At 48.5% G+C, this 57,671-nt stretch carries 30 protein-coding genes and 2 pseudogenes (1 of these 32 running past the window's edge); 27 read left to right on the top strand and 5 right to left on the bottom strand.

Going from position 1 to position 57,671, the window contains the following annotated elements; translation table 11 throughout:
* The 3 genes and pseudogenes from QWY82_RS13985 to QWY82_RS13995 all read left to right on the top strand — a co-directional run.
* Positions 1-170, top strand: a pseudogene (locus tag QWY82_RS13985) (chemotaxis protein CheW); the annotation flags it as partial.
* Between the two features lie 15 nt (positions 171-185).
* On the top strand, positions 186-635 hold the full coding sequence (locus tag QWY82_RS13990) for a DUF2802 domain-containing protein (protein WP_290263583.1): 450 nt from the start codon (positions 186-188) through the stop codon (positions 633-635).
* Positions 636-700: 65 nt separating this feature from the next.
* On the top strand, positions 701-1,123 hold the full coding sequence (locus QWY82_RS13995) for a hypothetical protein (protein ID WP_290263587.1): 423 nt from the start codon (positions 701-703) through the stop codon (positions 1,121-1,123).
* Between the two features lie 23 nt (positions 1,124-1,146).
* Here the strand turns inward: QWY82_RS13995 and QWY82_RS14000 are convergent.
* The 4 genes and pseudogenes from QWY82_RS14000 to QWY82_RS14015 all read right to left on the bottom strand — a co-directional run bounded on the left by QWY82_RS14000 (position 1,147) and on the right by QWY82_RS14015 (position 4,654).
* A pseudogene (locus QWY82_RS14000) lies at positions 1,147-1,910 on the bottom strand (YciK family oxidoreductase).
* Positions 1,911-1,921: 11 nt separating this feature from the next.
* The gene (locus QWY82_RS14005; RefSeq protein WP_290263379.1) at positions 1,922-2,596 is read right to left on the bottom strand and encodes an HAD family hydrolase; all 675 of its coding nucleotides are present in this window, start codon (positions 2,594-2,596) and stop codon (positions 1,922-1,924) included.
* Positions 2,589-3,296: a bifunctional 2-polyprenyl-6-hydroxyphenol methylase/3-demethylubiquinol 3-O-methyltransferase UbiG gene (gene ubiG, locus QWY82_RS14010; RefSeq protein WP_290263380.1), complete on the bottom strand. Its 708-nt coding sequence runs from the start codon at positions 3,294-3,296 to the stop codon at positions 2,589-2,591. The genes QWY82_RS14005 and ubiG overlap by 8 nt, the downstream gene beginning before the upstream one ends.
* 47 nt (positions 3,297-3,343) lie before the next feature.
* On the bottom strand, positions 3,344-4,654 hold the full coding sequence (locus tag QWY82_RS14015; RefSeq protein ID WP_290263383.1) for a TRZ/ATZ family hydrolase: 1,311 nt from the start codon (positions 4,652-4,654) through the stop codon (positions 3,344-3,346).
* A 280-nt stretch (positions 4,655-4,934) separates the two neighbouring features.
* Here QWY82_RS14015 and gyrA point away from each other — a divergent pair, with 280 nt between their 5' ends.
* The 23 genes from gyrA to QWY82_RS14130 all read left to right on the top strand — a co-directional run bounded on the left by gyrA (position 4,935) and on the right by QWY82_RS14130 (position 54,265).
* Positions 4,935-7,496, top strand: a complete 2,562-nt coding sequence (gene gyrA, locus QWY82_RS14020) for a DNA gyrase subunit A (RefSeq protein ID WP_290263385.1) — start codon at positions 4,935-4,937, stop codon at positions 7,494-7,496.
* A gap of 29 nt (positions 7,497-7,525) precedes the next feature.
* The gene (gene pheA, locus QWY82_RS14025) at positions 7,526-8,644 is read left to right on the top strand and encodes a prephenate dehydratase (RefSeq protein WP_290263387.1); all 1,119 of its coding nucleotides are present in this window, start codon (positions 7,526-7,528) and stop codon (positions 8,642-8,644) included.
* The gene (gene cysC / locus QWY82_RS14030; protein WP_290263389.1) at positions 8,645-9,262 is read left to right on the top strand and encodes an adenylyl-sulfate kinase; all 618 of its coding nucleotides are present in this window, start codon (positions 8,645-8,647) and stop codon (positions 9,260-9,262) included.
* Positions 9,262-11,499 (top strand): bifunctional prephenate dehydrogenase/3-phosphoshikimate 1-carboxyvinyltransferase, encoded by a 2,238-nt coding sequence (locus QWY82_RS14035; RefSeq protein ID WP_290263590.1) that lies wholly within the window; start codon positions 9,262-9,264, stop codon positions 11,497-11,499. The genes cysC and QWY82_RS14035 overlap by 1 nt, the downstream gene beginning before the upstream one ends.
* Positions 11,500-11,553: 54 nt before the next feature.
* Positions 11,554-12,903 carry a phosphohexomutase domain-containing protein gene (locus QWY82_RS14040; RefSeq protein WP_290263592.1) on the top strand — a complete coding sequence of 450 codons (1,350 nt, stop codon included), beginning with the start codon at positions 11,554-11,556 and terminating at the stop codon, positions 12,901-12,903.
* 43 nt (positions 12,904-12,946) lie between these two features.
* Positions 12,947-13,828, top strand: a complete 882-nt coding sequence (gene galU / locus QWY82_RS14045) for a UTP--glucose-1-phosphate uridylyltransferase GalU (RefSeq protein WP_290263594.1) — start codon at positions 12,947-12,949, stop codon at positions 13,826-13,828.
* 216 nt (positions 13,829-14,044) lie between these two features.
* Complete coding sequence (locus QWY82_RS14050) at positions 14,045-15,061, top strand: IS110 family RNA-guided transposase (RefSeq protein ID WP_290259239.1); 1,017 nt, start codon at positions 14,045-14,047, stop codon at positions 15,059-15,061.
* A 662-nt stretch (positions 15,062-15,723) separates the two neighbouring features.
* A complete protein-coding gene (locus tag QWY82_RS19970; protein WP_353958710.1) occupies positions 15,724-16,035 on the top strand; it encodes a ComEA family DNA-binding protein in 312 nt (103 codons plus the stop codon).
* Positions 16,036-16,234: 199 nt separating this feature from the next.
* Positions 16,235-16,900, top strand: a complete 666-nt coding sequence (cmk, locus tag QWY82_RS14060; protein WP_290263596.1) for a (d)CMP kinase — start codon at positions 16,235-16,237, stop codon at positions 16,898-16,900.
* A gap of 179 nt (positions 16,901-17,079) precedes the next feature.
* Positions 17,080-18,768 (top strand): 30S ribosomal protein S1, encoded by a 1,689-nt coding sequence (rpsA, locus tag QWY82_RS14065; protein ID WP_290263597.1) that lies wholly within the window; start codon positions 17,080-17,082, stop codon positions 18,766-18,768.
* Positions 18,769-19,043: 275 nt separating this feature from the next.
* Complete coding sequence (gene ihfB / locus QWY82_RS14070; protein ID WP_290263599.1) at positions 19,044-19,403, top strand: integration host factor subunit beta; 360 nt, start codon at positions 19,044-19,046, stop codon at positions 19,401-19,403.
* 2 nt (positions 19,404-19,405) lie between these two features.
* Positions 19,406-19,690: a LapA family protein gene (locus tag QWY82_RS14075; protein WP_290263601.1), complete on the top strand. Its 285-nt coding sequence runs from the start codon at positions 19,406-19,408 to the stop codon at positions 19,688-19,690.
* 59 nt (positions 19,691-19,749) lie between these two features.
* A complete protein-coding gene (locus tag QWY82_RS14080) occupies positions 19,750-20,874 on the top strand; it encodes a lipopolysaccharide assembly protein LapB (RefSeq protein ID WP_290263602.1) in 1,125 nt (374 codons plus the stop codon).
* A 122-nt stretch (positions 20,875-20,996) separates the two neighbouring features.
* Complete coding sequence (gene rfbC, locus QWY82_RS14085; RefSeq protein ID WP_290263604.1) at positions 20,997-21,548, top strand: dTDP-4-dehydrorhamnose 3,5-epimerase; 552 nt, start codon at positions 20,997-20,999, stop codon at positions 21,546-21,548.
* 71 nt (positions 21,549-21,619) lie between these two features.
* Complete coding sequence (gene rfbB / locus QWY82_RS14090; RefSeq protein WP_290263606.1) at positions 21,620-22,717, top strand: dTDP-glucose 4,6-dehydratase; 1,098 nt, start codon at positions 21,620-21,622, stop codon at positions 22,715-22,717.
* A 619-nt stretch (positions 22,718-23,336) separates the two neighbouring features.
* The gene (locus QWY82_RS14095) at positions 23,337-24,131 is read left to right on the top strand and encodes a hypothetical protein (RefSeq protein ID WP_290263608.1); all 795 of its coding nucleotides are present in this window, start codon (positions 23,337-23,339) and stop codon (positions 24,129-24,131) included.
* Positions 24,097-25,008: a transglutaminase-like domain-containing protein gene (locus tag QWY82_RS14100; protein ID WP_290263610.1), complete on the top strand. Its 912-nt coding sequence runs from the start codon at positions 24,097-24,099 to the stop codon at positions 25,006-25,008. The genes QWY82_RS14095 and QWY82_RS14100 overlap by 35 nt, the downstream gene beginning before the upstream one ends.
* 78 nt (positions 25,009-25,086) lie before the next feature.
* The gene (locus QWY82_RS14105) at positions 25,087-39,162 is read left to right on the top strand and encodes an Ig-like domain-containing protein (RefSeq protein ID WP_290263612.1); all 14,076 of its coding nucleotides are present in this window, start codon (positions 25,087-25,089) and stop codon (positions 39,160-39,162) included.
* Between the two features lie 62 nt (positions 39,163-39,224).
* A complete protein-coding gene (locus tag QWY82_RS14110; RefSeq protein ID WP_290263614.1) occupies positions 39,225-43,484 on the top strand; it encodes an RHS repeat domain-containing protein in 4,260 nt (1,419 codons plus the stop codon).
* Positions 43,477-44,130, top strand: coding sequence for a hypothetical protein (locus QWY82_RS14115; protein WP_290263616.1), 654 nt, complete (start codon positions 43,477-43,479; stop codon positions 44,128-44,130). The genes QWY82_RS14110 and QWY82_RS14115 overlap by 8 nt, the downstream gene beginning before the upstream one ends.
* Positions 44,131-44,398: 268 nt before the next feature.
* Positions 44,399-45,097, top strand: a complete 699-nt coding sequence (locus QWY82_RS14120; RefSeq protein WP_290263617.1) for a transposase — start codon at positions 44,399-44,401, stop codon at positions 45,095-45,097.
* A 67-nt stretch (positions 45,098-45,164) separates the two neighbouring features.
* A complete protein-coding gene (locus QWY82_RS14125) occupies positions 45,165-52,808 on the top strand; it encodes a beta strand repeat-containing protein (RefSeq protein ID WP_290263619.1) in 7,644 nt (2,547 codons plus the stop codon).
* Between the two features lie 422 nt (positions 52,809-53,230).
* Positions 53,231-54,265 (top strand): Kelch repeat-containing protein, encoded by a 1,035-nt coding sequence (locus tag QWY82_RS14130; protein ID WP_290263621.1) that lies wholly within the window; start codon positions 53,231-53,233, stop codon positions 54,263-54,265.
* Positions 54,266-54,437: 172 nt separating this feature from the next.
* On the opposite strand, the gene QWY82_RS14135 is transcribed toward QWY82_RS14130, so the two are convergent.
* Entirely contained in the window at positions 54,438-56,672 is a 2,235-nt protein-coding gene (locus QWY82_RS14135; RefSeq protein ID WP_290263624.1) for an NADP-dependent isocitrate dehydrogenase, read from the bottom strand.
* A gap of 519 nt (positions 56,673-57,191) precedes the next feature.
* On the opposite strand from QWY82_RS14135, the gene QWY82_RS14140 reads away from it, so the two are divergent.
* Positions 57,192-57,671, top strand: partial view of a carboxy terminal-processing peptidase gene (locus QWY82_RS14140; RefSeq protein WP_290263626.1) — the 5' portion only. Its footprint extends 1,620 nt past the window's final position; only the first 480 of its 2,100 coding nucleotides appear in the window; it begins with the start codon at positions 57,192-57,194; the stop codon falls past the right edge of the window.

Raw genomic sequence — 57,671 nt, forward strand, 5'->3', positions numbered from 1 at the left:
GAGGTCGTGTATTTACGTCAGTCAGAAATTGAAACAGCCCCCATGTTGGCAATGACGAATCAGCAAAATTCATTCAAGGTGTATGCCATAAAAACAGCGAGCTGCTAATTCTCATCGAGCTAAATAAGCTATTGTCCGGTGAAGAATGGGCCGATGTGGAAAATGTGTAGAGCGGAGGCGAGCAGATGGAACAACTAGTAACACAATTTTCTTCACTTGAAGTCATTCTAGTGGGTGTTGTTGCAATGAGTTGGGTTGCCATTGCGCTGGCTATGAGCAGCTTCGCTAAAGTTAGACGCCAAGAGGTTTTGGTGCGCGAAAGCTTAGAGGACCTTAGAAGGGCTATCCATACAAGCAACAGTGGTTTAGTGGGTATGGGGCGTAAACTACTCTCCATTGAAAAAAATGTGGTCATCAAAGGCACCAACAAAAAGGCGTCCAAAGCTGTAGAAACTCCGGTTCCAAGTCTGAAATATAGCCTGCCAAAAGCCGAGTCTCGGTATGCGCAAGCCGCTAACATGGTGAGCCAAGGCTTATCAGTTGCCCAAGTTGCAGCAGCAGCAACCGGCATGTCTCAAGCTGAGGTGAATTTACTCGCTATGTTGCAAAGGCCTGCGATTGAAACGGTAAGCTAGCGTGAGCAAAATAGGTTTGTTGACACTTAGTTTTTTACTGTTTTCCTGTCATGCAGTTGATATACGTGAAACCCATAGCTACCTATATCAAAATCATCCCTTACCAGAAAATGTTTGGAACTCTATCGATGTTGGCGTCACCAATACTCAGTGGTTACTTCAGCATGTCGGCCCGCCGTCATTTATCGAAAAAAGTAACGACCAGCAGACATTCACTTACCGCTATGAAGAACACGTTAAAAAAACACACGGCGGTGTTTCTTTTTTATCAGCGGCAAAAAACTGACAGGAAGGAAAAGGTTCACTCTGTTATTTTGAAGAATAATATAGTCGTGGCCCATAGCGATATCACTCCTAGGCCACCAGTGTCTGAAACGGGCGTTAGTTTGCCGGCTAATGATGCAGCCGCTGAAGCAGAGAAAGATACCGGCGCTTCTAATCAGGAGGCATCAGGTGCGCAGCCGGCCGAAGGCGCTAGCCCTGAGTAATACTGAGTTCGATCGGCCGAGCTTTACGCTTCTCTAAACTCCGTTGTGTTGAATTGCTTACCACTAACCCCTGCCGAATCTTTACCCATAAAATACAAGTAACTCGGCATGATGTGCGTCGGGCGTTTTAACGGAGCTTGGATTTTCGGCAGGGTAGGCTTTAGCGCGCATAGGTGTGCGTGTACCACACCGGGTTAATACTATTAATGCGCACTTTGCTGGTGCCATCTTCCTCGTCAGCGAGGGTTTGCATTAAATTCTCGGCTGCAGCTTTGCTGGCGGCGTAGGCTCCCCAATAGGCTCGACCTTTGTAGCCAACGCTAGAGCCCGTAAATAATACGCTAGCAGCCTCTGATTTTCGCAACAGAGGGAGCAGGGCCTTGGTCATCATAAATGGGCTGTGTACATTTACTTGGAACAGACGCATCCACACATCTATGGCGTAATTTTCGATGGGGGTTCTGTCGCCCAAATCTGCCGCATTGTAAAGAATGCCGTCGATTAGCCCAAACTCCTCATTTAAGCGATCGCACATGTCGTTGTAATCTTTCTCGCTCGCACCTTCGAAATTGATGGGGTAAATCGCGGGCTCTGGCAAGGCTTCCGACACGATCAAATCATAGATTTTCTCAAGTTTAGAAATTGTCCGCCCCAATAGAACAACGGTGGCACCGTAGCGCGCGAAGGTTAAGGCCGCGGTTTTCCCTATGCCACTACCCGCACCGGTAACAAGAATGATTTTATCTTTCAGCAGTTGATCGGGGGCTTGATATTCATTGATGTTCATAGAGCTTTGTCCTAAAACCGCTTGGATATTCCAGTGTAGCTATAAATAAATTCCGCTAGCTCTTTAGAGCTTTTGGCAATTATATCCGCTTGCCAGTGTGATGCGCATTCGTTTTGACACATGTAGCCGTAGCTAGCGGCTATGCTAAACATGCCGGCAGCCTTTGCCGCGATAATATCGCGCTCGTGATCGCCTACATACCCCACTTTGCTCGGTGGCAAACTGAGCATTTCTGCTGCTTTATACAGCATCATGGGATCTGGCTTTGGCTTTTCAACATCATCGCCGCAAATTAACAGTGTTGGCTGCGCGGGCAGAAAGCCTAGATACCTTTCGGCGTATTTGCGCGGTTTGTTGGTGGCAATACCCCAAGGCTGCCTTTCGTGCTCAAACCGAGCTAACAGCTCGTGCAGCCCTGTATATACCCGGCTATGTTTGCCGATGTTGTGTGTGTATTGATCGAGAAATTTCTGTTTTAAGTCATTGAAATCTTCGTCTATCTCACGGACTGAAAATGCAAGCTGTGTCATGGCTACGGCACCATGGTTGATCATAGGCAAAATTTCACTTAAGGCAAGTGCCGACATGTTCAGGCTCGCGCGAACAGCGTTTATCGTTGCTTCAAAATCAGGTGCTGTATCGACGAGGGTACCATCGAGATCAAATAAAATAACGTTATTAGCCATGAGGCTTTACTGCATGCACGATGTAATTTACAGACACATCGTTAGGGTCTAATTTATATTTTTTAGTTATTGGGTTGTAAGCGAGGCCAACCATGTTTTGCGTTTCAATGTTAGCGGCTCGCATCCATTGAGCTAATTCAGAGGGGCGAATAAATTTCTTATAGTCATGGGTGCCTTTTGGCAACAGTTGTAAAATATATTCAGCGCCTAATATTGCAAAGGCGTAACTTTTTAAATTTCGGTTTAAGGTAGAAAAAAATAAGTGTCCACCGGGTTTTGTCATGGCCGCGCAGGCTGCGATGACCGAACTAGGGTCTGGTACATGCTCTAACATTTCGAGACAAGTGACAACATCAAACTGTTGTTCATGCTCCTGGGCAAATTCTTCGGCTGTTGTTTGGGTGTAATGAATACTTAATTCAGACTCAAGGGCGTGTAGCCGTGCGATTTTGAGCGGTGCATCCCCCATATCAATGCCGGTGACCAGTGCACCTCGGTGTGCCATAGCTTCGCAAAGCAAGCCGCCACCACATCCTACATCGAGTAATTTTTTCCCGGCAACCTTTGACTTAAGATCAATATAATTTGCCCTGAGTGGGTTTATATCGTGCAAGGGTTTAAATTCGCTCGTCGGGTCCCACCAGCGGGCTGCTAGCGCTTCAAATTTTGCGACTTCTGTACTATCTACATTTGTGTTCATAAAATTGTTACCAAGTCCCGCGGGCTTGTAGATTATTCTTTCAAGAGTTAATTGGCGATTTTAGTCTGCCAATCTTGTGTGTTTTTAATAATGCCATCCTGATCAAGGCTGGTGAGCCGTCTATTTTCTACCAATAGCCGACCGTCCACCCATACGTGGCTAATATTATGCGCGCAGTCGGTGTAGACCAGCTGGGAAATAGGGTCATAGACTGGCGTACTGAGGCCATCTATTTTAAGCACAGCAAAATCTGCGCGCTTGCCAACCTCAATACTGCCGATCTTATCCTCTAAACCTAATGCCTTAGCGCCATTAAGGGTTGCCATGGTTAATACGTCGTGAGCTGACAGCACGTCGGCGCGCTCCGCGGCCACTTTGCCTAGCAGAGCTGCCGTTTTCATCTCGCCGATCATATTAAGATCGTTGTTGCTCGCAGCGCCGTCTGTTCCGAGCGCGATATTGATGCCTGCCCTTTGAATGTTATCGGCAGGGCATATACCGCTGGCTAATTTCATATTGCTTTCGGGGCAATGGATCACATGGCATTGATGATCGGCGAGTAATTGCAAATCCACTGCATCGACTTGAGTCATATGTACGCATTGGGTTTTGGGCCCCAAAATGCCTAGCTTGGCTAAGCGCTCTATGGGTCTCATGCCATATTTAGCTAGGCTGGTCTCCACCTCTTCGGCCGTTTCGTGCAAGTGAATTTGAATACAAAGGTCTAATTCTGACGCGAGGGTCGCTACGCGCTCTAGGTGTTCATCAGACACTGTATAGGGAGCGTGCGGACCAAAGGCGATGGTTATTCTCGAATGATTGCGCATTTCATCGTGAAGCTTTAAGCCCTGGCTGAAGTATTGGTCCACGCTTGGCGTGCCCGGCGTAGGGAAATCCAACACGGGAAAACAAAGTTGGGCCCGAATGCCGGAAGCATGCACCACTTTGGCAGCGGCTTGCGGATAAAAATACATATCGGAAAAGCAGGTTGTGCCAGAGAGCAGCATTTCAGCGATGGCAAGCTCTGTACCTTGACTGACAAAATCGAAGCAAACATGTTGTGCCTCAGCAGGCCAGATATGCTGCTCTAGCCAGACTTTTAGCGGCTGGTCATCGGCAAATCCCTTCAGCAGCGTCATTGCTGCATGCCCGTGGCTATTCACAAGCCCGGGAAATAGCAGATGTTCGGGTAGATCATAATGATTAATAGGCTGGTAGCGCTGAGCCGCAGCGGCGCTGGTGCAAATGTCGATAATCGCGCCGTCATGGACTGCGATAGCACAAGCTTCCAATAGCTTGCCCTGCGGAACGACAGGTGCAATCCACCGAGGCTGAATCAAACAATCTATGGTCTTCATTGAATTTGAAAGCTCCAACGGTCTTGAATGGTTAAAAAGTGATCCATTCGGAGTAAAAAACGTGCAAATTTCAGCGCTTAATGGCCTTTTACCGAGCAGTATAACGTCGAACTGATGCCGGAAGCAGAGGGCGTGCCTATGTTATTGAAAATATGGTAATATCCGGCGCCTATAACTACCTCTTCGCGGGTCTTTCAAGACTGAGCTGAGGCAGCCTAGCCAGATATGATTGTGGGGTTTTTACCTCGGGTTAAAACAACAAAAAGGAAAGCTGTATTCCATGGGTGAATTAGCCAAAGAAATTTTACCTGTCAACATCGAAGACGAGTTGAAGCAATCTTATTTAGATTACGCCATGAGTGTAATCGTCGGGCGGGCCTTACCCGATGTCAGAGACGGCCTTAAACCCGTTCATCGGCGCGTACTTTTCGCCATGAGCGAACTGAATAATGATTGGAATAAAGCCTACAAAAAATCCGCCCGTGTTGTCGGCGACGTGATTGGTAAATACCACCCGCATGGCGATTCTGCTGTGTACGACACCATCGTGCGCATGGCCCAGCCCTTTAGCCTGCGCTACATGTTAGTGGACGGGCAAGGTAACTTCGGTTCCGTCGATGGCGATTCCGCGGCGGCGATGCGTTATACCGAAATTCGCATGGCCAAAATTGCCCATGATCTACTTGCCGATTTAGATAAAGAAACGGTCGATTATGTGCCCAACTATGACGGCACAGAATTAATACCAGCGGTATTGCCAACGCGCATTCCCAATTTGCTGGTGAATGGTTCGTCCGGTATTGCAGTAGGTATGGCGACTAACATCCCGCCTCATAACCTAACCGAGGTTGTGAAGGGTTGTTTAGCGCTGATTGATAACGAAGATATTACCGTTGATGAGCTGATGGAATATATCCCCGGCCCTGATTTTCCAACGGCGGGTATTATCAACGGCCGGGCTGGCATTATCGAAGCCTACCGCACTGGCCGCGGTCGCATTTATATTCGCTCTCGCGCTGTGGTCGAAGTTGACCCAAAAAATAATCGCGAGCGTATCGTCATTTCTGAAATCCCTTATCAGGTTAACAAGGCGCGTCTGATCGAAAAAATCGCTGAACTGGTAAAAGACAAAAAAATTGAAGGCATCAGTGAGCTGCGCGATGAGTCCGATAAAGACGGCTTGCGTGTTGTTATTGAGCTGAAACGTGGCGAAGTTGGCGAGGTTATCCTCAACAATCTTTATGCCCAAACGCAACTGGAGAATGTATTTGGTATTAACGTCGTCGCCCTAGTGGATGGCCAGCCAAAAATATTGAACCTGAAAGAAATGCTGTCGCATTTCGTGCGCCACAGGCGAGAAGTGGTTACTCGGCGTACCGTGTACCTGCTGCGCAAAGCGCGCGAGCGCGGTCATCTGCTGGAAGGTTTAGCGGTTGCCATCGCCAACATCGACGTGGTGATTGAACTCATCAAATCCTCTGCTACGCCAGCGGATGCGAAAGAAGCATTACTCTCCCGTGGTTGGGAGTCTGGCAATATTAGCCAATTCTTGGAGCGTGCCGGCAGTGATGCCTGCCGGCCAGATGGCTTGCCGGAGCAATTCGGCATGCGAGAAAACAAGTATTATTTGTCGCCCGAGCAGGCTCAGGCAATTTTAGAATTGCGCCTGCATCGCTTAACGGGCATGGAGCACGATAAATTACTGGCCGAGTACCAAGAAAGACTAGAGCAAATAGCGGGCTACCTCGAAATCCTAGGCTCTTCAGACGTGTTAATGTCGGTTATTCGCGCCGAACTTGAGCAAGTCATCGTTGATTTTGGCGACGAACGTCGCTCGGAAATTGTGACATCACGTCGCGACTTGACCATCGAAGATTTAATCACTGAAGAAGATCGCGTGGTTACCATTTCGCACGGTGGTTATGCTAAGAGCCAACCATTGAGTGATTACCAGGCACAAAAACGTGGTGGTCAGGGGCGCTCAGCGACAGCCGTTAAAGATGAAGACTTTGTTGAGCATTTGCTGATCGCGAGTACCCATGCGACAGTTTTGTTGTTTACCAATGCCGGTAAAGTTTATTGGTTGAAGGTGTTCCAAATTCCGCTCGCTGGCCGCCAAGCGCGCGGTCGACCAGTGGTGAATTTACTGCCGCTGGAAGAGGGCGAGCGCATTACCTCTATCCTGCCGGTACAGGAATACGATGACGATCATTACATCTTTATGGCCACTGCCAATGGCACCGTTAAGAAAACCGTATTGTCACAGTTCGCTCGTCCGCGTAGCGTAGGTTTGCGTGCTATCGAACTAGATGAAGGCGATCAACTTGTGGAAACCGCCATCACCGATGGTAATTGCGACATTTTACTGCTCGCCAGCAGTGGTAAGGCCGCTCGCTTTAAAGAGTCGGATGTGCGCGCCATGGGCCGGACCTCTAGAGGTGTGCGCGGCATTCGCTTGCACGAAGGTCAGACGGTGGTAGGCATGATTGTGCCGCAAGAAGATGGTTACGTACTGACTGTTAGTGAAAATGGTTACGGAAAACGCACAGAAGTTGCAGAATTCCCAACCAAGGGTCGCGGCACTCAGGGCGTCATCGCCATGTCCACCAGTGACCGAAATGGCGAGCTAGTGGGTGCGGTGCAAGTACTGGCCGGCGAAGAAATCATGTTGATTTCTGATCAGGGCACTATGGTGCGCACCCGCGTTGATGAAGTATCCGTGCTAAGCCGAAACACCCAAGGCGTCCGTCTGATTAAAGTTAAAGATGGCGAGCAATTGGTGGGTGTCGAGCGCATTGAAGAGTCTGAAGAGGACGAATTAGAGGATCAGGGTGAGGATTAGCCCCACCTGATTTATGAAAGAGAATTCAAATGAGCACAGACGAAAAGCCAAGTGATAAAACGCCCCTAGAGCCGTTAGTCGCCTTGAGAAATCGCATTGATTCTATCGACGCCCAAATTGGTGAGCTAATCAGTGAGCGCGCGCGCTGCGCGCAATCCGTAGCCGAGGTTAAAAAGGCGTCTGGTGAGCCCCAGGTAACTTACTACCGCCCTGAGCGCGAAGCACAAGTATTGCGCAAAGCCATGGAGCGCAACACCGGCCCTTTGGGCGACGAAGAAATGGCGCGACTATTTCGCGAAATTATGTCTGCCTGCCTGGCTTTAGAAGAACCCATAAAGGTCGCGTTCTTGGGCCCCGAGGGCACTTTTACCCAGCAAGCGTCACTCAAGCATTTCGGCAGTAGCGCTGTTACTCGGCCTATGTCGGTCATTGATGAAGTTTTTAGAGAGGTGGAAGCCGGCGCGGTAAATTATGGCGTCGTACCTGTCGAGAATTCGACCGAAGGTGTAGTCACCCATACACTCGATAACTTTATCGGCTCTAACCTAAAGATCTGTGGCGAGGTTGAGTTGCGTATCCATCATCATTTAATGGTGTCAGATGTTACGCATACAGAAGCCATTACTCGGATTTACTCCCATTCACAATCGCTGGCGCAGTGTCGCAAGTGGTTAGATGCGCATTATCCAAAAGCTGAGCGCATTGCCGTTAACTCCAACGCCGAGGCTGCAAAGCGTATAAAAGGTGAGTGGAATGCCGCCGCTATTGCCGGCGAAATGGCGGCACAATTGTACGGGCTAAAAATTCTATCGGAAAAAATAGAAGATGAACCGGATAATTCGACGCGCTTTTTAATTATCGGCACCGAGCAGGTGCCACCCAGCGGAGAAGATAAAACATCCATCGTCGCCTCGGTTAAGAATTCGCCTGGCGCGCTGCATGAATTACTCGAACCTTTTCAACGCCACAAAGTTGACCTCACTCGGGTGGAAACTCGGCCCTCGCGCTCGGGGGCATGGACCTACGTGTTTTTCATCGACTTCAAAGGTCACATTGAAAACGAAAGGGTAAAGCTGGCTTTGGCGGATGTAGCGGAGCGCGTGTCAGATTTGAAGATTTTGGGCTCTTACCCCAAGGGCGTGCTTTAAGTGGCAAATAGTTTTTTAGTTTGGCACGAGCACAGTGTTAATCAAAAAATGCACGCCATTCAAAAAGGGCAGCGCCCATGTGTGATTTGGTTTACTGGCTTAAGCGGCTCGGGCAAGTCCACCCTAGCTAATGCGCTTGAGTTGGCTCTGCTTGCTCGGAATAAGCATAGCTATTTGCTGGATGGCGACAATGTGCGCTTGGGGTTAACCTCCGATCTCGGTTTTTCCGATGCCGACCGCATTGAGAATATTCGTCGTATCGGCGAAGTCTCGCGTCTGATGGTCGACGCCGGTTTGATAGTGATTAGCGCGTTTATTTCGCCTTTTTCCGATGAAAGGGCTATCGCCAAATCATTGTTACCGAAGAGCCAGTTTTTCGAAATATTTATTGATGCGCCATTGTCTGTGTGTGAGCAGCGCGATCCTAAGGGGCTTTACAAAAAAGCCAGAGCTGGGGAAATAACACAATTTACAGGGATTGATTCAGCCTATGAAGTTCCCGAGACGCCCGATTGCGTGATAAGAACGGCCGAAACTAGCGTGACTTCCTGTGTTGATAAAATTATCGGTTTTTTAGAGGGCCAAGGTGTACTAGCGCCGCCGAAGGATACGGATTAATGTTTGAGCAAAAACCGGCGCCCATTATTGGGCGTTTAGTCGTTATAGGGGTTGGCTTAATTGGTGCTAGCTTGGCGTCCGCACTCAAAAAGCGCTCCGCTTGCACCTCGGTGATTGGTGTTGCTCGTCGGCAAGCGACAATAGATGAAGCCATTAAGGCCGGTATCATCGATGCTGGCGCCCTTGGTTTGAAGGATGTGGCGCAAGAGCTTGTTAAGGGTGACGTGGTTTTTATTGCGGTGCCAACCCTGAGTGTCGAGAGTGTATTAAGTGAGTGTAAGGAATATTTACACCCTGATGTCACCATCACCGATGGCGCGTCAGTTAAAGGCAGTGTTATTGCCGCGGCGAAGCAGGTTTACGGTGAGGTTCCGCCTCAGCTGATTCCAGGGCACCCTATTGCTGGGTCAGAAAAGAGTGGGGTTGGCGCTGCTAACCCGGGGCTGTATGAAGATCATCGCATTATCCTAACGCCCCTGCAGAATGCTGGCGCCAGCCACCTGAACCTCGTTGATAGTATGTGGAAAGCTGTCGGGGGTGAAGTCATACACATGCCTGTTGACGTGCATGATGATGTATTAGCGATGACTAGCCATCTACCCCACGCTATCGCCTTTTCACTGGTTGATACGCTGGCACACGATGCCGATAACGAAAATATTTTTAAATACGCGGCAGGCGGTTTTCGCGATTTCACGCGAATTGCCTCTAGCGACCCCGTTATGTGGCACGACATCATGCGCGCCAACCAATCCAGCGTGCTGAATGCCATCGACCTATTTGCGGCAAACCTTGCAAGGTTGAGATCTGCAGTAGCGGAAGATGACAGTGAATACCTGTTAGGTGTGTTTACGCGCGCAAAAGAAGCAAGAGATCAATTTACTCGATTATTAACTAAGCAGGCGTTTGTTCCTAAAATGCAATCATCAAATATTGAATACATCATGCAACCCGGCGGCCAAGTAAAAGGCTCAATTCGCGTACCTGGTGACAAATCTATCTCCCATCGCTCAATCATGCTCGGCTCTTTGGCCGAGGGTGTAACCGAAGTCGAAGGCTTTTTAGAAGGTGAAGACGCTCTCGCTACCTTGCAAGCTTTTCGCGACATGGGTGTTGTTATTGAGGGGCCGGTAAACGGCAGAGTTAAAATTCACGGCGTAGGTCTGCATGGTTTAAAGAAACCTGCTGGGCCATTATATGTCGGTAATTCAGGCACCTCTATGCGATTACTGGCAGGCATTTTAAGTGGCCAGCCTTTTGATTCAGTGCTCACCGGTGATGAGTCCTTATCTAAGCGCCCGATGAATCGTGTGGTAAATCCACTTAAAGCGATGGGTGCACAAATATCAGCTGAAGGTGAAAAAGGTTTGCCGCCGGTGGTGATAAAAGGTGGCGCGCCATTAAAAGCCATGGACTACACGCTGCCCATGGCCAGTGCACAGGTTAAATCTTGTGTGCTATTAGCGGGCCTTTATGCAGCAGGCGAAACCAAAGTGACTGAGCCAGCCCCCACGCGTGATCACACGGAAAGAATGCTGCGCGGCTTCGGTTATCAAGTGCTGAGCGAGGGGGCGCAAGCCTCATTAAGCAGCGGTGGGGCGCTGAAGGCCACAAAAATAGATGTTCCCGCAGACATCTCTTCCTCTGCTTTTTTTCTGGTGGCCGCCTCCATTACACCAGAGAGCGACCTAACCTTGACCCATGTTGGTATGAATCCGACGCGCGTCGGCGTTGTGAATATTTTGAAACAAATGGGCGCGGATATTGCAGTAAGCAATGAAAGAACAGTTGGCGGCGAACCAGTCGCTGATTTGCGGGTTCGCTATGCGCCACTCAAAGGAATTGATATTCCTGAAGACCAAGTGCCTTTAGCTATCGACGAGTTTCCCGTGCTGTTCGTAGCTGCAGCTTGTGCTCAAGGGCAAACTGTTTTGCGCGGTGCCGAGGAACTTCGCGTGAAAGAAAGTGATCGTATACAGGTTATGGCAGACGGCTTGGCAATACTCGGAGTGAATGCGACACCAACCGAAGATGGCATTATTATTCAAGGTGGAAATATTGGTGGCGGTGTGGTTGAGAGTCATGGTGACCACCGTATTGCCATGGCTTTTGCTGTTGCGTCACTGCGAGCCTCGGGTAGCATCCGGATTCTCAATTGTGCAAACGTGGCAACGTCATTCCCGAACTTTGCAGAGTTGGCCAATAGTGTTGGTATGCAGCTTAGTGTTACTGAATAACAATAGATTGGAATGGATTACTCACGGTAAAAACAGGAATTTTGAGGTAAAGAAATGGAAAGCTTAACGTGTTTTAAGGCTTACGATATTCGAGGCAAATTGGGCTCTGAGTTAAACACAGAGATTGCCTACCGCATTGGCAGAGCCTATGCCGATTATTTAAAACCAAAATCTGTGGTTGTTGGTGGTGACGTTCGGCTTACCAGTGAGGAATTAAAACAGGCTTTTGCAAAAGGCGTTATGGATGGCGGTTCAGATGTTATTGATATCGGCATGTGCGGCACAGAAGAAATTTACTTTGCCACAAGTCACTTAGGTGTGGACGGCGGTGTTGTGGTGACCGCCAGCCATAACCCTATCGATTATAACGGCATGAAAATGGTGCGCAGCCAGTCGAAGCCGATTAGTAACGACACGGGCTTACTGGATATCAAAACCCTAGCAGAGAAAAATACATTTCCATCGGTTTCAGAGAATGGCAAGTATTCTAAAGCATCTATTCTTGATGCTTATGTTGAGCATCTGCTTGGCTATGTAGATATAGCTAAATTAAAACCACTTAAGCTCGTCGTGAACGCAGGTAATGGTGCGGCGGGGCATGTCATTGATGCTCTTGAACCACACCTACCTTTTGAAATTATTAAGATACAACACGAGCCCGACGGCACCTTCCCCAACGGCATACCGAATCCATTGGAGGAGAGTAATCGTCAAGCAACGATCGATGCCGTTCGATTGCATTCCGCCGACATGGGTATTGCTTGGGACGGTGATTTTGATCGCTGTTTTTTATTTGATGAGCAGGGTGACTTTACCGAGGGCTACTATATCGTAGGTTTGTTGGCCGAAGCATTTTTGGCAAAAAATCCCGGCCAAAAAATTATTCACGACCCCCGCCTGTTTTGGAACACCCAAGACATAGTTACAGCCAGTGGCGGCAAAGTAATTCAATCCAAGACTGGCCACGCCTTCATCAAAGAGAAGATGCGCCAAGAAGATGCAGTTTATGGCGGCGAAATGAGCGCCCACCATTATTTTAGAGACTTCTTCTACTGTGATAGCGGCATGATTCCTTGGTTGTTGGTTGCCGAACTGCTCTCTGTTAAGGGGGCTGGCCTATCCAGCTTACTCGAAGAGCGTATCGCTAAGTATCCATCACCGGGTGAAATTAACAGCAAGGTCAGTGATGCTAAGGCTTCTATTGAGCGCGTGCGCGCACACTTTGAGGCCGAGGCGCTCGATGTTGACTTAACCGACGGCGTTAGCCTTAGTTTCTCCGACTGGCGATTTAATTTGCGGATGTCTAATACGGAGCCTGTTGTGCGCTTAAACGTAGAAAGCAGAGGTAATCCAGAGTTGATGCGAGAGAAGACTGATCAAATTTTAGCGCTGCTTAGAGCTTAATGTTAAATTACGCGCCGCCACTTTAGTTACCAAGGAGAAAGAGATGACTGATATCGGACGAAAACCCATCACTAAAGCGGTATTTCCTGTAGCAGGTATGGGAACTCGATTTTTACCTGCTACTAAAGCCATCCCGAAAGAGATGCTGCCCATAGTCGACCGCCCGTTAATTCAATATGCCGTTGAAGAGGCATATGCTGCGGGTATTCGGGAAATGATTTTCGTAACTGGCCGCCATAAACGGTCGATTGAAGATCATTTCGATACGGCATTTGAGTTAGAACACGAACTCGAGTTAGCAAATAAGCACCAAATGCTTGAAATGGTGCGGTCTGTTAAGCCTGATGACATGCAATGTGTGTATGTTCGTCAACCCAAAGCCATGGGTTTAGGGCATGCAATACTGTGCGCTGAATCTTTAGTGGGCAATGAGTTTTTTGCTGTGCTGTTGGCTGACGACTTAATGGTGGGGAAAAGGCCAATCCTTCAGCAAATGGTTGATGTTCATCACCAAACCGGTGGCTCCGTTATGGCCACGCAGGATGTACCCAAAGCCCAAACCTTTCGTTACGGCATTTTGGATGTAAAGGGTGACAAGCAACAAACTGCAAAAATTTATGGCATGGTAGAAAAGCCCGATCCAGAGGAGGCGCCGTCAACCTTAGCGGTGGCCGGGCGATACGTTTTGTCGCCCAGCGTATTCAATAAAATACGCACGCAGCCTCGCGGGGTGGGAGGTGAAATTCAGTTAACCGATGGTATTGCAGCGCTGTTAATGGAAGAGGATGTTTATTCCTATCGCTATGACGGTAAACGTTACGATTGTGGAAGCAAGGAAGGATATATTCAAGCGACCATCGATATGGCACTTGAGCGCGAAGATTTAGCGGCTTACACGCGGGCACATATTGAGCGTATTCGATAAATAGGGTTAAAAATGACGGGGCTTAGCCCACTGCTGTCCCACAGCTATGTCGCGGGAGAGTTTGGTGCCCGTACTAGCGACCGTCACCCGCATGGATGCGGGTGTTGAGACTACATGGATAATGGTATGGACCCACTCCACTTCTAAAGCGGCTTCGCAATGAGCCAAAATGGAAGTTACGAACATACCATTTAACAGAATGAGGAGTGGGTCGAGATGAAGATTACAACGATTGGGCTGGATATCGCAAAGTCTGTTTTCCACTTAGTGGCTGTAAATTTACGAGGCAAGCCGTTAAAGAAGAAACAACTAAAACGGCATCAGCTCTTGGCTTACTTTGCCAAGCTAGAGAGTTGCTTGGTTGTTATGGAAGCTTGCGGCAGTGCCAACTATTGGGCAAGAGAGCTTCAAGCCTTGGGGCATGATGTGAAACTAATAGCGCCGCAGTACGTGAAACCGTATGTCAAAGGCAACAAGAACGACTACAACGATGCGGAGGCAATTGCTGAAGCAGCTCAACGCCCTACTATGCGCTTTGTGCCCATTAAGAATATTGAGCAGCAAGATGTTCAGAACATACATCGACAAAGAGAGCGTTTAAAGGGCGAGCGTACAGCCCTGTCGAACCAGATAAGAGGGTTATTAGCGGAGTATGGCGTAGCGATTCACAAGGGTATTGCTACCTTGAAACGAGAATTGCCATTGATACTCGAAGACGGGAGTAACGCTTTAACCGTAGGTGCTCGGGAACTGTTTGCAGAACTGTTCGATGAGCTCATAGCCATTAACGAACGCCTAGAGCGCTGCGAGCAACGTATAAAAGCGGTTAATCAGGGTAATGAACAGTGCCAGCGTTTAGATGAGGTGCTCGGTATTGGAGCTATTACCGCAAGTGCACTGTATGCAGCGGCTGGTGATGGTAGTGACTTTGTGAATGGCCGACACTTCTCCGCGTGGTTAGGCTTAGTACCGGGTCAGCACAGTACGGGTGGTAAGCCCGTGTTACTGGGTATCAGTAAGCGAGGTAATTGTTATTTGCGCACCTTGCTGATACATGGGGCACGCGCAGTACTGCGGTATTCTGCGGAGAAAACAGATCGCTTTAGCCGCTGGGCGCAATCGTTACTGGAGCGAAGAGGCCACAACCGAGCCTGCGTCGCCGTAGCAAATAAGTTAGCCAGAATTGCTTGGGTGATCATGGCAAAAGGCGAGCGCTATCGCCCTGCGGTATAGAGCAGCGTTTTATCACAGTACGCGATAGCGTACTGCAAGAGTTTAACCCGTCGCGTCAGTTGCAAAGATAGATTGATTGGATGGTGAGATAGGTCAGACCGGCTCGTTCAAAACCTGTTCCGTGCATTGGCTTTAATAAAGCCGTAGGGATGATGAGGAGGACGAGCGCAAATATCCATCGGGGCCAGGAGGACAAAAACTTCCACCAACAGGCCGGATATATGAGAGCAATGACTTTTATCCATTATCAGAATCAAATGTCTTGCAAACGGGGTGGGTCCATATATGTATTCACGTCGTGTCGCTAGTGCGGGCACCAAACTCATGTCCAAGTATACGCCGAGATGTCGCATCTATTGTGAGGCTTAAAGCCTAACGATGGTCTTATCGTTTTTGTGGGACAGCAGCGGGGCTTAGCCCCGTTTTATTTGAATAGTCATTCAGTTGATTATTCAAGCGACAGAAGTTTCTGATCTCTGGTACCAGTTGGCTGCTTTTTGTTTGACTTCCTTGATTGAGTTTTTAATTGGTACATTTGACGTAGGAAATGTCAGACAAAATTTTCCGCTAAAAGCCACATGTCAAATCCCGCTTGTCGGGCTAGTATTAAAACCGATACTGGAGTGACCAGTAATTTTATTCAACTCACAAGGAGGTGTCCTATGCGTATTCAACGCATTCCAATGTTCGCACTCATCGCGTTTCTTTCCTGTTTCAGCGCTCTTTCATCGGTTACTTATGCAGCTGCGGATGCAAAAGTAGTCGCGAGTCAATCAGCTTTGGTAAATATAAATACGGCTTCGGCAGAAGAGCTGGCACAAAAGCTAAAAGGCGTTGGCATGTCAAAAGCGAAGGCGATTGTTGAGTACAGATCCAAAGTAGGTAAGTTCATTACTGTTGATCAGTTGGCGGAAGTTAAAGGAATTGGTGCGGCCACTGTTGAAAAAAATAGGGCGGCTATATCGCTTAAGTAATGTTTCTCGGTTTGGCGATTCTATTGGACAGATGTTGGCGGAGCGGGCAAGGAGCCACAGCCAGTACAAGATGTGACGGTTGCTTCTCTGGCATCTGTCCAATGGAATCGCACTTTTTCTACTAGATACCCCATTCGCTGTAAACACCCCTAATCGAAGCTGGTACAATGCCGCAGGTTTTTGATAGGTATGGTGTGTTTTGAATCCTTTAGTTATCACAATTGATGGTCCCAGCGGCTCAGGTAAAGGCACTGTGAGTCAACGTATAGCCCAAACGCTGGGTTTGCAGCTACTCGATAGTGGCGCGCTCTATCGTTTAGTCGCACTGGTGGCGGTGCGTACAAACACTTCACTAGATGATGCTCCAGCCTTGGCTGCCATTGCCTTGAATTTAGATATCTCGTTTCAACCGACCGATAGCGGTGTGCAAGCCCGATTAGCCGGTGAGGATGTAAGCCTTGCCATCCGGGCAGAAGCCATCGGTTTGGCCGCGTCACAAGTGGCCGCAATTCAACCTGTACGGGACGCACTTTTGGCCCGTCAAAGAGCTTTTGCGGTTGAGCCAGGCTTGGTCGCTGATGGCCGCGATATGGGTACAGCGGTATTCCCAAACGCACAGATCAAAATCTACCTCACAGCGAGCGCTGAAGAGCGCGCCAATAGGCGCTATAACCAGTTGAAAGCAAAGGGGGAATCTGTTAGTCTCCCGCGCTTGCTGGAGGACATACAAGCGCGTGACGCGCGGGATATGAATCGACAGGTCTCACCCCTCAAGCCTGCAGAGGATGCTGTGATAATAGACAGCTCCCTAATGGGTATTGACGAAGTGCAGGATGCGATTTTAGCGATTGTTGACAAGCGCTAGTTTCGCCGCCACACACTGTGTGACGTTCAGCATAATTAGGTGGTCAGGTACTTTGCCAGAAAGAAAGTATTTGAACATTATTACTAACCGGCCCGCATAACTGGCTTTGCGGTACAGCGGTAGACCCCTCAAGCCCAAAGGGCATCCTCGGTCGCCGTGTCGTATATATAGGTAGCCTCATGAGCGAAAGCTTTGCAGAACTCTTTGAAGAAAGTTTGAAATCCGTTGATATGGTCCCCGGTACAATTGTTACTGGTGTGGTAATTGATATCGACAAAGACTGGGTAACAGTACATGCCGGTCTCAAATCTGAAGGCGTAATCCCCGCAGAACAATTTTACAATGACAACGGCGAGTTGACTCTGTCCATTGGTGACGAAGTGCAAGTGGCGCTGGAAACCGTAGAAGATGGTTTCGGCGAAACCCGTCTGTCACGCGAAAAAGCCAAGCGCGCTGAAGCATGGAAAGTGCTGGAAGCGGCGCATACTGCTGATGAAGTGGTTATTGGTGTTATCAATGGCAAGGTTAAAGGTGGTTTCACCGTTGATGTTGCTAGCATTCGTGCTTTCTTGCCAGGTTCGTTGGTAGACGTTCGCCCAGTGCGCGAAACCGCTCACCTGGAAGGCAAAGAGCTCGAATTTAAAGTTATCAAGCTAGATCAGAAGCGCAACAACGTTGTGGTTTCTCGTCGTGCGGTACTTGAGCAAGCTAACTCTGCCGAGCGCGAAGAGCTGTTGGCAAGCTTGCAAGAAGGTATGGCCGTTAAAGGTATCGTTAAGAACCTGACCGACTACGGTGCTTTCGTAGATTTGGGCGGTGTAGACGGCCTGTTGCACATCACCGATATGGCTTGGAAGCGCATCAAGCACCCAAGCGAAATCGTTGCTGTTGGTGACGAAATTGACGTTAAAGTGTTGAAGTTCGACCGCGAGCGCAACCGTGTATCTCTAGGTCTCAAGCAATTGGGCGAAGATCCATGGGCCGCTATCACCAACCGTTACCCAGAAGGTGCCAAGGTTAAGGCCGTGGTTACCAATCTTACCGATTACGGCTGCTTTGCCGAGTTGGAGGAGGGCGTAGAAGGTTTGGTGCACGTGTCTGAAATGGATTGGACCAACAAAAACATCCACCCGTCAAAAGTTGTTAACGTAGGCGACGAAGTGGAAGTGATGGTTCTGGACATCGACGAAGAGCGTCGTCGTATCTCCTTGGGTATCAAGCAGTGTCAAGAAAACCCATGGGATGCATTCGGTCGTCTGTTCGCTAAGAACGACAAGATCTCTGGCAAAATCAAGTCCATCACTGACTTCGGTATTTTCATCGGTCTAGATGGCGGCATCGACGGTTTGGTTCACTTGTCTGATATTTCTTGGAACGAAGCTGGCGAAGAGGCCGTGCGCAAGTACAAGAAGGGCGACGAGCTGGAAACCGTTATTCTGGCCATCGACCCAGAGCGCGAGCGTATCTCTTTAGGTATCAAGCAGCTGGATCAAGACCCCTTCAGTGAGTTCGTTGCTGAAAACGACAAAGGCACCATCGTTACTGGTACCGTTAAAGAAGTAGATGCGAAGGGCGCCGTGATTGTATTGGCACCTGACGTTGAAGCGACGTTGAAAGCGTCTGAAATTAGTCGTGACAAGGTCGAAGATGCCCGTAACGTGCTGAAAGAAGGCGAAACTGTTGAAGCTAAGATCATTAACGTGGACCGCAAGAACCGCGTAATCAACCTGTCTATCAAGTCGAAAGACGTTGAAGAAGAAAAGGCCGCGATCAAAGAGCACAGCAGCAAGCAATCTGACGCACCAGCCTCTGGTCCAGCCACTATCGGTGACTTGATCAAAGCGCAAATGCAAAGCCAAGACAAATAAGCGACAAGCTTACGCGTCAAAAAAGGGGGCCGCTATTGAGCGGCCCCTTTTTTTACTCTGAGCTAACCAGAACAGTGCTTAGAGTTAACAAAATGGGCATAGGCACAACATCTACGTTTCCTAGGAAGGCATATGCTTTTGCTCTTCCTGTAAGCTGTAAGCTTCTTTTCCTGACTACTGCATTTACCCTTTCTCTAATAAAAACAGTAAGTTATCTCCGTAATCAGTTGCGATTTCTGCTCTGCTGGTGTAAAAATAGGCTATGTGCTTGAAATATGGCGATTTATTGCGCTTTTGTTTCAGCAAAGGTATTACAAAGTACCCTTCAGGAGTCAAAGATGACCAAGTCGGAGCTCATTGAGCGGATTGCTCAACGGCAAGACCAGCTGTCAGCCAAGGATGTAGAACTAACGGTTAAACTGCTGTTGGATTTCATGTCAGAGGTGTTAGCAGTAGGTGCGCGCATTGAAATTCGAGGTTTTGGTAGTTTCTCATTGCACTATCGGGAGCCCCGTATTGGCCGCAACCCCAAAACTGGCGATGCGGTAGAATTGGAAGGTAAATACGTACCACACTTTAAGCCCGGCAAAGAAATGCGCGATCGGGTAAACCTTAGTCTGCACGAATATCCCTAGTTATGAATGCCTTCAAGCGCCTAATCACACTATTTCTTCTGATCCTTGCCATTATCATTGGCGCTTGGTTTGGTTGGGATAATCAAGCCAACCAAGAACTACATTTTTTCGGCATCTGGTCACCCGAGTTTCCAATTGGCGTGTTATTGCTTTCAACTTTGATGATTGGTATTTGTATTGGGCTATTGGTTGCTCAGTTTGGTTTATATAAGGTTCGCATTCAGAATAAATTGTTACGGAAGCAGGCCAAGCAGCGGGAGTTGTCCATACGCTCGGGTGTTAACTAGCAATGTCCACTGCAGGTTTTTTTCTACTGCTCTTAATAGCCATACTATGCGGCTATGTCATGGGTATTTATCAGCGCAATGCTGCTCAAGACGAGGAGCCCGAACAATTAGAGAGTGAACAAGACCTCTTAAAAAGCTTGGGCTATATACTGCGTGATGAACCAGATGCAGGCCTAGATCAGTTTATCTATCGCCTCGATGTGTCGCCCGCCACCTTAGATACACATTTAGCCGTCGGTAACCTTTTGCGTCGAAAGGGCGAAATCAGTAGGGCCATTCGCGTTCACCAGAATTTAATCTCTCGCCCCAGTTTGAGTAAAGCGCAACAGCGTTTGGCTCAACTGGAGCTGGCCCAAGATTTTTCTCAAGCTGGCTTGCTGGATAGGGCAGAGCGGCTATTGGTTGAACTAATGGACGATAAGGATGAGGACAAGCAGAAAATTGCTGGTCTATTAGTGGAGATTTATCAGGATGAACGCGAGTGGCAAAGCGCTATAGATCTGGTAGATAAGCTGAACAGCAAATGGTTTTCTAAAATTTCTGAATCTTGGCTACATATGCAATCGCACTTTTATTGCGAGTTAGCGACGCAGAAAATCGCACTCGGGGATTTAACGTCAGCGAGAAAGCTACTAAAACAAGCGCGAAGCCAACAGAAAAAATCGCCTAGGTGTTTTTTATTGGCCGCAGAAATTGAAGTGCTAAGTGGCAATTATCGAGAGGCTATTCACGAGCTGGAATCTCTCGCCAGTTTTTCCTGCGACTATCTTTATGTCGGCTTGCCGTTGCTGTCTGCACTGGCGAAAAATGAAACTCAAAAACCAGCCGTCATGCAGCTATTGCGAAAAGCTTGGACTCAAACAGGCATGTCGGCTTTTTTACTCGAAGAGCTGCTGCAGGAGCCGGATAGAACCGCGGCGGAGAAATCCAAAATTGTTACATCGGCGTTAAGCGACAAGCCCAGCTTGCGTTTATTGGATTATTACCTAAAACAGTTTGGCGATAACTCACCTCTATTGGAGTCTATAGCTTCTCCTTTGAGCGCTATTAGTGACAAGTTTTCTAAACTACCAAATTTTCGCTGTCACCAATGCGGCTTTACTGGCAAACAAATGCATTGGCTATGCCCAGGTTGTAAAACTTGGGGAGCTCTACACCCAATCAAGGGCATGGAAGGGGTTTAAGCGCGTAGCGCTTGGCTTCAGGCCGCAAGCAACAAGCCGCAGCGAAAAAGCTTGACTGGGTTCAGCTGTGGTTTTTGATTTCGCTTGCCGCAACCCCGCTCACCTACACATTGTTAAAGTTTATGAAAATCATCAATACAGCCATCCCTTCGGTTAAAATATTAGAGCCAGTTGTGTTCCATGACGAGCGTGGTTTTTTCACAGAAGCATTTCGCGACAATTGGTTTCGTAGCAATGTTGCTGATGTAACTTTCGTGCAGGACAACCTCGTTCGCTCTAAAAGAGGAGTGCTAAGGGGTATGCACTATCAAATGGAGCAGAGCCAAGGTAAATTGATTAAGGTGACTGAAGGCGAGGTGTTTGATGTGGTAATTGATTTACGACAGGCGTCTGACACTTATGGGCATTGGTTGGGCGTTACATTATCCGCGCAAAACAAACGCCAGTTATGGGTGCCAGAGGGCTTTGCCCATGGCTACCTAGCGCTTTCTACGCATACAAACCTAGATTACCGCTGCACTAATTACTACCACCCGGAAAGCGAAGTGGCAATCAAGTGGGACGACTCTGATCTGGCCATCGCATGGCCCCTCGAGACCAATCAAAAACCACTGTTATCAGTAAAAGATGCCTGCGCCATCCCATTTCAATTGGCCCCTAAATTTAAATGCTAATGATCTTTGAATTAGCCGAACAACACTTGCACAAGGTTTAGTAAATGTTACGTACGGCCCTGTTTGTCTAAATGCCTAAATTAACAACTTCACCTCAATCTTTATTGGTCACCGGTGGTGCGGGCTTCATTGGTGCGAACTTTGTTCATTTTTGGCTTGCTAAATACCCGCAAACTCATCTTGTGGTTTTAGATGCGCTTACCTATGCAGGTAATCGAGCGAGTCTTTCTAAGTGGCAAAGTGTGGCTAACTTTCACTTTGTGAAAGGCGACATAAGAGATCAGTCGCTGGTTGAATCCATTCTGTTAGAGCACAGTATCGATACGCTAGTTCATTTTGCAGCTGAATCGCATGTAGACCGATCAATCCCTAGCCCAGATGCGTTTATTGAAACAAACATTATCGGTACTTTTAGCTTGCTCAAGGCTGCGAAATCGGTTTGGTTAGATAGGTCAACAGCGCATGGTTTACCGCTCAAAAAACACCGATTTCATCATGTCAGCACTGATGAGGTTTATGGTTCACTAGCAGCAGATGAGCCAGCCTTCACAGAGCAATCTACCTACGCGCCTAATTCACCTTACGCTGCGAGTAAAGCCGCATCAGATCATTTGGTGCGAGCCTATCAACAAACCTACGGTCTTCAAGTATCCACATCAAATTGTTCAAACTGTTACGGTCCGTTCCAGTATCCAGAAAAACTCATACCGTTGGTTATTACCAATATTTTACGTAACAAACCCATCCCGATATTTGGCGACGGTCAGCAGATTAGAGATTGGCTGTACGTTGAAGATCATATACGTGCCATCGAGCTCATTTTAAAAGGTAGGGAAACAGGGCAGCGTCACAATATCGGCGGCGAAAATGAATGGAAAAACATTGATTTAGTCAGGTATATCTGCAACAAAATGAATCACCTGTTTAGGGTTAAACCTGAGCTTGCAAAAGCTTTTCCCCAGGCTCTTGCAGCTATCAACAATGAATCTGAAAAACTCATCAGCCATGTACACGACCGCGCAGGTCACGATCGTCGCTATGCTGTCAGCATAGACAAGTCAAAGCAAGATTTCGGCTATGCGCCCACAGAAACCTTCGACACAGGGATACAACGTACCATTGAATGGTATTTGGAAAATCAAAGCTGGTGGCAACCGTTGCTCTCTTAAATGGGGTGGGTATGAACTATGAGAACAAGTAAATAGCGAGCTTATGGGATCTTCAAGTGTTGCATGAGGCCTTCAAACAGGGATAGCTTCACTGGTTTTTATCATGCGTATTGTTCAGGTTAAACAGGATTTATAGCGACTGGTTGACTATCCAGTGCCTCTGATTGAAGGCTGGTCTTTTATATTGGTGTTATTGAGGCAGATTACTTTGATGGGCGCAGCCGTGCCTAAAGCGGTCATTCATGCGAGGAGCGAGCACGTATTTGCACCTAAGGCTTTTAAATAAGGCGCAAAATCAATTTTGTAGCTTGGCGCCCTTTATCAAATTCCACAACGCGCTTACTGGACTGGGGTGGCCCCATTTTTTAGCAGCCATTAGTCGCAGGCCTGTAATATTGCACCATTATCCTTCGGTGAGCCTTACTCCAAGGACTGACGAGCTGAACTTGAGGCCTATATTTGTGAATGCTCAGTCGAAATGGCTGTTGCTACCAGTTGGATGGATCTAGCATGGTTGTTTTTTTATTGTGCTGGCATTAAAATCTGCCGGCTTTTCATAATGGATGCTTTTTGACAGGGGACGGTTATAATACGCTCGCTTAGGATTCTATGGTTTTACATGGCTTGGTTTTTTGCAACCTGCCTTGCGGCTTCGTTTAACGTATTAGCTGCTGATAGCGCCTGCTCAGTCGCGAGCTACTACGAAGCACTCGATATAACACCCCAACAGGGTTATCAAAATGAGCAGAGCTGCCTGATAACAGAGCAGCTTATTGGTCAAGACCAATCAAATCTACAAATTGTTGAGGTCCATCGTGGAGCCGGCGATGAGTCCTCCGAAATTGCTTTGAGTTTGCACCTATCGGTTAACCAATTAATCAATAAGGTTTACCTAAAATCCACGCCCTTGCTATTGTTATCGAAAGACTTTAGTCGAGTGGAGGGCGAGCGACTTTGCTTGAAATTGCGTGAGCAAGGCTTTATGTCCGTCCGAGTATTAGTGGATGGAGTAAGGGCCTACAACAAGCTGCATCGACCTGAGAAATATACTAGCACGTCCACTGTCACGGCCAAGGAATTGATATTTGAGGCCGACAAAGGGGCAGTTGTTGTTATTGCTGAGTCTCGTGAAGTTATCGATAAATTAAAAAAGTTGGGCATGACTGCTTATTTAGTTAACGATGAGTTCGATTCATGGGTATTGCAACAAATAACTGATAACGGATTGTTGCCAGCTGTTTGGGTGTCCGATCGAGATATTATCAGTAACATTACAGCTAGATACGCTCAACATCCTAATTTTTATTTGTTGGCAGGTAGCGCCGACTCGCTGATCCGCTCACTTGATGAGCAGGAATGGGTTAATAGGAGGCGGGTGGGTGTACCAAATCGATATCAATGCTCTGCTAGCTAGCAAATGGAAATGGCCAGCTGCAATCATTATAGTTGTAATGACTTTATTGGCTTGTATTTACGCATTTACTTTTTTCCAGCCTTCTGCGATTTACTCCAAGCAGTTGACTTTACGCTACCAGTTTGAAGTTCGTAATTCGACCAATGAAAATCTTTCATCGGTAGCCTTGAGCATTTTTGCCCCACTAAAGAAAACACAATACCAACGTGTTGACGGGATTACCGCTTCACATGAGTTTGATGTGAGTTCAGACAATTTTGGCCAGCAAAAGTTAATTTTTAATGGAGTTTCGTTGCCACCCCATGGTGCGGATGTCATTACGATTACGTTAGCGGTAGCAATTCAGAAAGAAGGTAATCCAAAAATTACATTTGTTGCTGGGGATGCGTTGTTCGATGCGGAGCATGTTGATTTAGATGCGAGTTCTGTTGCTCTAACGTCTCTGGCTTTGGCTAAAAATGATGGGATAAATCCTCTGTCAATCTACAGATGGCTGAACACCAACATAACTAGCGTTGATTTTTTACCCGAAGACCGTGGTGCTGACTACGCCTTAACCTATCTTCGCGGTGATTGTACTGAATTTATGTACGCATTTCTTGCGTTGAGTCGGTTTAACGGTATTCCCTCGTGGGGTTACGCTGGCTTCGTAGTGGATGAGTCGGAAACGATTTTAAGGTCTGCGGCGTATCACAATTGGAATGAATTCTATTCCGAAGGTGGTTGGCATCTCGCTGATGCTCAGCGACAACAGTTTCGTACATCCGAAAAAATTTATTTGGCGTTCAGAGTTATTGGTCTTACAGACGGTTTAACCTCGAGCTCCAGCCATCGATATATTTCACACGATCCACGCATCGCTGTGCGTATGCTCTAATTTTCAAAGGCGAATAGATTAACAATGTTAAATCAAATACTAAATCGTAGTTTTGTGCTTTTAGCTCTGGTGTTTTCCATGAGCCTATCAGCAGATAATTTATTGATTAACAGTGATACAGTCATTTCCGCCAGCGATACAACCTATGACGGTCATATCGTTACGATTAACGGTGCAACTGTCACCATAGAGGGTTTTCACACTTTTGCAGAGCTGCACCTCATCAATAGTGCGGTTTTAACGCACGCACCTGCAGTAGAGGGTCAGCATGTTGGCATAGACGTTACTGCTAACACCATAGTGATTGATAAAAATTCAAAAATAGACGTCACCGGCAAAGGCTATTTACCGAATTCGAGTATTTCAACCAGCGGCTCGGGTAGTCATGGTGGCGCTGCAGGCGCTGCAGAAGGCCGTACTACTAATCCACTTTACGGCAGCCTGCATGAACCTCAGGCATTTGGTATCGGTGGGCGCAATGGTAGTTCGCCTGATGGCGATGAGAAAAACCGACGTGGCGGTGGTGCAATCAAAATCATTGCAGATACCCTTACCGTAGACGGCACGATCGCGGCCGACGGCCTAGATCGATCTTCCGGAATAGACGGCGCAGGTGCGGGCGGTTCCATTTGGTTGAATGTGGGTTTACTCAGAACCACATCCGCAAGCTTTAATTACCGTGTCCATGCCAATGGCGGCAACGGTTACCACTCAACATCCGCGGGTGCCGGTGGTGGCCGCATTGCTATCTATTACGATACCTTAGAAACATTTGCGATGGGTGGCTATGTTATTACTCAGGGAGGCAATGGCCTCCAATACGGGTCTCCGGGTTCTGTTTTTAGCCAAAACAAACAAACCGGCGCGCAAGAATTGCGGTTTGCTAGCCGCCATGATCCTGAAAAGGTAGCAACCTTTGATCTAACGGGTGACTATCGAAACTATAATTTATTAGTGGTTGGGGTAAACGTTAATGCTCATGACGTCACTCTTGGTTCTGCCTATTTCGGTTCGAGCAATTATTCGCCCAATATTTATCTAAACAATATTGTTGTTGATAATTTAGCAATAGACACCAGCGGGCATGTTACTTCTGCTGGCTCGATTAATATTACCAGCAGCTTTGATTTTGATCGCGCTCAAGTAGCGTCGATGAAAACCTGGTCTTTGCCTGCCAATAAAGATTTGGTGGTCGATAACTTCATTTACGAAATGCAAGGTGATGAAGTTTGGGACAGTCTCATTATTCAGAACACAGGTAAGGTTACCCATTCGGTTGGCGCGTTAACTGATTCAGGTGCAGATGGTGTTGTACTTAGCGCCACTAGTATCCACGTGAAATCAGGTGCGTCTATAGATGTCAGTGGTAAAGGCGCATTGCCTAACGCTGAGGTGTCTACCAGTGGCTCGGGAAGTCACGGCGGCGCTGCAGGTACGGTAGCTGAGCGCACTACCAATCCACTTTACGGCAGCCTGCATGAACCTCAGGCATTTGGTATCGGTGGGCGCAATGATAGTTCGCCTGATGGCGATGAGAAAAGCCGACGTGGCGGCGGTGCAATCAAAATCATTGCAGATACCCTTACCGTAGACGGCACGATCGCGGCCGACGGCCTAGATCGATCTTCCGGAATAGACGGCGCAGGTGCGGGCGGTTCCATTTGGTTGAATGTGGGTTTACTCAGAACCACATCCGCAAGCTTTAATTACCGTGTCCATGCCAATGGCGGCAACGGTTACCACTCAACATCCGCGGGTGCCGGTGGTGGCCGCATTGCTATCTATTACGATACCTTAGAAACCTTTGCGATGGGTGGCTATGTTATTGCTCAGGGAGGCAATGGCCTCCAATACGGGTCTCCGGGTTCTGTTTTTAGCCAAAACAAACAAACCGGCGCGCAAGAATTGCGGTTTGCTAGCCGCCATGATCCTGAAAAGGTAGCAACCTTTGATCTAACGGGTGACTATCGAAACTATAATTTATTAGTGGTTGGGGTAAACGTTAATGCTCATGACGTCACTCTTGGTTCTGCCTATTTCGGTTCGAGCAATTATTCGCCCAATATTTATCTAAACAATATTGTTGTTGATAATTTAGCAATAGACACCAGCGGGCATGTTACTTCTGCTGGCTCGATTAATATTACCAGCAGCTTTGATTTTGATCGCGCTCAAGTAGCGTCGATGAAAACCTGGTCTTTGCCTGCCAATAAAGATTTGGTGGTCGATAACTTCATTTACGAAATGCAAGGTGATGAAGTTTGGGACAGTCTCATTATTCAGAACACAGGTAAGGTTACCCATTCGGTTGGCGCGTTAACTGATTCAGGTGCAGATGGTGTTGTACTTAACGCCACTAGTATCCACGTGAAATCAGGTGCGTCTATAGATGTCAGTGGTAAAGGCGCATTGCCTAACGCTGAGGTGTCTACCAGTGGCTCGGGAAGTCACGGCGGCGCTGCAGGTACGGTAGCTGAGCGCACTACCAATCCACTTTACGGCAGCCTGCATGAACCTCAGGCATTTGGTATCGGTGGGCGCAATGATAGTTCGCCTGATGGCGATGAGAAAAACCGACGTGGCGGCGGTGCAATCAAAATCATTGCAGATACCCTTACCGTAGACGGCACGATCGCGGCCGACGGCCTAGATCGATCTTCCGGAATAGACGGCGCAGGTGCGGGCGGTTCCATTTGGTTGAATGTGGGTTTACTCAGAACCACATCAGCAAGCTTTAATTACCGTGTCCATGCCAATGGCGGCAACGGTTACCACTCAACATCCGCGGGTGCCGGTGGTGGCCGCATTGCTATCTATTACGATACCTTAGAAACCTTTGCGATGGGTGGCTATGTGATTGCTCAGGGAGGCAATGGCCTTCAATACGGGGCTCCGGGTTCTGTTTTTAGCCAAAACAAACAAACCGGCGCGCAAGAATTGCGGTTTGCTAGCCGCCATGATCCTGAAAAGGTGGCAACCTTTGACATTACTGGTAATTATCGAGACTACGACCTCCTGATTATCGGCGTCAATGTTGATGCCCACGATGCGTCATTTGGTTCTGCCTATTTCGGTTCTAGCAATTACGCCACGAATGTCAATTTAAGTAACATTAGTGTTGATAGCCTAGCCATTGATACCATCGGTCGCATCACTTCCACTGGCCTAGTTAGTATTGCCGTTAATTTTAATTTTGATCGCGCGCTAGTCCCCTCGATGAAAAACTGGTCTTTGCCTGCCGGTAAAACGCTTGTCGTCGATAACTTCACCTATGAAATGCAAGGCGATGAAACCTGGGACAGCGTTACGGTTCAAAACGCCGGCAAAATCACCCACGCCATCGGTGCCACCACAAATACTGGCGCTGAAGGTGTGGTGCTAACGGCGCAAACGATTGTAGTAAAAGCAGGCGCCTCCATAGATGTGACTGGCAAGGGCCATTGGCCCAACGAAGACGTAACTAACGGCGGAGCAGGTAGCCACGGTGGCGCGGCGGCTTACTATGAAGGTCGTACCAGTAATCTTGTCTATGGCGACTATAAAGAGCCTACACATTATGGAGTGGGCGGACGATATCTGAATTCTGAAAACCCTCACGCTTACAATACCCGTGGCGGTGGCTCAATCAAAGTTGTCGCCGATACGTTAACGTTGGATGGTTTAATTACAGCTAACGGTGGATCTTACGCTACAACGGCATCTGGCACAGGCGCCGGCGGTTCTATTTGGCTAGATATTGGAACCTTAAGAACCGATGTTATTTCTAACACCACACGTGTCACAGCCAAAGGTGGCCAATCCAACACAGGCCCAGCAGGCGGTGGTGGTCGAGTCGCCGTTTACTTTGATGCGGTAGAAGGCATCAATGTTGCCACCCAGATGTTTGCCGAAGGTGGCGTTTCCCATAATTACCATATCCAATATGGTTCACCCGGCACGGTATACAGCAAAAACAAAATCACTAACGAACAAGCGTTGCGCTTTGAAAATATCGGTGCAGCTATCGATAGACTTCCAACCTTAGATTTATCCGGTGATTACACCGGAATTGATCTAACCATATCCGGCATACAAGCCTATCTTCACGACATCACCTTCAAAGATTTTACCGCAGCACGTAATGCGGTGATTGGCAGCGGTAGTGGTGTGGTGATGTCCGGAATTATGAAATCCACCTCAGCCACGGTTCAATCCATGGCCAATTGGGTGCTCAGTGTTAACAAAGATTTAGTCGTCGATAACTTCACCTATGAAATGCAAGGCGATGAAACCTGGGACAGCGTTACGGTTCAAAACGCCGGCAAAATCACCCACGCCATTGGTGCCACAACCAATGCCGGTGCCGAAGGTGTTGTACTTACCGCAGACACAATCGACATTAAAGCAGGCGCCTCCATCGATGTGACCGGTAAAGGCCATTGGCCCAACGAGGACGTAACTAACGGCGGAGCAGGTAGCCACGGTGGCGCGGCGGCTTACTATGAAGGTCGTACCAGTAATCTTGTCTATGGCGACTATAAAGAGCCTACACATTATGGAGTGGGCGGACGATATCTGAATTCTGAAAACCCTCACGCTTACAATACCCGTGGCGGTGGCTCAATCAAAGTTGTCGCCGATACGTTAACGTTGGATGGTTTAATTACAGCTAACGGTGGATCTTACGCTACAACGGCATCTGGCACAGGCGCCGGCGGTTCTATTTGGCTAGATATTGGAACCTTAAGAACCGATGTTATTTCTAACACCACACGTGTCACAGCCAAAGGTGGCCAATCCAACACAGGCCCAGCAGGCGGTGGTGGTCGAGTCGCCGTTTACTTTGATGCGGTAGAAGGCATCAATGTTGCCACCCAGATGTTTGCCGAAGGTGGCGTTTCCCATAATTACCATATCCAATATGGTTCACCCGGCACGGTATACAGCAAAAACAAAATCACTAACGAACAAGCGTTGCGCTTTGAAAATATCGGTGCAGCTATCGATAGACTTCCAACCTTAGATTTATCCGGTGATTACACCGGAATTGATCTAACCATATCCGGCATACAAGCCTATCTTCACGACATCACCTTCAAAGATTTTACCGCAGCACGTAATGCGGTGATTGGCAGCGGTAGTGGTGTGGTGATGTCCGGAATTATGAAATCCACCTCAGCCACGGTTCAATCCATGGCCAATTGGGTGCTCAGTGTTAACAAAGATTTAGTCGTCGATAACTTCACCTATGAAATGCAAGGCGATGAAACCTGGGACAGCGTTACGGTTCAAAACGCCGGCAAAATCACCCACGCCATTGGTGCCACAACCAATGCCGGTGCCGAAGGTGTTGTACTTACCGCAGACACAATCGACATTAAAGCAGGCGCCTCCATCGATGTGACCGGTAAAGGCCATTGGCCCAACGAGGACGTAACTAACGGCGGAGCAGGTAGCCACGGTGGCGCGGCGGCTTACTATGAAGGTCGTACCAGTAATCTTGTCTATGGCGACTATAAAGAGCCTACACATTATGGAGTGGGCGGACGATATCTGAATTCTGAAAACCCTCACGCTTACAATACCCGTGGCGGTGGCTCAATCAAAGTTGTCGCCGATACGTTAACGTTGGATGGTTTAATTACAGCTAACGGTGGATCTTACGCTACAACGGCATCTGGCACAGGCGCCGGCGGTTCTATTTGGCTAGATATTGGAACCTTAAGAACCGATGTTATTTCTAACACCACACGTGTCACAGCCAAAGGTGGCCAATCCAACACAGGCCCAGCAGGCGGTGGTGGTCGAGTCGCCGTTTACTTTGATGCGGTAGAAGGCATCAATGTTGCCACCCAGATGTTTGCCGAAGGTGGCGTTTCCCATAATTACCATATCCAATATGGTTCACCCGGCACGGTATACAGCAAAAACAAAATCACTAACGAACAAGCGTTGCGCTTTGAAAATATCGGTGCAGCTATCGATAGACTTCCAACCTTAGATTTATCCGGTGATTACACCGGAATTGATCTAACCATATCCGGCATACAAGCCTATCTTCACGACATCACCTTCAAAGATTTTACCGCAGCACGTAATGCGGTGATTGGCAGCGGTAGTGGTGTGGTGATGTCCGGAATTATGAAATCCACCTCAGCCACGGTTCAATCCATGGCCAATTGGGTGCTCAGTGTTAACAAAGATTTAGTCGTCGATAACTTCACTTACGAAATGCAAGGCGACGAAACCTGGGACAGTGTCACGGTTCAGAACGCCGGCAAAATCACCCACGCCATCGGTGCCACCACCAATGCCGGTGCCGAAGGTGTTGTACTTACCGCAGACGCCATCGACATTAAAGCGGGTGCCTATATTGATGTGTCCGGCAAAGGCCGTTTGCCAAACGCCGAAGTAACCAACGGTGGCTCGGGCAGTTATGGCGGTTTAGCAGCGCTTCTATCAGGCTCAACAACTAATGCAGTTTTTGGTGAAGAACGAACTCCAATGCATTTTGGTGTGGGCGGTCGCAATAAGAATCTTCCCGATGGCGATCAATACAATGTTCGAGGCGGTGGAGCGATTAAGCTTGTCAGTGATCAATTGATCGTTGATGGATATCTAAAGGCAGATGGATCTCGCTACGCAAGCTATACCGAAGGTGCAGGTTCTGGCGGCTCGATTTGGATTAACACTGGTTTATTGAGCACTAGCCGGATCTCGAAAGATTCGCGCATTAGCGCAAACGGGGGAAATGGCAACGTTAAACCCGGCGGTGGCGGCGGCCGAATTGCTGTATTTTACGATTCGCTAACCGGCATCACAAATGACGGTTATGTTGCAGCCCTAGGTGGCAATGGTGGAAGCGGTGCAGGTACCGTTTATTGGGAGCTGAAAGAGTCAGCGCCTTTTGTTATTGATACCAATTTGCCGTCTGTTTCAAACGCAGAAGTATCGTCAATTGAAATTCGTTTCAATGTGGCTATCGATACGCTCACCTTTGATGTCTCGGATCTTTCCTTGCGCGACGAGCTGTCTAACCCAATTCCCATCACTTCGCTTAACTCTATTGCATCGAACCGTTATGAATTAGTGCTCAGTGAACCTTTAGCAGAAGGCAACTATCAGCTCACTGTTGGCCCCGATCTTTTCGCGGCGAATGGCCGTGGCATGGATCAAGATAAAGACGGTATCGAACTTGAAATCGATCAGGATGTTTTCATTCAGAACTTTGCTATCGACCGTTCAGCGCCGGAAGCAATAACCGTTAACTACGCGCTTGCGCCTGTTGTGAATACATTAAAACAACGCGCCATTACCCTTGCGGGCAGCCGTGACGTCGGCAGTTCAATTTGGGTTAACGGCAACTTGCTTGTTGCCGCGGGCAATAGCAGTTGGTCTACAAGTTACAATCTGGTTGAAGGCGATAGCACCCTGAGTGTTACTGCGCGCGACCAGGCCGGTAATGAATCAACCCCAATCAGTATGCTATTTAATGTCGATAGCGTAAAACCCACCGTTTCATCTGTTCTGCCTAGCGGCTCGGTAAATCAACAACCCAACGCTATCACGATTGCGGCCAATGATAACGGAAGCGGTTTGTCGCTGTCGGGCAGTAGTGTGATTGTTACTCGCAACAACGTTTCTGTAGCTGGTCAGCTTACACTTACCGGCAATACTTATTCGTTTGTTCCCGCAGGCAGCTTTCTTGAAGGGAGCTATCAAGTAGCCGTGCAGCTCGCAGATCAGCGTGGCAATATTTCTAATCTTCAACTGTTCAGTTTCAGTCTTGACTTAACGCCGCCACCGGCGCCAGTAATCAATGCGTTTCCAGCCGTAACCTCGGTGAATCAATATCAGTTTACCGGTGTTCGTCAGGCAAACACGGCAATACTGTTGAACGGCAATCAAGTAATTGCGTCAAGTAGCGCTACCGCTTGGTCCTACACAGCGAATCTTGTGGAGGGCGATAACACGCTGAAATTCTCAGCAAAAGATTTAGCGGGCAATGTGAGTACTGAAACTACGGCCACGATTCGATTCGATAACACAGCGCCCGGCATGGTGCCGTTAACTGTAAATGTAAATGGTTCAGGTACCACAGTTGGGCTAAATTGGGCGGCGTACAACGAGTTTGTCAATGGCAACGATATTGATACCTACCTTATCTATATACAAAGCACGCCGTTTGCAGATATCAGTTTTCTTACACCAAAGTTCAACGTTCCAGCAAGCACAAAGAATTTTGAGCTCACCAATTTAGAGCGTGCTACTGAATTTTATGTGGCCGTAGTTGCACAAGACAAAAGCGGGCTAAAGCTCACCAATGTGTTGGCACAAGCTGCAACACCAAAAGATATTCAAGCACCAGACGATATTAGTTCCTTGGCTGTAGTGAGCGGGGCCAATAGCCTGGCATTGCAATGGCTGCCTTCGTTAAATTCCGCAGCGGATTTAGCAAGTTATCAAGTGAGTATCAACGATGCAGTCGCTGGTTTGCGCACGGTTACTATTAACCTTGCTGATCTTGCCGATCCAGCAGCAGCCGTGGTATTTAATGTTACCGATTTGCAAGCCGCCAGTGCGAACCAGATTAAAGTAGTCGCTGTCGATAACGACGGAAATCAGTCGGTAGGGTTGACCAACCCGGGTGTGACTTGGCTAGTGAATCCGCAGCCGTTATCAGCAGATGCCATTAGTGGTCAAATAAAATACCTATGGCCGGCCAACAGTGTTTTCAGTTCTGTTAAGCATTATGCGCTTTATGTGGAAACCAGCAACTTCGGCGATGTGTCTGGCTTAACGCCAAAACTCACTGTCGCGAAAGGCAGCGCTGGCGCGTCAACAGTACAAGCCGCCTTAGCCGGGCTGAGTAATGGCACCGAGTACTTCGCCGCTGTGGTAACGGTTAATGCTTCGAACGGCTTCTCCCCGTTTGTTGTAACCACCAGCGCAACACCCGCAGACGATACCGAAGGGCCAATTATTAGCGCCGTCAATTATCGTCAAAATGCAACGTTGCTAAATTTAGCAGCGGCGCCAACCATCACCGCTGCTGGTGATTGGGAAGTAACAGCGTCAGACACGGGCGGTGTTGCTCGCATCGAATTCTACATCGACGGTCAAGCACAAGGCTCCGTTTTCACTGCCTCAAGTGGTGTCTACAAAAAGGCTATCAATCCACAGCAGTTATCTGAAGGAAACCATACATTTACTGTGATTGCAGTAGACAGTTGGGACAACAAAACCACGCAAGATTTTGTGGTTGATTTGGCGCTTGCAGCACCGCCGGTTCCGAGCCTTACTAAACCGGCTAGCTATTTACTCACCAATGAACCTCTGTTGCAGATTGCGGGCACTAGCGTGGTCGGTGCAGAAGTTCAGGTGTTCAACAATGGCGTCGCCGTAGGGAATAAGGAAACCATTGACAGCCAAGGTAAGTTCATTGGCCAGCTAACGTTGTCTGAAGGCGATAACCTACTGACCCTGGTTGCTAACTATCAAGGTCGCGTGGCTACCAGTGCAGCCAGTGCGCCGCGCTCGGTTCGTTTGGATAGTAAATTGCCTAATGCGCCTATCGGTTTAACCGCTACGGCGGCTGATGCAGGTCAAGTGCATTTAAGCTGGAGCAAAGTCGTTAATAACGACAGCCTAAACCAAGTGGTGGGTTACAATTTATATCGCGCCACGCAAGATTTTTCGGTTGTCTCAGACGTCGGCGTTGTGAAGATAAATAGTCAGCTTATTACGGGAACCACGCGCACTGATATGCCCGCATCTGATGATCAGTACGTTTATCGGGCCAGCACAGTAAACCAAGCCGGTACCGAAAGCGCGCTGTCCTCTGCCGCAACAGTGACTGTTGATAGCACGCCACCGAAAGCGATCAGTGTGAGCTACGAAAGTGCTGGCAAGGTTGATGAGGCGACAGGTCGATTTGCGCCAGGCCTTGTTGCTATTGAGGTAGAATTTAGTGAGCCGCTGCGCAACAAGCCTTACTTTGCCCTAGTGCCCAATGGTGGCGTACCTTTAGTCGTTACCCTGACTAAATCATTCAGTGATGAGCGTTTGTATAGCGGTCAGTTGACCATTGAAACTTCCACACCATCCGGCATTGCTTACACGGTTTTATCTGCCCACGACGTGGCAGGTAACCGCGGTAGTCAAGTGGAGCAGGGTGCTCAACTTTTAATTGACACGCAAGGTCCCGACGTCGCGTTACTCGCGTTAAACCCCGGTGAACCCTTAAAAGTAGATGCGCAAGACGGCCTGTTAGTCGCTATTGCGCTGCATCTAAAAGATGACACCGGCAATGGCCAAATGCCGTTATTGATTCCCACTCTCGATGGTCAAGTTATTGAGGCTTATGCGGCCGGTGTTTCGCTAACCAAAGCGGCTGAATCAGAACTTGGTGCCCCTATTTGGCAAGGCGATATCACCTTGCCCAACAGCGCGGGACTCGATGAGTTCGGTAGCCCCTTGGTGCAAACCTTAAGCTTTTTGTACAGCGCGCAAGATGATTTGCAAAACGTGTCCGAGAAAATTCAAGGTGATTATCGGTTCCAAGTTTATCAAGGCGATTTACCGCCCTTAGATGTGCCTACTAATCTGCAAGCCACTGCGCAGCCAGACGGCAAGGTTGCTCTAGACTGGAAACCTGTAGCGGGTGCTGCATCCTATGCGGTTTATCGCAAGCAAAAAGGTGTTGGTGAATTTAGCCTACTCGAGGAAGTTACTTTGCCAAGTGCACAGGATCTTCCCGATGCGGATCACACCTACCTTTACGCCGTGGCTTCTGTGCGTGCCGAAAATGAACAGCGCGCCGAAAGCGCGCAGTCAGCGCCGGTTGAAGTCAATGCCGACAGAGTGGCTCCAGCAGCGCCCAGTAACTTTAGTTTAGAGCTTAATGGTGCCGGAATTGTGGCGCGCTGGTTGGCGCCAACCACCGATGCGCTTGGTCAGCAGGAAAACCTGAGTGAACTGCGCTATCAACTTTATCGCCTACCTTTGGCGGAAGGCGAAAGTGCAGACGCCGCCTACCTAGAAGGTCAAAGTCCGTTACAACAGGGCATACCAGAACTTATCGCGCTGGATAAAACACCCAATGAGTTGGAACACAGCTACTTGGTCACCGCGGTAGATAAAGCCGGCAATGAATCGGTGCCCAGTGCAACGGTTTATCTGAACTTTGATTTATTACCGGTAAACCAATTGCAAGTTCGCTTAGCCGATCAAGGCTTTCCGCAATTGAGTTGGCAGCACGCCGGCGCAAGTATAGAAAGTTTCGATGTGTTCGAAGGCGCAGACGACGCACTGGTCGCACTGAATACTTCACCTGTGATTCACGTTGGCAACCCAGCTGGTTTTACCGATGCTGCCTACAATGGTGGGCAGGCGAGTCGCGGTGCCAATATGGATAGACGCTACAGCGTCACGGCGTTAGACAACACCGGCGCAAGCAGTCTGGCGAGCAGTATTTTGCTACCGGCGTTAAGTACTCAGCTGACTTTGGGCCAAGATGGGCAAGAGCAGCAGTTACAGCGCGGCGTGATGAACACCGTAAACTATCGCGTGCTTAATAAAGGGCATACAGAGGCGCAGGCTGTTCGACTTATTGCAACAGTCAATGACAAGGGCAGCTTACGTGAACATCAGTCCGAACTGTTTGGTATCGCACCGGGTGGTTTTGCCGATGTTAGTTTGGTTATTGGCGGCTTCGCAAACCTTGAGGGTTACGCCGCTGTCGATTTACGCTTAGAGCAAACGCCGCAACCGGGCCAGGCCGTAATTATCGAACAAACTACCGATATGGTAGTAACCGATGCTTCATTGTTTACCTCACTTGAAACAGATACTTTCATTCGTGGTGGTGTCGGCCGTGCGCGCTTTGTTATTGAGAACACCTCGTCGGTTGAAACAGAAATTTTGCTGGCGAGAGACAACGGTAATCAAAGTTCAAACGAAGTGCGTTTCTCGCTACTCGACAGTAACGAAAACGTATTGAGTACATTCCCTGTCACTCAAATTACCGGCGGCGTGGTCAGTATTTCTGGCGGCCAAGTGGTGGCCCGTATTGCACCGGGGGAAACCTTTACCTCCGCTTGGTTTGATATTCCAGTGCCAGAGGCAGCCCCAGATTTGGTAAACCTCGTGTTGGATATTGATAAATACCGCTACCACACCGGCCGTACCACCGCCGTTATTATCGAAGGCTCGGGTACTCGCCAATCTGTTTCGCTCACTGAAACCGAATACTTGGGCGCCGTCACGTTGGTCAGCCCGGCACTCAGTTTTGGGGGTCAAGAAGCGATTACAGTACAGGGGCAAGCGCGCAATCGAGAAACCGGCTTGGCCAACCCCAACGTACCCTTGTCGTTGGTATTCAGCGTCGACGGATTTGAGAAAACCGCCTACGTCAGTACCGATATCGATGGCAACTTTAGTTACCAGTTTGCGCCGCAAGGCGTGGCCGGTCGCTATAGCGTCACAGCGCTTCACCCTGATAGTTTAAGCAGAGAAGCACAAGCCGAGTTCGTGGTGCAAACCGGTAAGGTCACACCGTCACAGGTTACTGTTCAGGTGCCGCGTAACTACCAACAAAAAGTGCCGGTAAAAGTAGTTGCCGGTAAAGCAACACCGCTCACCCAAGTGCAGCTTGTTGCTGTACCTGCACCTGGTGAAACTGAGCTCGCTATTCCAGCGGGTATTGCCCAGCAATTTGCCACGCCAATCAGTATTGCGCCGGAAAAAACCGGTTACGTAAATCTGTACTTCAGCGGTGACAACAGCGCACCAGAAAACGGTGAAATGTATTTTGAAGTGCGCGCCAATACCGATGTGTCAAACCAACAGGTATTGGGTAGTGTGCGCGTTAACTACACGTTGGCGGAGTCACGGCCTGCATTGGCGGCCAAGCCCGCCTTTGTTGAAACCGGTGTAGGGCTAGCAAAAACCGTTACCGAAACCTTTACCTTAACCAATAAAGGCTTGGATGTTTTACAAAACGGCAGCCTTGTCTTGCAAAACGCCCAAGGTGGCGCGGCGCCAAGCTGGGGCTTTATCAGTTCACCTACACAAATAGGCGATCTTGCTGTGGGCCAGTCCACCCAAGTAGAGCTTACCTTCAAGCCCACGGCATCTGTGCCACAAGATAACTATGAGTTCCGCATAATTGTACAAAGCGACAATGCCCCAGACTTCACGGTGCAAGCTTTCGCGACGGTTGTTTCCTCTGAGGTGGGCAATGCCTTCTTCCACGCCGCCGATATCTACACGGCTACCTTGGATAACAACAACGAGCCGATTCCGGGGCTTGCGGGCACAAAAATCGAGTTGCAAAACGAGCTCTTGTTAAATCTAAAATACACCCTATCAACCAATGCACAAGGCGAAGCGTTGTTTAGCAATTTGCCCGCTGGTCGCTACAGCTATAGGGCCAGTGCCTTCGATCACGACAGCGTTAGCGGCCGGGTTTGGGTTAAGCCTGGATTAACGCAAACCGAAGATGTCTTTCTTATGAACCGCTTGGTAACCGTCGAGTGGGACGTGCGCGAAATAACCTTAGAAGATCGCTATGAGATAACACTCTCAGCAGTTTTTGAAACCAATGTACCGGTTGCGGTAGTGATGCTAGATCCACTCAGCATTAATCTACCCACCATGCGCAAAGGCGATATTTTCTACGGTGAACTTAGCGTAACTAACTACGGTTTAATTCGCGCCGACAATGTAAAAACCTCACTGCCTAGCGGCAATGACTACGTGCGCTTTGAGTTTTTAAATGAGGTACCTGAAGCGCTGGCGGCCGGTGAAGTGTTCTTTATTCCTTACCGTATTCACGCGCAAAAAGATTTCGATCCCGATGCGGATGCTGACACCAGCGGCGGCGGCAGTTGCGGTTTTAGCGCGGCGGCCCAAGTCACCTACGAGAGTAAGTGTGCTAACGGCAGCCAAGTGCCGGGCGGCACTGGAACCCAATGGCATTACTCCAATAGCACCAGCTGCGGAAGCAGTGGCGGTGGTGGTGGTGGTGGCCCAAGTTACACCTACTACCCACGTCATCCCGGCACGGGCGGTGGTTTCCGCGCGCCTGGTGGTGTAGCAGTGGGTGGCGAAGAGCAAGCCTGTGTAGCGCCGCCACTTTGCCCAACGTGTAACGAATCGCGTAACAAAAACTAATTAGCGGCCGGTGCAAAAGCGCCGGCGCTGGATCTATGCGTGTAAACCAAAAGACTTTGCAGATGATTAACACAATGAAGAAATTTTTAGCCACCACGTTCACCAACGCAGTTTCACAACTGATGCCTAGGTTGGTGTTAACAGGCTGCATCAGTTTGCTGGGCGCGAGTTCAGCATGGGCCATGCCCGCCATTGTGCAAGATAACCGTGCGCCGGATGTGGTTACCGGCAGTAACCGCGAAGATTTTCAAGATATGCATGTGAAATCGCCCGCGGGGGAACTGCGCGTTACCCGTCGCTGGGTGCACGATCACTGGGAGTGGAATAGCCGTTGGCGCGATTTGAAATTTTTTGGCAAAGCGCAAGACGTTTTAACTTACTTGAAAACCGGCGAATACGCTGATGCGTCAAAAATTGAGAAGGTTATCAGTGCTGGTTCTGGTTCGGTAAGCGGCGGAGGTGGCGTAGCTCTGCTGCGCAGCTCTTATTTGATTCTCCATGCCGATGAATTGTTTATACCCGCGGGTTTAAGTAATTGGGATAACCAACTTAAGTACTCTATTTCATTAGGTGATACAGGCTACGTCTGGCGTGACCGTCAGGGTAACAGCGCCCAGTACGATAAAGACGGCCGTATTACGTCCTACAGCGATCGCAATGGCGTTGTTACCACTGTGGTACGCAACGCCGCCCAAGATATCATCAACGTGCAAGATGGGCAGGGCAACACGCTCATCACCTACCATTGGCAACAAGACCCCAATACCGTGGGTTTAACCGATGCCGACGGCGCGGCCATCGAACCCCGTAATCGCATTACACACATTGAAGATAGAGACGGCCGCACGGTAACGTACAGCTATGACGATACCCGTGGCGGTTTACTTACTAGCGCGACCGATACCCGCGGTAAAGTTTGGACCTACAATTATTCGGCAAGTAATCAATTCACTGGGCAAACTGATCCACTTGGAAAAGAAACCAAGTACGGTTTTGGTGCTAAAAATACACTGAAATCTCGCTTCAATGCTGACGGCGTGGGTAGCAGCTATAGCACCGGTTACGACAGTGAACAGGAGCTCTTTTACGTCACCAAGCGCGATGGTGCAGGTACGGTAACGGAAACCTGGTACAACGGTTACGGTCTGCCAGAAAGGCGCGATATTCAAGGTGAAACCCAGTTTACGGCGGAGTATGTATTATCCCAAGATATAGATCATTTTACCCAATTCGGCCGAGGTAAAGGCACGAGCGCCGCCACGGCGAATTACACTCCCACACTAAAAGCAACCAGCGGCGCAAGCTCAAGTAGTGGCGGCGGCGGTAGCGTGACTATAAATCAGGCCGGCCCCAACTATGTGGTATATGGCATTCACACCGACGCGCGCGGCAACAAAACTAAAACCACCTACGACATGTGGCAAAACCCGCTCAAAGTGGAATACGCCGATGGCAGTAAAACCAGCACCAGCTTTAACACACATTTTTCAGTACCTAAGCAATATACCGATGAGCGCGGCATCATCACCGAATACACCTACGATGACAAAGGAAACTTGCTGGCCCTAACCGAAGCCAAAGGCTTACCCGAGCAGCGCATTACCCGCTACGAATACACACCCGAAGGTTATCTCTCAAAGCTCATCAGTGGCGAGTCGTCCTTAGGCAATACGCCCTTAGCCGTTACCCAATGGTATTACGACAGCTTCGGCAATGTTGCAAAAGTGATTGATCCGCTTGAGCATGAAACCCTCTATGGCGATTACAACGCCCTAGGGCAATGGCGCACCATGACTGACGCCAATGGCAAAATCTGGACCCGCAGCTACGACGCCGCGGGCAATTTATTGGCTGATTTAAACCCCGCCGGGCGCGGCACGCTGTACAGCTATAACGACGCCGGCCATCTCACTAAAATTACCTTGGCCAGTGGCAAATTCTTTACCCTCACGCACAACGCCGCGGGCTTACCCTTATCGGTGACCGACAACGCCGGTAACGCGCAGGTTTTAACCTACGATAAAGCCAACCGCGTCACCACCGTTACCGACCCGAACAGCAGTAAAATGCAATTGGTGTTTGACGACCAAGGCCGGTTAAAAACCCAAATCGATGGCGAGCAAAATGCCACCGAATTTAGCTACGAAACCCAACTGTTAAAAACCGTACAAACGCCGGGCTTTAGCACCAGCTCAGAGTACGACAAACGCCAGCGCCCGGTGCAACAGACCCAAGTGGCCAATGGCAAAAGTCAGTTGCGTAAAACCCAGTTCGATTTAGCCGGCAACCCCAAGGCTTGGTTAGATGCCAATAACAAATTATCTGAAACCCTGTACGACAATCTAGGTCGCATTAAAACCAGTATCGATGCCAACCTCGGTCGCACTGAATTTGATTACGACGCGCGCGATAATTTAATAAAAGTCACCGATCCAGAAGGGCGCATCACCCAATACACCTATACCCTGCGCGATGAATTAGAAAGCGAAACCAAGCACAACTTTATTGGCACCGATATCAAGCGCAGCTACAGCTACGACGCCAATGGCAACCTCATCACTGCCATCACACCTAATAAAGAAAAGCAGGTGTACAGCTACGATGATCAAAACCGACTAGTAAAGCGCGAAGTCTTTGCCCAGCAAGACCTCTCGCAGCCGGTGAAGGTGATTGCCTATCATTTTAACGCCAAAGATCAGTACACCGGTTACAGCCAGCAGGCCGGCGCCGATACAGAGCACGCCACCGCCGACATTCAAGCCTTAAGTGAAACTTACACCTACACAGCGCTAGACCAAATTGCCACGGTAAGCGTTAACCTGGGCGCCTTCAGCAAAACTTACAGCTACACCTATCACCCCAATGGCTTGAAGAAAACCTACACCAACCCAGAGGGCATTACCTACACCTACCAATACAACGGCAACAACCAACTGGTGAGTGTGGCCATTCCCGGTGAAGGCCAAATGGCCTGGACCAACTTCCAATGGCTGGCGCCACAAACGGTGGTGTTGCCCGGCGGCATTAAAATCAACAGCGTGTACGATGGCCTGTTGCGCTTAGAAGAGCGGCAATTAATTGATGCCGCTGAAAACGCCATTGCTAAAGCCAATTACAGTTTTGATGGCGAAAATAATATTACCGCCATCAAAACCGAACACGGCGACTACAATTACGGCTATGACGACCTCTACCGCTTAACCAGTGCCGACTACCCCAGCACCAGCCCCTATGCTGATGAAAGCTTTGAATACGACGGCGTAGGCAACCGGTTAAAACGCATTGTTAATGGTGAAACCAGCGAGAGCAGCATTAACGAACACAACCAGTTAATGAGCATCACCGGTGCCGATGCCGCTACCTTTACCTACAACAACAACGGCCACACGGTACAAGAAGTGCGCGCCGGTGTGACCACCCATTTTACCTATAACGCCGAAGAGCGTTTGATTGCGGTGAGTAAAAATGGCACTGAGGTAGGTCGCTATGTGTTAAACCCCTACGGTCAGCGCATTCAAAAAATAACAGCCACCGGCACCACCTATTTTTTATATAACGACAACGGTATGGCGGGGGAGTATTCCGCCACCGGTGCGTTAATAAAGGAATACCATTTTAATCCACAGTCACCGTGGATGACCGAGCCGCTGTTTCAGCGCACGGCGGATAATCAGGTGTATTACTATCAAAATGATCACCTCGGTTCGCCACAGAAAATGTTTGATAAGAGTGGCGCGGTGGCGTGGGAAGCTCGCTGGAGTGCCTTTGGTGAGGTGAGTGTGCTGGGTGGCAATGTGGCGGAAAATGCGCTGCGGTTTCCGGGGCAGTATGCGGATCCTGAATCAGGACTCTATCAGAATTATTTTCGGGATTATTCTAGTGGGTTGGGGAGGTATTTGGAATCTGATCCGATTGGGTTGTTGGGGGGGGTTAATACTTTCGGTTATAGCTATGGCAATCCAATTAATTTGTCGGATTTTGATGGAAAACATCCAGCAGCGATAGTTATTGTTGTTGCTAGAATTGCGATCGTTGGTTGGAAGAAATATAAAGACTATAAAAAGTATAAAAAGCACATGATTCGTACATGCAATTTGATATACAAAGCGTACAAAGCGGCGCAGCTTGCTAACGGATTAAAAGGTTCGTCTTGTGAGTTCCGAAGAGATAATGCTAAAAAGGAATGGGAAGGCAGAAAGTTGTATATTCAGTTGAATTGCGACTCACATATCCCTACTAAAGTTGATCACCCGAAGGCTGCAAGGCAGGCCAAGCAAAAATACGATAACCTTAATAAAAAGTGTCCCGATTGTAATGGATAAGAAAACTTTAAAATTCATTGAGCTGCTGCGATCATTGGAAGCTGAGTTCAACCAGGTAGATATAGAGAAAGCTAAACAATGGCTTGGAGGGTTTTTCGAGCCGAATGATTTTCGAATATCTCGAATAATCCCATCGATGAGGATGGAACTTAATGATGACGAATATGCATTTGAGATTTGTCACGCGATCAATGAGTCGGATATAGAGAATATTCTTCGGATTGATAACTGTTACCTTGGGTGCTACCTCGCAGCGGCATACATTTATTTTAATGCGCGCAGACCATTATTTGGGGATTCCGATCTTCTGGCATTTTTTGTGCTCGCAAAAACCATACAGAATTTCAAAAAAATGCAACTCCAATCATTGGCGGTAGGCTTTGTCGAATCTGAGGCGGATGATGATAGTACTGTTAGTGTTAGTCATATAGTTTGTGCAAAATTTTCTCTATTTATACTTCGAGAAATGTTGGAAATGCCTCCTTGTAATTCATTTGATGCAAAGACTATTGGTTTGGCTTCTCTTGGTGATGTGACTTATTTAAGTGGTGAGGAACTTTGGAGTGCTTTTTCCCAAATTTTTTCTCATAATTATGATAATAAGGTTTCTGAGTTAATCAAGACTGGTCAGGAAGTATTTGTTTAGAAAATTAATGCAAAAAAATGGGAAGAACAAATGGGGACAGATTTATTTAACGGTAGTTACAAAAAAAATGGGGACAGATTTATTTAACGGCAGTTAAAACTGCTGGTGAATAAAGAAAAAAGGGGACAGATTTATTTAACGGTAGTTAAAACTGCTGGTGAATATAACCAAGTAACAAAAACAAATGAGGACAGATTCATTTAACAGCAATTTGATTGAGGCTGTTAATAACCAACAAATAGATCTGTCCCAATACAAGGAGACCACCATGCCAAGGACGGCAAGATTGATATTACCCAACACGCCGCACCATATTGTGCAGCGTGGCCACAACCGCAATGCGGTGTTTGTCGAGCCGCGAGATTATCAGTATTACTGGGATAATTTGGCGGAGTGGAAAACAACCTTGGGGTTAAAGTTGTATGCGTTTTGCTTGATGACCAACCACATTCATTTGATTGTGGAGCCCGGCGAATACCCCACGGATGTGGGCGAGTTAATGAAGCGGTTGGCGGGGCGTCAAACGCGGCTTGTGAATAAGTTAGAGCGGCGCACCGGCTCGCTGTGGGAGAGTCGGTACAAGATAAGCCCCATACAAACCGATACGTATTTATTGCATTGCTGCCGTTATGTAGATCTGAATCCGGTAACGGCGAAGATGGTAGCTAAGGCCGAAGATTACCCTTGGTCTAGCGCGCGGGCATCTATTGGTATGCAAACGCTGGATTGGTTAGACAAGAGCCCGAGTTATATGGCCCTCGCGGATACCGAATCGCAGCAACAGGCACGCTACCATGATTTTTTGCGCGCCCAAAGTGACGCGCAGCGCGTGCACAGTTTTATTCAGGCGGCGGCCGAGCGAAATCAGCTTACCGGCAGCCCAAAATTTGTAGAGGAAATCGCCCAGCGCACCGGGCGACGTATTGAACATCGCGGCCCCGGCCGCCCCGCAAAAGCGCACGAATGACGCTTGCGGTTAAACATTTAGATTTTTAGTAAGTGCGTGTGACCACACGCCGTTAGGAGAAGTGGGGATGCAGTTTCAGGTATTGGGTCGTTGGCTCAGCGCGATCGGTATTGCCTTGTGCGCGAGTTTTGCGCAGGCGCAAGACGAAGCCTTATGTGCGGAAGTAAAAATTGAAATTGCCCAAGAGCTCGCGCTTGAACGCCAAGGTTTTGAGGCGGTGATGCGCATCACCAACCCCTTGGATAGCTTCGCGTTAACGAACGTTAATATTGACGTTTACTTTACCGATGCCGACGGCAATCCGGTACTAGCCACCAGCAACAGCCAGGCCAGCGACGCCGCGTTTTTTATTCGGGTAGATGATCACCAAGGTTTTACAATTCTTAATACCGGTGAAAAAGGCCGGGTAGAAGATGCCAGCATTGCAGCCAAATCTGTGGGCGAAGTGCGCTGGCTTATCGTGCCAACGGCAACCGCTGCTGGGCAAACGTCTTCAGGCACGTTGTATTTTGTTGGCGCGACGCTCACCTACAGTTACGGCGGCAAAGATGAAACGGTGCAAGTGGCGCCGGACTCCATTGTGGTTAAACCCCAGCCTTTACTCACTCTGGATTATTTTTTAACGGAAGAGGTTATTGCCGATGACGCTTTCACCCTCGCCATTGAAGCACCCGAGCCCTACACTTTAGGCGTGCGCATGGTGAACAACGGTTACGGCCAAGCGCAGAATGTCACCATCGAGTCTGCTCAGCCCACTATCGTTGAAAACGAACAAGGCCTGGCCATTGATTTCAAAATTCTAGAAAGTTTTATTGCCAACCAGCCCGCTAGCCCTAGTTTGTTAATTGATTTTGGCTCGCTCGAACCTTTTGCCGCCCGTACAGGCCGCTGGGTAATGGAATCTTCTTTGTCGGGCAAGTTTACCGATTTCTCCGCCAGTTTTACCCACGCCGATGAGCTAGGTGGCGAGTTAACCTCTTTGTTGGAAGGCGTGAACGCCCATTTGTTGGTGCACGATGTTCAGGTGGATCTCGCTGGGCGCGATGGCGTAAAAGATTTCCTTAGCTTTAATGGCGCGGGTAACTTGTATTTATATGAGTCTGAAAATACCGGCGTGAGTGATGTGAGTTGTATGCATTGCGCGCCAGTGGCGGAAGTTTCGGCAAGCTTGGGGGCAGATTTAGGTGGTTATAGAAATGTAACATCCACGGGTGAGGCAGGTTTTAGCTATATCAAAATTACCGACCCTTACGCTGGCGCTAAAGTGATTTCACGCGCCGTGCGGAGCGACGGTAAAACCCTGCTAAAAGCCAACGCGTGGCTGTCGAAAAGCCGCAACGCCGATAAAAAAACCTTTGATTACTTCATAAATATTTTTGATGTAAACAGTAACGGCAACTACACACTCTTTTTTGGCGATTTAGCCGAAGTGCCCGTTGCGCCGGTAATTCAAGCGATAACCGATCGCACCAGTTTTGAAGGCGGTCAAGTTGGCTTTTTAGTGCAGGCCAGTGACGCCAACGGCACAACACCAGTATTGACTGCGCAGGCCTTACCCGTAGGTGCAACCTTTGTTGACGGCGGCAGCGGCACGGGCGTTTTTCAGTGGTACCCAAAAGTAGGGCAGGCGGGCCCTTACGCGGTAACCTTTAAGGCAAGCGATGATAAATTGCACAGCCAGCGCATTGTCAATATCGCCATTAACCCGGAAGACGATAAAGACGGCGATGGTTTGAAAGACAGCTGGGAGCAATCTTATTTTGACGATCTAAGCAGAGACGGCACTGGCGATTATGACAGCGATGGTTTAACCGATCAGGAAGAACACGATAACGGTACAGACCCCACCATTGCCCAAGTTGTACCGGGCGAGCCTCAGCTTGCCAGCCCAAGTTTTGGCGCAGAAATTTTAGCCGGAGGCACGGCGCCATTGTTGCCGACCTTATCTATTACGCCAGCCAATCACGACATTCCCGCAGGCGTAAATTATCAATTTGAAATTTATGAAGACGCGGCTCAAAGCCAACTAGTTGCTTCTGGATTAGTGCCGGAAGTGAGTAGCCTAACCACTTGGGCGGTGTTAGCTGAGCACCTAGAAGCTGACAAATTGTTTGCCGATAACCAGCGCTATTATTGGCGCGTAAGAGCGCAAACCGCTGAGCCGGTGCCAGTTCCTAGTGCTTGGGTGGTTGGTGAATTCTTTATTAATACCAGTAATGATGCGCCAACGGCCCCAGTGATTGCGAGCCCTGCATCTGGCGCGACAGTTGCACAGCTACAACCCACGCTTGTAATTAATAATGCGCTCGATGTCGATGGCGATTTACTCAGCTACCGTTTTGATCTGTACGCCATTGGCGATGCAGATCCGCTAATGTCTTTGACCGGTGTATTGCCCGGGCCACAGGGGCTTACCGAATGGCAGCTACCCAATGCGTTGCAGGAAGATCAATATTACGAGTGGCAGGTTACTGTAGTCGACGAACATGGGCTAACTAACGCAACACCACGCGCACAATTTTTAGTGAGCACCGCCAACCATGGCCCCGCAACACCGGCTTTGACTTCCCCTGTTCCCAACAGCCATGTAACCCTGCTTGGCGCTGGCAACAGCACAAATTTAACGGCGAGCGCCGTTAGCGACCCAGAAGGCCAAAGTGTTACTTATTGGTTTGAGTTTGATACCGCGTCGAATTTTAGCAGCCCCGCTTTGCAGACATCGGGTGCACAATTATTGCCTCAGTGGCAGGTCAATAATTTGTTGGAAAACACGACCTATTATTGGCGGGTAAAGGCCAGTGACGGCGCTGTCGATTCGGCTTGGTCGCAAGCACAGTTTTTTGTGAATCAAACCAATGAGGCACCGAGTGCGCCCAGTTTAAACAACCCAAGTGCTGAAAGCGTTGTTGAAACACTGCAGCCGCAATTTGTGAGTGCAGCCGTTGACGACCCAGATGGCGATAGCGTGCAATACCGTTTTGCTATTTATCGCGATGCCGCGCTGCTAAACGAATTAACCAGCGCATTGGTAAATGAGCCACAGTGGACGCCGGATTTCGAATTAGATGACAACAGTCATTTTTATTGGCGCGTGCAGGCCCAAGATAGCCAAGGCTTGTTGAGCGCTTGGAGCGCTGCGCAGCATTTCATGACGAATTTGGATGGCGTCAATGATGCACCGAGTTTCCGCTTTGTGTGGCCAGCGGCAAACACCACCGTCACTGAACCGAGTGTAACCGTGCAATGGGTAGATGCAGACCCAGACTCAAACGCCAACATCAGTTTGTACTATCAGCATGCAGGTAGCCGAGTACTCATTGCAGATTTAATTTCAGAAGATGAAGACGGCATTGCAGATCAGTATCAATGGGATATGAGTGGTTTAGCGCCAGGCGTTTATACCTTAAGCGCCGACATCGACGACGGCGAGACCTTGGTTACTGCCACGGCATGTTGCAGCCTAACGATACTGGGAGCTGACAAAACCATTACCACCCAGTTAGTGGCTGGCAATTTATTAGATGAGGCCGGCACTCAGTGGGCCGAAGTTCGTGTGAGCCTCGCACAACCGTTAACACAAGGTACGAGCTTAACCTTAAACCTCAATGTTTCCGATGCAACTGAAGCTGGCATCGTTGGCGCTCAGTATCTTTACTTCACACCTGAAAATTGGAATGTCGCCCAATCGGTATTTATTACCGGTAAAGATGATTGTGAAATCGATGGCAATCAGCCAGTAAGTTTGCAGTTCACCTCGGCGGTAAGTGACGACGTGGGTTACCACGGTGTAAATACGCCCAGTATTTTATTTGAAAATCACGACAATGAAGTGGCAGAGCAAGTACTGTTTATTTGCCAGCTAAGTTTACTTAGCCAAACGCCGGTAGCGAATACGAGTGACGTAGAAGCGATATATCGCGCACACATGACCAATAGCGGTATTGCGATTGAAGAGTCTAACGCAACCCTTTCACTTTTAACCTCGCCCAACCCGAATTATTCTGTCTCGGTGGTAGGCACCGATACTGTGAGTTTCGGCGTGAGTCAAACCGGTATAACGCTACCTAGTAATGAAACCATTACATTGCGCTACCCAGCCGGCCAGTCGCTAGACTTAGCAAAGTTAAGTTGGTTTATTTTACCCGGTGCAGCAGCAGACGTTCTCGATGGTAATAGTAGCAACGACACACTACACGGCGGTGCAGGTAACGATGTACTAGAAGGCCACGCGGGTAACGATACCTTATATGGCGGCGACGGCGACGACCTATTAATCGGCGGCGCGGGTGCCGACCGTATGTTTGGTGAAGCCGGTGATGATACTTTTGTTATCGAAGGTGATGACCCTTACGCCGATCAATTTAATGGGGGCGAGGGGTTTGACCGCATTATCGGTTCGGACGGAAATGATGCTATTCGCGTCAGCAGCTTTAGTGGCGACAATACCGTTGAGCAAATTGACGGCGGCAATGGCGTCAACGGCATTTACGGTACCATCGCCAATAACGTACTTAATTTTACCAACACGGTTTTAATCAATATTGATTTCATTGATGGTTTAGCGGGCAATGACAATATTTACGGTAGTCAAGGCAACGATCGAATCATAGGTGGCGCGGGTAGCGATAGCCTGTTTGGCAACGACGGCGATGATGTATTTGAAATTATTGGTGTAGACGGTGGGTTTGATAGCGTTAATGGCGGAGCAGGTATTGACCAAGTTATTGGCAGTGCAGGCGACGATATTTTTCGCTTCAGTAAATTTTCTAACGACAATACTGTTGAACAAATAAATGGCATTGGCGGGCAGGATTTTATTGAGGGATCAAGTTCAAATAACACATTAGATTTTAGAGCAACTGAGCTAGGCAATATCGCAGCCATTAGAGGTATGGCGGGTAATGATACGGTATATGGCTCTTCTGCAAACGATATTATTGAAGGTGGCCACGGTAGTGACACCTTGTATGGTGAAGCCGGCGATGACGTGTTCGTGCTAACGCAAGATGACGCTGGTTTTAATCGTTATCAGGGCGGAGAGGGCAATGATATTGTTCAAGGCACACCCTTCGATGATGCTATTTACATCAGTGTGTTTAGCGGTAGCAATACCGTTGAAGTTATTGACGGTGACGGCGGCAACAATCAAATTATTGGCAGCGCGTCTAATAATGTATTCGATTTCTCCAATACCCAACTTTTGAGCATCGCCAGCATCGAGGGTGCTGCGGGTAACGACACCATTACGGGTTCAGCATCCGACGACATCATTATCGGTGGCGAAGGCAGTGATACGCTGTATGGTGCGGCCGGCAATGATCGATTCCTGCTGACTGCCGGCGATACCGGTTTTAACCGGTATAACGGTGGCGAAGGTGTAGACAGAGTAGAAGGCACGCCTGAATCCGATGCTATTTTTATCAGCACATTCTCTGGCGAGAACACGGTTGAAATTATTGACGGTGGCGCAGGAACGAATTGGATTCGGGGTTCGGCCTCCAACAACGTGCTCAACTTTTCTCACACAGAGCTGCTAAATATTTCTGGTATAGATGGCGCTGAAGGCAACGATACTTTATACGGTAGCGCAGCTGACGACCTTATCGTTGGTGGTTTAGGCAGCGACAGCCTTTATGGTAATGGCGGTAACGACACCTTTGTTATTCGCGCGGAAGATACGGGCTTTGATCGATACAGCGGTGGTGAGGGTGTCGATCGTTTGCACGGCACGGATGCGGATGATGTGTTTTATATTGCATCGTTCAGTGGCGAGAACACCGTTGAAATTATTGACGGTATTGCTGGACGCGATCGGATTGTCGGAAGTAATGCAAATAATGTTTTGGATTTTTCATCCACGCAGTTAATCAATATCAACGCAATTTACGGCGGGGAGGGCAACGATACAATAACTGGCTCCGCCTCCGCTGATACGCTTTATGGCGGCGCAGGCAATGATAGCCTCAATGGTCAGGCTGGCGACGACATTTTCTATCTCTCAGTTGATCGTTCAGACACAGGCGATTTACTTGATAGTGGTTTTGATCGTTATGAAGGTGGCGAAGGTTTCGACAAGCTAATAGGTACAGACGAAGACGATGTGTTTCAAATTTCATCTTTCTATGGAAAATACCATGTGGAAGTCATAGACGGTGGAATAGGTTCAAATTCAATTCAAGGTTCCTCTGCGAACAATGTATTGGATTTTTCAAGCACTGAACTCATCAACATTGACATGATCGATGCGGGTGCTGGCAACGATACATTAACCGGCTCTAGTGGCAACGATGTGCTTGTTGGCGGTTTAGGCAGCGACACAGTTATTGGTGGACCAGGAGATGACCTATTCCCGATAACGTTTGAAGATACAGGTTTTGATCGCTACCAAGGTGGCGAGGGCGTCGACAAGGTCATCGGTACAGATGAAAGCGACGTTATAAACATTGCAGTTTTTAGTGGAATAAATCGGGTTGACATAGTTGATGGTGGGCTTGGAGAAAATAGCATTCAGGGTTCAGACTCCAACAACAGTTTAGATTTTAGCGCTACGCAATTACTGAATATCGCGCATATTAACGGCGGTGGCGGAAATGATCATATTATTGGCTCTGCTGAGGCCGATGTCATTCTCGGTGGCTTAGGTAGCGACACTTTGCTTGGCGGAGAGGGTGACGATCTTTTCCTAATTACGCAAGGTGATGCTGGTTTTGACCGCTATAACGGCGGTGCCGGCAGTGACACGATTCGAGGTACGGATGCCGATGACATTTTCTATATCAAGGATTTTAGCGGTGAATACAGCGTCGAAACGATCGATGGTGGCGCTGGTGATAATCGCATCGAAGCGGGCGCGGGTAACGATGTCATTGATTTCTCAAATGCTAGCCTAGTTAATATTTTGTCGATCGACGGTAAAGCCGGTAACGACACGATCAAAGGTAGCCATAACAATGACCTCATCATTGGAGGCATCGGCTCCGACAATCTTTATGGTATGGGTGGCGACGATACTTTCAGAATCACTGAAAATGATTCTGGTTACGATACCTATACTGGTGGTGACGGTTTTGATCAGATTTTGGGTACTGACCAAGACGATGTTTTAAGAATCAATACGTTTACTGGCGATCGTCGCGTCGAGCTGATTGATGGCGTGTCGGGGAGCGATATAATTGTTGGCACAACAGGGAACAATATATTAGATTTTTCTGAAACCTCCCTGCTAAATATCGCGCTTATAGACGGCAATTCTGGCAATGATAATGTCATAGGCTCAGCTGGAAACGATGTGCTGCGTGGTGGCCTTGGCAACGACTTTTTGCGCGGGGGGCCTGGCTCTGATACCTATCTGTTTACCTCGGGCGACGGTGCCGACACGCTCTCCGAACAGGGAAATGTTGGCGATGTTGATAATCTCAAATTTGTTGGAGGTATCGCTAAAGAAGATTTGTGGTTTGTGCGCAGTGGCAACCACCTCTATGTGTTTGTCTTAGCTAGCAGTGACAAGATTACAGTCACCGATTGGTTTGTAAACTCAAGCCAAGTAGTAGAGCTATTTACCTTAGACGATGGCTCAATGCTCTTGGTTGAAAATTTCTCCGCACTTGTAGACCTAATGACAAGTATCGGAATTCCGGTCAACGGCTTGATTTCACTTGATGCTGATCAGATGAATCAAGTGAATGAGCTTCGTGGCAACCTTTGGCAATAATTTATTGGTACCCCCAATAGCTGAATTCGTAAAATTCAGCTATTGGGGCTCTAAAACCTGAGGCTTTCCATTTGACTTATTTACCGATAGCTCTAAAGCTGCCTAAAAGGCCATCCTAGCAACTACGTAACATTGCGCATAATCTATATTATGTTAAATTTAAGAATTACCAGAGCTAGTACGCTTTTGTTTGAATACCGCTCATGCCCGCTTTAATTAACCGTTGAAGCCAATAATCTACCCTCGTCATACGCAGGGCTAACAAACTTAAGTGCCCGCAGCGTCATGACTAGGCATGCGCCTGCCAGATAGACCTCGATTAACACCTGTAGATGTTGGGCCTTCCACTGGGCTAGATTGAATACGAAGCCGCTCTTGTTATAGTCTATTGGACAACACCTACCAATCACTGAAAGCTTTCTATGAAAACTATTTCACTGGCTTTATGCAGCTCCCTATGTGTGACGCTTATCCTCCTATCTTTAGCTGCCTGTAATACCAGTAAAGCAGCATTCGCATGGGAAATCGTACAGGCGATCGGCACTCCCACGGCACGCCATGAAGCTGGCTTGGTTGCAATCGAGAACAATATTTTTCTAATCGGCGGCCGTCGCGTTAATCCCACGGATGTGTGCAACACAGAAACCCAACGTTGGACCCGTAAATCAGCGCCACCTTTCGAACTTCATCATTTTCAACCGGTTGCCTGGCAGGGAAAAATCTACATTTTAGGTGCCATGACCGGACAATGGCCCAACGAGGTCCCCGTGAAACATGTGATTATCTATGATCCACTTTCGGATCAATTCACGATTGGCGACCCTATACCAACTCATCGTCAACGTGGCGCTGCGGGAGCGGTTGCCTACCGCGATAAAATCTATCTCATAGGTGGAATCACCCGCGGACACATGGGCGGCTATCAAGCTTGGTTCGATGAGTATGACCCGAAACACGGCCAGTGGCGCGAGCTCGATAATGCACCTAATGCGAGGGATCACTTCCAAGCCGCGACTGCAGCGCACTACCTATTTGCTTTTGCAGGCAGAACCACGTCAAAGGAAACTGATCAAGATATGTCACTTACCGTCAAATACGGAAATGTCTACGATTTTGATACGGAGCAATGGCTCGCCGTTTCAGAGCAAGAGGCGTTGCCAACCTTGAGAGCGGGAAATAGCGCTATTGCCCTAGGTTCCAACGTGATTATCGCTGGCGGCGAAAGTGTTAGCCAGGTGCCAGCGCACACGGAGGTTGATGTATACGATATCGCAACCAAGACCTGGAGGGCTTGGCCCAGTAACCTAGAAGGACGGCATGGGACAGGTTTGGTTAGAGTGGATGAGTATCTTTACACTATATCCGGCAGTGGCAACCGAGGCGGAGGGCCGGAATTAACAACCATCGAACGGCTTAACCTTTCAGGGATGCCCTTCTGTTCAGCTAGCTGCAAATAATAAATTTTCTAGCAGCAACAAAGCAAATACAGCTTTCCCTATTCCCATTACAGATCCGGTAATTCCAATCTTAGTAAAAAAAATGGTTAGCCCTTTTGAGGCTAACCATTTTCGTAAAAGCTAATTCGTCGCTGCAGTTTCTCAGGCAGAATTAGCTTACTATTTCTCTGAACTACTTAGCTGATTTGTTCAGCAATGCATTTAGTGTTGGGCTAGGACGCATCGCCTTTTCAAGCTTGGCGGCGTCTGGTAGAAAATAGCCGCCCATATCAACAGGCTCACCTTGAGCGTCAGTGAGCTCTTTGACGATAATGGCTTCCTGCTCTACCAGTGCTTTAGCAAGAGGCGCAAAGGCGGCTTGAAGCTCTTTGTCCTCGGTTTGCGCTGCTAAGGCTTCGGCCCAGTATTGCGCCAAGTAAAAATGGCTACCGCGGTTGTCCAGCTCGCGAACTTTGCGCGACGGCGATTTGTCGTTTACCAGCAGTTTTCCGGTGGCCTGATCCAAGGTTTTGGCAAGCACTTGCGCCTTGTTGTTGCCGGTTTTGGCGGCGACATCTTCAAAGGAAACTGCTAAGGCTAAAAACTCACCTAAGGAATCCCAGCGCAAATGGTCTTCTTCGGCAAACTGCTGCACATGCTTAGGCGCTGAACCGCCCGCTCCCGTTTCAAATAAGCCACCGCCGTTCATCAAGGGAACAATCGACAGCATTTTGGCGCTTGTGCCCAGCTCTAGGATGGGGAATAAATCGGTGAGGTAATCGCGCAGAACATTGCCGGTTACTGAAATAGTATCTTCACCGCGCTTCAAGCGCTCCATTGTAAAACGAATGGCACTGTCTGGCGGTAGGATCTGGATGTTCAAACCATCGGTGTCGTGATCTTTTAAGTACTTTTCGACCTTTTTGATCATTTGGGCATCGTGGCCGCGGTTGGCATCTAACCAAAATACAGCCGGCATACCCGAGGCGCGCGAACGGGTTACAGCCAGCTTAACCCAATCTTGGATAGGCGCATCTTTAGCGGTAAACATCCGCCATACGTCCCCTGCTTCCACCTTGTCATGTTGCAGCAATACCGTGCCGCTTTCATCAACTACGCGCACACTGCCGTTTGCCGAGATAGTAAATGTCTTGTCGTGTGAGCCGTATTCTTCGGCCTTTTGCGCCATCAAGCCAACATTGGGCACCGTACCCATAGTGCGCGGATCGAAATTGTCGTGGTGCTTACAGAAGTTAATCACTTCTTGATAAATGGTGGCGTAGCAGCTGTCTGGAATAACCGCTTTGGTGTCGGCTAACTTGCCATCGGCGCTCCACATCATGCCGCCGGCGCGAATCATCGCTGGCATAGAGGCATCGACGATGATATCGCTTGGCACGTGGAGGTTGGTGATGCCTTTATCCGAGTCGACCATCGCCAACATCGGCCGAGTCTCGTAGCAACGACGCATGTCGTATTCAATTTCGGAGCGCTTAGAGTAGCCCAGCTTATCGATTTTTTGCAGGGCCGCGCCTATGCCATCGTTAGGGTTAACGCCTAATTCGGCCAAGGTCTTTGCGTGTTTTTCCCACGCTTTTTTGTAATAAACGGTTACCGCATGGCCGAACACAATGGGGTCGGAGACCTTCATCATGGTGGCTTTCATATGTAGCGAAAATAAAAGACCGGCCTTGCGAGCGCCCTCCATTTCTTCGTCGAGAAATTTCCGTAACGCCTTGGTGCTCATAAATTGCGCACTCACCACTTCGTCAGCTTGTACGGCGACTTCTTTCAGGAGTGTTGTTTTACCACCCTCCTCAACCAATTCGATTTTGACCTTACCGGCCTTGCTCATGGTGGTTGATATATCGCTGGCGTAAAAATCGCCTTCGCGCATGTGGGCAACGTGGGTACGAGATGCCTGACTCCACTTACCCATGGAGTGTGGATTCGTGCGCGCATATTGCTTAACTGCACCAGGCGCGCGGCGATCGGAGTTACCTTCGCGCAACACCGGGTTAACGGCGCTACCTAGCACTTTTGCGTAGCGAGCTTTTACGTCTGTCTCTGTATCGTCAGCTGGGCTTTCTGGGTAGCTGGGAATCTTGTAACCCTTGCCCTGTAACTCTGCGATCGCAGCGTTCAGCTGTGGAATAGAGGCACTGATATTAGGTAGTTTAATAATGTTGGCATTTGGGTCTTGAGTAAGCTCACCCAACTCCTTCAATGCATCAGATACCTTTTGATCGTCAGATAGGTACTCTGGGAAACTGGCAAGAATGCGAGCGGCCAATGATATATCACTGGTTTCAACCTCTATGCCTGCAGCAGCGGAAAAAGTGTTAACGATAGGGAGCAATGAGTAAGTCGCCAAGGCCGGCGCTTCGTCTGTTAACGTATAAATAATTTTCGATTTCTGAATTGTCATGTAAACCCCGTTATACCAAGCCAATGAGCAAGCTTGTAAAGCTCAGTCATCCATCTGTGAATTCTGCGTGCGCATCATACAGAAAGATGGCGGGAAATTATAGGTTGTAAAAAAACTACAATGGCCCTGAACCCTCTATTTACCTCAGTTCGTTAGCAAATACCGACAGAGTCTTGGCAATATGGAGCCCTTGAATTTCGAACATTGCGGCATATTTAGTCACAAAACTACAAGACTAGGCAGCGGCGCACCAAAACAGAGCCTAAAATCAACCCTAGGCTCTGCCAACCCTTGCTTGGCTGTGGCATTTATAGATAGCATTCCAGCTCGTTAAATGGGTACTTTGGCGCAACTAAGGTGAGTTTCAGCGCGTATTTGCTTGCTTTTAATGCTCATTAGGCTGCAATTTGCTAAGCTGCAGGAACCCACATGACTTGGTTGGGGTCAAATCTTGGGTTAACCCAGACTTGATTGTTTTCCATCCCGATACCGGGTGCCAATTTTAGATACAGGTAGCACATGAGAAGTACAATTCTGTTAGTCACTGCGCTGTTATTTGCGATGCACGTGGGGGCTAAGGTAGTAGATACTGCTGCTCCATTGACTTACACCGAAACACAATCAAAAACAGCGATAGAGATTATCGATAAGCTGAGCACCCGGCACTATCGCAAACTTGCCTTAGACGACAACCTTTCAAGTGCCTACCTCGATAAACTATTGGAAACCTTAGATCCTGGCCGCGCCTATTTTTACGCCTCGGATATTGCCGGTTTTGAAAAGTCACGGGCAAAATTTGATGACTTCTTCAAAAAAGGCGACTTGGCCATTGGCTTTCAAATTTATAATCAATATACGGCGCGAATAAATTCTCGGCTGTTATCGATCATCGCCGAACTTGAAGATCCGGAAACACAATATAATTTCACTGTCGATGAATCTCTTGATGCAGATAGAGAAAATGCCAGCTGGCCAAAAGACAAAGCCGAGGCTGATGAG

This window comes from Simiduia curdlanivorans, assembly GCF_030409605.1.
Lineage (GTDB): Bacteria > Pseudomonadota > Gammaproteobacteria > Pseudomonadales > Cellvibrionaceae > Simiduia > Simiduia curdlanivorans.

What these genes read in the sequence shown, in the direction of transcription:
- QWY82_RS14130 (WP_290263621.1), top strand. Translation starts at nt 53,231, where the DNA reads ATGAAAACTATTTCACTGGCTTTATGCAGCTCCCTATGTGTGACGCTT.
- ihfB (WP_290263599.1), top strand. Translation starts at nt 19,044, where the DNA reads ATGGCGATTTATTGCGCTTTTGTTTCAGCAAAGGTATTACAAAGTACC.
- QWY82_RS14120 (WP_290263617.1), top strand. Translation starts at nt 44,399, where the DNA reads ATGCCAAGGACGGCAAGATTGATATTACCCAACACGCCGCACCATATT.
- QWY82_RS19970 (WP_353958710.1), top strand. Translation starts at nt 15,724, where the DNA reads ATGCGTATTCAACGCATTCCAATGTTCGCACTCATCGCGTTTCTTTCC.
- rfbB (WP_290263606.1), top strand. Translation starts at nt 21,620, where the DNA reads ATGCCTAAATTAACAACTTCACCTCAATCTTTATTGGTCACCGGTGGT.
- QWY82_RS14110 (WP_290263614.1), top strand. Translation starts at nt 39,225, where the DNA reads ATGATTAACACAATGAAGAAATTTTTAGCCACCACGTTCACCAACGCA.
- QWY82_RS14015 (WP_290263383.1), bottom strand. Translation starts at nt 4,654, where the DNA reads ATGAAGACCATAGATTGTTTGATTCAGCCTCGGTGGATTGCACCTGTC.
- QWY82_RS14005 (WP_290263379.1), bottom strand. Translation starts at nt 2,596, where the DNA reads ATGGCTAATAACGTTATTTTATTTGATCTCGATGGTACCCTCGTCGAT.
- QWY82_RS14125 (WP_290263619.1), top strand. Translation starts at nt 45,165, where the DNA reads ATGCAGTTTCAGGTATTGGGTCGTTGGCTCAGCGCGATCGGTATTGCC.
- QWY82_RS14135 (WP_290263624.1), bottom strand. Translation starts at nt 56,672, where the DNA reads ATGACAATTCAGAAATCGAAAATTATTTATACGTTAACAGACGAAGCG.
- QWY82_RS14080 (WP_290263602.1), top strand. Translation starts at nt 19,750, where the DNA reads ATGGGTATTTATCAGCGCAATGCTGCTCAAGACGAGGAGCCCGAACAA.
- rfbC (WP_290263604.1), top strand. Translation starts at nt 20,997, where the DNA reads ATGAAAATCATCAATACAGCCATCCCTTCGGTTAAAATATTAGAGCCA.
- QWY82_RS14115 (WP_290263616.1), top strand. Translation starts at nt 43,477, where the DNA reads ATGGATAAGAAAACTTTAAAATTCATTGAGCTGCTGCGATCATTGGAA.
- QWY82_RS13990 (WP_290263583.1), top strand. Translation starts at nt 186, where the DNA reads ATGGAACAACTAGTAACACAATTTTCTTCACTTGAAGTCATTCTAGTG.
- ubiG (WP_290263380.1), bottom strand. Translation starts at nt 3,296, where the DNA reads ATGAACACAAATGTAGATAGTACAGAAGTCGCAAAATTTGAAGCGCTA.
- galU (WP_290263594.1), top strand. Translation starts at nt 12,947, where the DNA reads ATGACTGATATCGGACGAAAACCCATCACTAAAGCGGTATTTCCTGTA.
- QWY82_RS14075 (WP_290263601.1), top strand. Translation starts at nt 19,406, where the DNA reads ATGAATGCCTTCAAGCGCCTAATCACACTATTTCTTCTGATCCTTGCC.
- QWY82_RS14105 (WP_290263612.1), top strand. Translation starts at nt 25,087, where the DNA reads ATGAGCCTATCAGCAGATAATTTATTGATTAACAGTGATACAGTCATT.
- QWY82_RS14035 (WP_290263590.1), top strand. Translation starts at nt 9,262, where the DNA reads ATGTTTGAGCAAAAACCGGCGCCCATTATTGGGCGTTTAGTCGTTATA.
- QWY82_RS14095 (WP_290263608.1), top strand. Translation starts at nt 23,337, where the DNA reads ATGGCTTGGTTTTTTGCAACCTGCCTTGCGGCTTCGTTTAACGTATTA.
- gyrA (WP_290263385.1), top strand. Translation starts at nt 4,935, where the DNA reads ATGGGTGAATTAGCCAAAGAAATTTTACCTGTCAACATCGAAGACGAG.
- QWY82_RS14040 (WP_290263592.1), top strand. Translation starts at nt 11,554, where the DNA reads ATGGAAAGCTTAACGTGTTTTAAGGCTTACGATATTCGAGGCAAATTG.
- pheA (WP_290263387.1), top strand. Translation starts at nt 7,526, where the DNA reads ATGAGCACAGACGAAAAGCCAAGTGATAAAACGCCCCTAGAGCCGTTA.
- QWY82_RS14050 (WP_290259239.1), top strand. Translation starts at nt 14,045, where the DNA reads ATGAAGATTACAACGATTGGGCTGGATATCGCAAAGTCTGTTTTCCAC.
- rpsA (WP_290263597.1), top strand. Translation starts at nt 17,080, where the DNA reads ATGAGCGAAAGCTTTGCAGAACTCTTTGAAGAAAGTTTGAAATCCGTT.